The 51446-nt window shown below is 63.6% G+C and carries 68 protein-coding genes and 1 pseudogene; 33 read left to right on the top strand and 36 right to left on the bottom strand.

All coding sequences use genetic code 11. From position 1 onward, the window contains the following. Window positions 1–97: 97 nt before the first annotated feature. Window positions 98–370, bottom strand: a complete 273-nt coding sequence (locus ACJ0G7_RS02115; protein WP_407395020.1) for a DUF3764 family protein — start codon at window positions 368–370, stop codon at window positions 98–100. Between the two features lie 427 nt (window positions 371–797). Between ACJ0G7_RS02115 and ACJ0G7_RS02110 the strand changes: the two genes are divergently transcribed. Further along, on the top strand, window positions 798–989 hold the full coding sequence (locus tag ACJ0G7_RS02110; protein WP_043691941.1) for a hypothetical protein: 192 nt from the start codon (window positions 798–800) through the stop codon (window positions 987–989). A 729-nt stretch (window positions 990–1718) separates the two neighbouring features. Further along, window positions 1719–2237 (top strand): hypothetical protein, encoded by a 519-nt coding sequence (locus ACJ0G7_RS02105; protein ID WP_407395018.1) that lies wholly within the window; start codon window positions 1719–1721, stop codon window positions 2235–2237. A gap of 188 nt (window positions 2238–2425) precedes the next feature. Here the strand turns inward: ACJ0G7_RS02105 and ACJ0G7_RS02100 are convergent, their stop codons facing one another. Both ACJ0G7_RS02100 and ACJ0G7_RS02095 read right to left on the bottom strand, forming a co-directional pair. Beyond that, entirely contained in the window at window positions 2426–2647 is a 222-nt protein-coding gene (locus tag ACJ0G7_RS02100; RefSeq protein ID WP_407395017.1) for a hypothetical protein, read from the bottom strand. Window positions 2648–2694: 47 nt separating this feature from the next. Then, complete coding sequence (locus ACJ0G7_RS02095) at window positions 2695–2838, bottom strand: hypothetical protein (RefSeq protein WP_407395015.1); 144 nt, start codon at window positions 2836–2838, stop codon at window positions 2695–2697. A 93-nt stretch (window positions 2839–2931) separates the two neighbouring features. Here ACJ0G7_RS02095 and ACJ0G7_RS02090 point away from each other — a divergent pair, with 93 nt between their 5' ends. Further along, window positions 2932–3255, top strand: a complete 324-nt coding sequence (locus ACJ0G7_RS02090; protein WP_407395014.1) for a hypothetical protein — start codon at window positions 2932–2934, stop codon at window positions 3253–3255. A 17-nt stretch (window positions 3256–3272) separates the two neighbouring features. Here ACJ0G7_RS02090 and ACJ0G7_RS02085 read toward each other — a convergent pair whose 3' ends face one another. Next, window positions 3273–3662, bottom strand: coding sequence for a putative quinol monooxygenase (locus tag ACJ0G7_RS02085; RefSeq protein ID WP_407395012.1), 390 nt, complete (start codon window positions 3660–3662; stop codon window positions 3273–3275). Between the two features lie 124 nt (window positions 3663–3786). Continuing rightward, on the bottom strand, window positions 3787–3999 hold the full coding sequence (locus ACJ0G7_RS02080) for a hypothetical protein (protein WP_043691928.1): 213 nt from the start codon (window positions 3997–3999) through the stop codon (window positions 3787–3789). A gap of 638 nt (window positions 4000–4637) precedes the next feature. On the opposite strand from ACJ0G7_RS02080, the gene ACJ0G7_RS02075 reads away from it, so the two are divergent. Continuing rightward, the gene (locus ACJ0G7_RS02075) at window positions 4638–5825 is read left to right on the top strand and encodes a hypothetical protein (RefSeq protein WP_407395010.1); all 1188 of its coding nucleotides are present in this window, start codon (window positions 4638–4640) and stop codon (window positions 5823–5825) included. Window positions 5826–6178: 353 nt separating this feature from the next. On the opposite strand, the gene ACJ0G7_RS02070 is transcribed toward ACJ0G7_RS02075, so the two are convergent. The 5 genes from ACJ0G7_RS02070 to ACJ0G7_RS02050 form a co-directional block, all read right to left on the bottom strand. Next, window positions 6179–6355, bottom strand: a complete 177-nt coding sequence (locus tag ACJ0G7_RS02070) for a hypothetical protein (RefSeq protein ID WP_407395008.1) — start codon at window positions 6353–6355, stop codon at window positions 6179–6181. Next, window positions 6336–6500 (bottom strand): hypothetical protein, encoded by a 165-nt coding sequence (locus ACJ0G7_RS02065; RefSeq protein ID WP_407395006.1) that lies wholly within the window; start codon window positions 6498–6500, stop codon window positions 6336–6338. Before ACJ0G7_RS02065 ends, ACJ0G7_RS02070 begins: the two co-directional genes overlap by 20 nt. A gap of 166 nt (window positions 6501–6666) precedes the next feature. After that, on the bottom strand, window positions 6667–6903 hold the full coding sequence (locus ACJ0G7_RS02060; RefSeq protein WP_043691919.1) for a hypothetical protein: 237 nt from the start codon (window positions 6901–6903) through the stop codon (window positions 6667–6669). Window positions 6904–6938: 35 nt separating this feature from the next. Beyond that, window positions 6939–7205: a hypothetical protein gene (locus ACJ0G7_RS02055; RefSeq protein WP_407395004.1), complete on the bottom strand. Its 267-nt coding sequence runs from the start codon at window positions 7203–7205 to the stop codon at window positions 6939–6941. Window positions 7206–7229: 24 nt separating this feature from the next. After that, complete coding sequence (locus tag ACJ0G7_RS02050) at window positions 7230–7691, bottom strand: L,D-transpeptidase (protein ID WP_043691918.1); 462 nt, start codon at window positions 7689–7691, stop codon at window positions 7230–7232. A gap of 82 nt (window positions 7692–7773) precedes the next feature. Here ACJ0G7_RS02050 and ACJ0G7_RS02045 point away from each other — a divergent pair, with 82 nt between their 5' ends. Next, window positions 7774–8928: a hypothetical protein gene (locus tag ACJ0G7_RS02045; RefSeq protein WP_043691915.1), complete on the top strand. Its 1155-nt coding sequence runs from the start codon at window positions 7774–7776 to the stop codon at window positions 8926–8928. Here the strand turns inward: ACJ0G7_RS02045 and ACJ0G7_RS02040 are convergent, their stop codons facing one another. Beyond that, window positions 8929–9402, bottom strand: coding sequence for a CBS domain-containing protein (locus ACJ0G7_RS02040; RefSeq protein WP_043691912.1), 474 nt, complete (start codon window positions 9400–9402; stop codon window positions 8929–8931). 32 nt (window positions 9403–9434) lie between these two features. On the opposite strand from ACJ0G7_RS02040, the gene ACJ0G7_RS02035 reads away from it, so the two are divergent. Beyond that, complete coding sequence (locus tag ACJ0G7_RS02035) at window positions 9435–9971, top strand: CDP-alcohol phosphatidyltransferase family protein (protein WP_407395002.1); 537 nt, start codon at window positions 9435–9437, stop codon at window positions 9969–9971. Here ACJ0G7_RS02035 and ACJ0G7_RS02030 read toward each other — a convergent pair. Continuing rightward, the gene (locus ACJ0G7_RS02030) at window positions 9940–10860 is read right to left on the bottom strand and encodes an NAD-dependent epimerase/dehydratase family protein (RefSeq protein WP_407395050.1); all 921 of its coding nucleotides are present in this window, start codon (window positions 10858–10860) and stop codon (window positions 9940–9942) included. The two genes, ACJ0G7_RS02035 and ACJ0G7_RS02030, sit on opposite strands and share 32 nt — an antisense overlap. A 70-nt stretch (window positions 10861–10930) precedes the next feature. Between ACJ0G7_RS02030 and hisA the strand changes: the two genes are divergently transcribed. The 19 genes from hisA to fba all read left to right on the top strand — a co-directional run bounded on the left by hisA (window position 10931) and on the right by fba (window position 27224). Continuing rightward, window positions 10931–11698: a 1-(5-phosphoribosyl)-5-[(5-phosphoribosylamino)methylideneamino]imidazole-4-carboxamide isomerase gene (gene hisA / locus ACJ0G7_RS02025; protein WP_407395000.1), complete on the top strand. Its 768-nt coding sequence runs from the start codon at window positions 10931–10933 to the stop codon at window positions 11696–11698. A gap of 149 nt (window positions 11699–11847) precedes the next feature. After that, window positions 11848–12216 carry a transcriptional repressor gene (locus ACJ0G7_RS02020; protein WP_253912854.1) on the top strand — a complete coding sequence of 123 codons (369 nt, stop codon included), beginning with the start codon at window positions 11848–11850 and terminating at the stop codon, window positions 12214–12216. A 45-nt stretch (window positions 12217–12261) separates the two neighbouring features. Then, window positions 12262–13893 (top strand): DUF3685 domain-containing protein, encoded by a 1632-nt coding sequence (locus ACJ0G7_RS02015; protein WP_043691904.1) that lies wholly within the window; start codon window positions 12262–12264, stop codon window positions 13891–13893. Window positions 13894–13929: 36 nt separating this feature from the next. Continuing rightward, window positions 13930–14475, top strand: a complete 546-nt coding sequence (locus ACJ0G7_RS02010) for a thylakoid membrane photosystem I accumulation factor (RefSeq protein WP_407394998.1) — start codon at window positions 13930–13932, stop codon at window positions 14473–14475. Between the two features lie 66 nt (window positions 14476–14541). Further along, the gene (locus ACJ0G7_RS02005; RefSeq protein WP_407394996.1) at window positions 14542–15717 is read left to right on the top strand and encodes a F420-0:Gamma-glutamyl ligase; all 1176 of its coding nucleotides are present in this window, start codon (window positions 14542–14544) and stop codon (window positions 15715–15717) included. A gap of 54 nt (window positions 15718–15771) precedes the next feature. After that, window positions 15772–16797 (top strand): hypothetical protein, encoded by a 1026-nt coding sequence (locus ACJ0G7_RS02000; protein WP_407394994.1) that lies wholly within the window; start codon window positions 15772–15774, stop codon window positions 16795–16797. Continuing rightward, window positions 16797–17300 (top strand): Holliday junction resolvase RuvX, encoded by a 504-nt coding sequence (gene ruvX, locus ACJ0G7_RS01995; RefSeq protein ID WP_043691893.1) that lies wholly within the window; start codon window positions 16797–16799, stop codon window positions 17298–17300. The genes ACJ0G7_RS02000 and ruvX overlap by 1 nt, the downstream gene beginning before the upstream one ends. Continuing rightward, window positions 17293–17844 (top strand): DUF3727 domain-containing protein, encoded by a 552-nt coding sequence (locus tag ACJ0G7_RS01990; protein ID WP_043691890.1) that lies wholly within the window; start codon window positions 17293–17295, stop codon window positions 17842–17844. Before ruvX ends, ACJ0G7_RS01990 begins: the two co-directional genes overlap by 8 nt. Next, window positions 17832–18353: a YqeG family HAD IIIA-type phosphatase gene (locus tag ACJ0G7_RS01985; protein ID WP_407394992.1), complete on the top strand. Its 522-nt coding sequence runs from the start codon at window positions 17832–17834 to the stop codon at window positions 18351–18353. Before ACJ0G7_RS01990 ends, ACJ0G7_RS01985 begins: the two co-directional genes overlap by 13 nt. Next, on the top strand, window positions 18350–19432 hold the full coding sequence (proB, locus tag ACJ0G7_RS01980; protein ID WP_043691884.1) for a glutamate 5-kinase: 1083 nt from the start codon (window positions 18350–18352) through the stop codon (window positions 19430–19432). Before ACJ0G7_RS01985 ends, proB begins: the two co-directional genes overlap by 4 nt. Before the next feature lie 43 nt (window positions 19433–19475). Next, window positions 19476–20519, top strand: a complete 1044-nt coding sequence (gene lpxD, locus ACJ0G7_RS01975) for a UDP-3-O-(3-hydroxymyristoyl)glucosamine N-acyltransferase (protein WP_043691878.1) — start codon at window positions 19476–19478, stop codon at window positions 20517–20519. A gap of 32 nt (window positions 20520–20551) precedes the next feature. Continuing rightward, window positions 20552–21625, top strand: a complete 1074-nt coding sequence (gene leuB, locus ACJ0G7_RS01970) for a 3-isopropylmalate dehydrogenase (protein ID WP_407394989.1) — start codon at window positions 20552–20554, stop codon at window positions 21623–21625. Window positions 21626–21689: 64 nt separating this feature from the next. Beyond that, window positions 21690–22592, top strand: a complete 903-nt coding sequence (locus ACJ0G7_RS01965) for a phosphoribulokinase (RefSeq protein WP_043691875.1) — start codon at window positions 21690–21692, stop codon at window positions 22590–22592. A 147-nt stretch (window positions 22593–22739) separates the two neighbouring features. After that, window positions 22740–22946 (top strand): hypothetical protein, encoded by a 207-nt coding sequence (locus tag ACJ0G7_RS01960; protein WP_407394987.1) that lies wholly within the window; start codon window positions 22740–22742, stop codon window positions 22944–22946. Continuing rightward, complete coding sequence (locus tag ACJ0G7_RS01955; protein WP_043691871.1) at window positions 22934–23734, top strand: A24 family peptidase; 801 nt, start codon at window positions 22934–22936, stop codon at window positions 23732–23734. The genes ACJ0G7_RS01960 and ACJ0G7_RS01955 overlap by 13 nt, the downstream gene beginning before the upstream one ends. 22 nt (window positions 23735–23756) lie before the next feature. Next, a complete protein-coding gene (gene accD, locus ACJ0G7_RS01950; RefSeq protein ID WP_043691868.1) occupies window positions 23757–24638 on the top strand; it encodes an acetyl-CoA carboxylase, carboxyltransferase subunit beta in 882 nt (293 codons plus the stop codon). After that, entirely contained in the window at window positions 24635–25009 is a 375-nt protein-coding gene (locus ACJ0G7_RS01945; RefSeq protein ID WP_407394985.1) for a hypothetical protein, read from the top strand. Before accD ends, ACJ0G7_RS01945 begins: the two co-directional genes overlap by 4 nt. Before the next feature lies 1 nt (window position 25010). Next, the gene (locus tag ACJ0G7_RS01940; RefSeq protein ID WP_407394984.1) at window positions 25011–26093 is read left to right on the top strand and encodes a Gfo/Idh/MocA family protein; all 1083 of its coding nucleotides are present in this window, start codon (window positions 25011–25013) and stop codon (window positions 26091–26093) included. Window positions 26094–26150: 57 nt separating this feature from the next. Then, window positions 26151–27224 (top strand): class II fructose-bisphosphate aldolase, encoded by a 1074-nt coding sequence (gene fba, locus ACJ0G7_RS01935; protein WP_043691862.1) that lies wholly within the window; start codon window positions 26151–26153, stop codon window positions 27222–27224. Window positions 27225–27280: 56 nt separating this feature from the next. Here fba and ACJ0G7_RS01930 read toward each other — a convergent pair whose 3' ends face one another. Genes ACJ0G7_RS01930 through purS form a run of 3 tightly spaced genes read right to left on the bottom strand, consistent with a single transcriptional unit; the run spans window position 27281 to window position 29150 of the window. Beyond that, window positions 27281–28246 (bottom strand): LD-carboxypeptidase, encoded by a 966-nt coding sequence (locus tag ACJ0G7_RS01930; RefSeq protein ID WP_407394982.1) that lies wholly within the window; start codon window positions 28244–28246, stop codon window positions 27281–27283. Beyond that, entirely contained in the window at window positions 28246–28899 is a 654-nt protein-coding gene (purQ, locus tag ACJ0G7_RS01925) for a phosphoribosylformylglycinamidine synthase subunit PurQ (protein ID WP_407394980.1), read from the bottom strand. The genes ACJ0G7_RS01930 and purQ overlap by 1 nt, the downstream gene beginning before the upstream one ends. Continuing rightward, window positions 28896–29150 (bottom strand): phosphoribosylformylglycinamidine synthase subunit PurS, encoded by a 255-nt coding sequence (gene purS / locus ACJ0G7_RS01920; protein WP_043696732.1) that lies wholly within the window; start codon window positions 29148–29150, stop codon window positions 28896–28898. The genes purQ and purS overlap by 4 nt, the downstream gene beginning before the upstream one ends. Before the next feature lie 130 nt (window positions 29151–29280). Here purS and ACJ0G7_RS01915 point away from each other — a divergent pair, with 130 nt between their 5' ends. Continuing rightward, entirely contained in the window at window positions 29281–29607 is a 327-nt protein-coding gene (locus ACJ0G7_RS01915; RefSeq protein ID WP_043696728.1) for a hypothetical protein, read from the top strand. Here ACJ0G7_RS01915 and ACJ0G7_RS01910 read toward each other — a convergent pair. Genes ACJ0G7_RS01910 through ACJ0G7_RS01900 form a run of 3 tightly spaced genes read right to left on the bottom strand, consistent with a single transcriptional unit; the run spans window position 29568 to window position 31607 of the window. Next, entirely contained in the window at window positions 29568–30590 is a 1023-nt protein-coding gene (locus ACJ0G7_RS01910; protein WP_407394978.1) for a mechanosensitive ion channel family protein, read from the bottom strand. The two genes, ACJ0G7_RS01915 and ACJ0G7_RS01910, sit on opposite strands and share 40 nt — an antisense overlap. A gap of 37 nt (window positions 30591–30627) precedes the next feature. Further along, the gene (locus ACJ0G7_RS01905) at window positions 30628–31275 is read right to left on the bottom strand and encodes a DUF938 domain-containing protein (protein ID WP_407394976.1); all 648 of its coding nucleotides are present in this window, start codon (window positions 31273–31275) and stop codon (window positions 30628–30630) included. 2 nt (window positions 31276–31277) lie between these two features. Beyond that, window positions 31278–31607, bottom strand: a complete 330-nt coding sequence (locus tag ACJ0G7_RS01900; protein ID WP_043691838.1) for a helix-turn-helix transcriptional regulator — start codon at window positions 31605–31607, stop codon at window positions 31278–31280. Window positions 31608–31655: 48 nt separating this feature from the next. Here ACJ0G7_RS01900 and ACJ0G7_RS01895 point away from each other — a divergent pair, with 48 nt between their 5' ends. The 3 genes from ACJ0G7_RS01895 to ACJ0G7_RS01885 all read left to right on the top strand — a co-directional run bounded on the left by ACJ0G7_RS01895 (window position 31656) and on the right by ACJ0G7_RS01885 (window position 34235). Then, a complete protein-coding gene (locus ACJ0G7_RS01895; RefSeq protein ID WP_407394974.1) occupies window positions 31656–32678 on the top strand; it encodes an ArsJ-associated glyceraldehyde-3-phosphate dehydrogenase in 1023 nt (340 codons plus the stop codon). Further along, complete coding sequence (arsJ, locus tag ACJ0G7_RS01890) at window positions 32675–33928, top strand: organoarsenical effux MFS transporter ArsJ (RefSeq protein ID WP_043691832.1); 1254 nt, start codon at window positions 32675–32677, stop codon at window positions 33926–33928. The genes ACJ0G7_RS01895 and arsJ overlap by 4 nt, the downstream gene beginning before the upstream one ends. 88 nt (window positions 33929–34016) lie before the next feature. Beyond that, the gene (locus ACJ0G7_RS01885; RefSeq protein ID WP_043696719.1) at window positions 34017–34235 is read left to right on the top strand and encodes a hypothetical protein; all 219 of its coding nucleotides are present in this window, start codon (window positions 34017–34019) and stop codon (window positions 34233–34235) included. 31 nt (window positions 34236–34266) lie between these two features. Here the strand turns inward: ACJ0G7_RS01885 and ACJ0G7_RS01880 are convergent, their stop codons facing one another. The 3 genes from ACJ0G7_RS01880 to ACJ0G7_RS01870 all read right to left on the bottom strand — a co-directional run bounded on the left by ACJ0G7_RS01880 (window position 34267) and on the right by ACJ0G7_RS01870 (window position 35704). After that, window positions 34267–34419 (bottom strand): hypothetical protein, encoded by a 153-nt coding sequence (locus ACJ0G7_RS01880; protein ID WP_407394971.1) that lies wholly within the window; start codon window positions 34417–34419, stop codon window positions 34267–34269. Window positions 34420–34489: 70 nt separating this feature from the next. Beyond that, complete coding sequence (locus ACJ0G7_RS01875) at window positions 34490–35224, bottom strand: leucine-rich repeat domain-containing protein (RefSeq protein ID WP_407394969.1); 735 nt, start codon at window positions 35222–35224, stop codon at window positions 34490–34492. A 264-nt stretch (window positions 35225–35488) separates the two neighbouring features. Continuing rightward, a complete protein-coding gene (locus ACJ0G7_RS01870) occupies window positions 35489–35704 on the bottom strand; it encodes a hypothetical protein (protein WP_043696712.1) in 216 nt (71 codons plus the stop codon). A 124-nt stretch (window positions 35705–35828) separates the two neighbouring features. Here ACJ0G7_RS01870 and ACJ0G7_RS01865 point away from each other — a divergent pair, with 124 nt between their 5' ends. Beyond that, entirely contained in the window at window positions 35829–36020 is a 192-nt protein-coding gene (locus ACJ0G7_RS01865) for a hypothetical protein (protein WP_407394967.1), read from the top strand. 12 nt (window positions 36021–36032) lie between these two features. On the opposite strand, the gene ppk2 is transcribed toward ACJ0G7_RS01865, so the two are convergent. The 3 genes from ppk2 to ACJ0G7_RS01850 form a co-directional block, all read right to left on the bottom strand. Next, the gene (ppk2, locus tag ACJ0G7_RS01860; protein WP_371257654.1) at window positions 36033–36920 is read right to left on the bottom strand and encodes a polyphosphate kinase 2; all 888 of its coding nucleotides are present in this window, start codon (window positions 36918–36920) and stop codon (window positions 36033–36035) included. A gap of 64 nt (window positions 36921–36984) precedes the next feature. Next, window positions 36985–38352 (bottom strand): ATP-binding protein, encoded by a 1368-nt coding sequence (locus ACJ0G7_RS01855; protein ID WP_407394964.1) that lies wholly within the window; start codon window positions 38350–38352, stop codon window positions 36985–36987. Window position 38353: 1 nt separating this feature from the next. Beyond that, window positions 38354–39079, bottom strand: coding sequence for a response regulator (locus ACJ0G7_RS01850; protein ID WP_173402124.1), 726 nt, complete (start codon window positions 39077–39079; stop codon window positions 38354–38356). 160 nt (window positions 39080–39239) lie between these two features. Between ACJ0G7_RS01850 and ACJ0G7_RS01845 the strand changes: the two genes are divergently transcribed. Then, entirely contained in the window at window positions 39240–39695 is a 456-nt protein-coding gene (locus ACJ0G7_RS01845) for an EF-hand domain-containing protein (protein ID WP_407394962.1), read from the top strand. On the opposite strand, the gene ACJ0G7_RS01840 is transcribed toward ACJ0G7_RS01845, so the two are convergent. From ACJ0G7_RS01840 to ACJ0G7_RS01825, 4 genes are read right to left on the bottom strand one after another with little or no spacing between them, the layout of a single operon-like run. After that, complete coding sequence (locus ACJ0G7_RS01840) at window positions 39680–40066, bottom strand: hypothetical protein (protein ID WP_407394960.1); 387 nt, start codon at window positions 40064–40066, stop codon at window positions 39680–39682. The genes ACJ0G7_RS01845 and ACJ0G7_RS01840 overlap by 16 nt on opposite strands. After that, window positions 40063–40308: a hypothetical protein gene (locus ACJ0G7_RS01835; protein ID WP_043691820.1), complete on the bottom strand. Its 246-nt coding sequence runs from the start codon at window positions 40306–40308 to the stop codon at window positions 40063–40065. The genes ACJ0G7_RS01840 and ACJ0G7_RS01835 overlap by 4 nt, the downstream gene beginning before the upstream one ends. Before the next feature lie 56 nt (window positions 40309–40364). Further along, window positions 40365–40982 carry a DUF4335 domain-containing protein gene (locus ACJ0G7_RS01830; RefSeq protein ID WP_043691817.1) on the bottom strand — a complete coding sequence of 206 codons (618 nt, stop codon included), beginning with the start codon at window positions 40980–40982 and terminating at the stop codon, window positions 40365–40367. Between the two features lie 11 nt (window positions 40983–40993). After that, window positions 40994–41530 (bottom strand): DUF3038 domain-containing protein, encoded by a 537-nt coding sequence (locus ACJ0G7_RS01825; protein WP_043691815.1) that lies wholly within the window; start codon window positions 41528–41530, stop codon window positions 40994–40996. Here ACJ0G7_RS01825 and ACJ0G7_RS01820 point away from each other — a divergent pair. Then, the gene (locus tag ACJ0G7_RS01820; RefSeq protein ID WP_052378155.1) at window positions 41529–42092 is read left to right on the top strand and encodes an adenine phosphoribosyltransferase; all 564 of its coding nucleotides are present in this window, start codon (window positions 41529–41531) and stop codon (window positions 42090–42092) included. The two genes, ACJ0G7_RS01825 and ACJ0G7_RS01820, sit on opposite strands and share 2 nt — an antisense overlap. On the opposite strand, the gene ACJ0G7_RS01815 is transcribed toward ACJ0G7_RS01820, so the two are convergent. The 5 genes from ACJ0G7_RS01815 to dapB form a co-directional block, all read right to left on the bottom strand. Then, entirely contained in the window at window positions 42083–42295 is a 213-nt protein-coding gene (locus ACJ0G7_RS01815; RefSeq protein ID WP_043691812.1) for a DUF2949 domain-containing protein, read from the bottom strand. The two genes, ACJ0G7_RS01820 and ACJ0G7_RS01815, sit on opposite strands and share 10 nt — an antisense overlap. 19 nt (window positions 42296–42314) lie before the next feature. Further along, entirely contained in the window at window positions 42315–43478 is a 1164-nt protein-coding gene (locus ACJ0G7_RS01810) for an FAD-dependent monooxygenase (RefSeq protein WP_407394956.1), read from the bottom strand. A gap of 39 nt (window positions 43479–43517) precedes the next feature. Beyond that, entirely contained in the window at window positions 43518–43766 is a 249-nt protein-coding gene (locus ACJ0G7_RS01805) for a high light inducible protein (protein WP_043691805.1), read from the bottom strand. 64 nt (window positions 43767–43830) lie between these two features. Beyond that, on the bottom strand, window positions 43831–44481 hold the full coding sequence (locus ACJ0G7_RS01800) for a hypothetical protein (RefSeq protein WP_407394954.1): 651 nt from the start codon (window positions 44479–44481) through the stop codon (window positions 43831–43833). Between the two features lie 12 nt (window positions 44482–44493). Continuing rightward, a complete protein-coding gene (gene dapB, locus ACJ0G7_RS01795) occupies window positions 44494–45327 on the bottom strand; it encodes a 4-hydroxy-tetrahydrodipicolinate reductase (RefSeq protein WP_043691800.1) in 834 nt (277 codons plus the stop codon). Between the two features lie 116 nt (window positions 45328–45443). Between dapB and ACJ0G7_RS01790 the strand changes: the two genes are divergently transcribed. Then, entirely contained in the window at window positions 45444–49454 is a 4011-nt protein-coding gene (locus ACJ0G7_RS01790) for a magnesium chelatase subunit H (protein WP_407394952.1), read from the top strand. Here the strand turns inward: ACJ0G7_RS01790 and ACJ0G7_RS01785 are convergent. The 3 genes and pseudogenes from ACJ0G7_RS01785 to ACJ0G7_RS01775 form a co-directional block, all read right to left on the bottom strand. After that, window positions 49444–50430, bottom strand: a complete 987-nt coding sequence (locus ACJ0G7_RS01785; RefSeq protein WP_407394950.1) for a GlcNAc-transferase family protein — start codon at window positions 50428–50430, stop codon at window positions 49444–49446. The genes ACJ0G7_RS01790 and ACJ0G7_RS01785 overlap by 11 nt on opposite strands. Further along, window positions 50423–51308 (bottom strand): annotated as a pseudogene (folP, locus tag ACJ0G7_RS01780) (dihydropteroate synthase). Before folP ends, ACJ0G7_RS01785 begins: the two are co-directional and overlap by 8 nt. After that, window positions 51271–51446, bottom strand: a 176-nt coding sequence (locus ACJ0G7_RS01775; protein ID WP_407395047.1) for a triose-phosphate isomerase, incomplete at its 5' end; no start/stop codon positions are given. The gene ACJ0G7_RS01775 and the pseudogene folP, both read right to left, overlap by 38 nt.

Below are 51446 nucleotides of genomic sequence, written 5' to 3'. Positions count from 1 at the left end.
GCTCAGTGGAAGCTCTGGCCAACTGACTGAAGCTGAATCTGAGTGTCGAGGGTCCTGGCCCAGTCGTGCATCACACCAGATCGGTATGCACGACTGGTCAGCACTGCTTGTATGAGGTCACCACAGCGGTGTGCACGAGAGCACCATTCTCAACAAAGCGTGCAGCGTTGTCTTGCATGTGCTGCGCAATCACACCCGTTTCAGCTTGGACGACAATGACAACTTTGGAAGGGTTGTTGTTCGCGACCCCGCGATAAAGCACTTTGATGCCTTTGGCTTCCCGGCCCGGAGCTTCGTCGTGATCGAACTTGTCGGCAAATTCGGCAAAGGAGTTGCTGATGTCCAACGTGCAGACAATGGTTTCGAGCATTTGCCTGGTGGAATTGATTTTGTGGATCGTTAGCCTAGGAAATGGTATTGATGTTTTAAGAAAATGTCACCTTGCTCAAGGTAAACATGTCGGAAGCATTTGCCGCTGAGGCCATGGCAGCTGTGCTGCGGTTCAGGATCAGCCGAGTGAGCATCGGAGTGGCGGTCTAAACCACTAGGCTCAAGGCTGATTCAGGCCAACAATGATTCCGGAGCCCTACGAGCCTTTCGACATTGGAAACGGCCCAGACAAGGTTTTCCTCATTGGAAGTGCGTGGATCGTGCTCTTGCTGTTTCTCCTTTAGTTCGGCAACCCAACCTCGCCTGGCAACGGGGGGTGCCCCATCGTTTAGCCGCTGCGCTCAGGGAACCGACACCCGGTTGGGTTGCCGTGGCCAGGCTGATCAGGCCCTTGCTATCGAGAGCTGATGACGGAACCGATCAAGCCCAGGGCGCTGACCTACACCGAGATGATGAATGGTGGCCGCCAGCAGCTGGATGCAGCTGGGCAGCGCCGCGAGCATGAGCTTCAGCAGAGGGTTGAGGCGCTGGAGCGACGGGTGGAGCACCTCGAGCAGTCGTTTCAGCACCAGGCCAGCCAGGCTGAGCAGGAAAGCTGAGGCTTGCGTTCTGCCCGTGTCGGGCCAATCACGAATCCGAACCCAGGCCCTTGCCGAGGGCGCAGATGGCGGGGCATATTTGTTGTGTGAGGAAAAACGCCTCACGGGGTGGAAACAAGGTCACACTCCCGAGAAGCGTTTTGAAGCCCCTGCCTTCGGCGGGGGTTTCTTTTTGCTCCTGCGAGATCGGAGTGGCCGGCTCACCGCGTCCCGCCGGAGCTCCCAAAGAGGAAGGCCGCCCTTCCCGGTGGAAAGACGGCCTAGCTCGCTCGTTTGTGCATTGCAATCGACCTGTTCAGTGAAGCTGTATCCGCGAAGCGTGAAGTGCCCTTCGAACGACAGTGAACTGAGAGAAGAGGTCGAAGCGTCTGGCTTGTGGCAACCCTGGGGCCATTGGAACCAGGTGTGATGCAGGTCTTCTGCGGGGCACCTGAGACGGTGCAGAGAAGAATCGACTGATCAGACGACCATCCGTGTCGTCACAGACGAGTTGCTCACGATTGGGTTGAAAAGTTGGAGCAGGGGCCAGAAAAGTCAGGCTGCTTCTGCCGTTTGCTGTGGTGGAGTGTCGGCCGTCATGGCTCCTCCGATCTCGATGCATCCAGTGTTGGTGTTCCAGGCGACAAAGACAATCGGTGTTAAGGCGCATTGCCTCCGGGGCGATGCCGACCGATTGTTGAAATGGCGTGCCTGGCTCATTCACCGCCTCAGCCCAGCCACAGTACTGAGATGACGAAGCCACTCAAAATAATCACGCTATTTTCCGTCTCACTGTTGCTGGTCTCATGTTCTTCGTCGGGCAGCAAAACGCTCAAGTTTTCTAGTAAAGAGGAAGCCTTTCTGGCGCAGGTGGACTTCTTGAAAGACAGCGAAGACATCGTTGTGATCACCAGCCCGACGGATCAGCAGGTTGAGGAGTTGAGGAAAGAAAAGACCAATGTTCTGACAGCCATTTGCAAGACCGTTGCCAGCATGGTCAGCACAGGCAAAGATGCGAATGGTGCTGCGTTGGATGCTTCTTCATTAAGCAAGCAACAGGAGTATCTCGATCAGAATTGTTCTCCCGGAGCGATGCCTTCTGTGGATCAAGATGAATTGTCGACACGAGACCTGGTCCAAACACGGTCTTGCGACTTCTATGAAGCAACACGCCGGATTGTCTGCAAGGAATGGCAGGTTCAAGGAGATGAGATCAGCAAGGAGGCATGGGAGGCAATCAAACCAAACTATTATTACTACAACTTTTAGATGTCTTTAATAAGTTTTCTGCAATAAAAAATTTAAGCATGTCTGTGTCAATGAAGATGGCAGAGACAACCAGCTGCGACGACCCGGTGTGGGTGATCGACGGAGCTGGTTCTGGATCTGGCTTTGAAGATCGGATTCGATGCCTTCTGACTTCGTCGGGCTTCCTCCGCTCTCATCGCTTGAGAGGCTCAGTCTCTGCTCCTGGTGTCGCCGCAGTTGGCTTTGCTGAACTGCTTCTTGGCCAGGCGGTAATCGGAGTTGTACTGGTCTAGTTGCTGACTGGCGAGATCCTGTTTTTCCTTGTCGTCTGTCGACGCAATCGTCATCCTCAACACCGACATCCGCGAGCCCAGCTTGTTCATCGTTCGGATGATGAACTCGCACTCGCTCATGGCATTGGCCGGCTCCACCGCTGGCCAGCAGCAGCAGGCTTGCTGTGATCAGGGCCAGCGGATGGTTATGTCTGGTTGTTGATCTTGAATTCATTGAAAATGGCTTCGGCTTCGGCATACTCCTTCTTTTCTCTCAAATAAAAGACTTGTGCTTTCCACCAGTCCCAGGTTTCCATCTGAATGAGCTCATCGAGAATGCGTTCGCGCACTGGCCTGTTGCAGTGGTTTTCAGGTTAGATAGTGAGCTTTTGATGTCAATCCCCGGTAACAGTCAGTCGCTTTAAACCGTATCAGGGGCTACGGTGCCTGATGAGCAGTGTTGCGTGATGCAGAACGATTTCGATTACTCGGCGTCCATCTCTTTCATGGATGTGAGAGAAAATCTTCCTTCTGTCGATCCTGAGAATCTATCTCCCCAGGATGTGTTGGATATTCTTCTGCATCTGTTCCGTCAGAAACCAGGGTTTCTGGATCTCGGCCATGAGATGAACAACCGGGAGACCGGCTGGGTGAACGGCTATCTGTTCAGGCTGAAGCACGACGGGCCGGAGGCGTTTGTGGTGGAAACCGTTGGCTCCAGCGTCGACAAGATGGCAGCGCTGCGCCAACAGCAACAGCAGCAATAACCAGGGCCGTTCTCCGCTCAGACCCTGCTGTAGCCGAGCCTGGTTTCGAAGATCTTCAGGGGCAGTCCGAAGGATTCCATCAGGGTGCGGCAGTCATCGCCCACCGTTCCGTACACCTCAATGCTGAAGCTGTCGCCCAGCTCGGCATGTTTCTGGAGATAAGCCTGAACCGGTGGATTGGACACATGCGCTGCGAAGGCTGCATCGTTGGCGTAGACCTCCGACCACACAAAGGTCTGCGGGTCCTCCGGGTCCTGATCAAAGGTGTGGTGGAGCATCCCTGGCTCGGATGCCTCCACGGCTGCATCGGTCTCGCGGGCAAGCTCGAGGTAGTCGTCCACGCAACCCGTTTTCACATGGATGCGTGCCAGCAGCAGAAAGGGAGTGGCTGAATCGAAGGTCGCCATGGCTGGAGAGGGTTGTGGCTGGAGTCTTGCCGGAGCTGAACCATGCGTCTGTTCCCGCCGCCACGGCGGGGCCTGATTCAAGAAATCCGGGTGTCCACCCTTTCAGATGCTGCTTCTCTCAACTTCAGACGAATCCGAAGCGTTTTGCGGCTGCTGCGTCCAACTCCAATCGGATCTGTGCGGCTGCCTCCCGGGCAAAGGCCTTCTCATTCTCCTGAGCCGTGATGATCTGCTTGGTGAGTTCACGCAGCTGCTCAATGTCCTCGCAGGTATCGATCTCCCGGAAGGCTGCTTCAAGATGGAATCTCTGCTCCATCGACAGGTGATGGTTGGTCATAACGGAAAGAAGGGGATTGCCCCACCGAGGCACGGTGAGGCAGAGGCTGAATGGCGCCGTCTCAGACGACTGAGATGCTGAAAGGTGCGGCTGGGAAGCTTGTTGGCATCGGGTCTGTCTGACCATCAGCCATGGCTCTGGCGCGGCGATACATGTCGCTGTTGGTGGCTCCCTGTTGCTCCATTGCTGAGGCAACGACGGCCCAGTTGCGGTGTTCGGTGGTCATGGGAAGTCAAGACTTCGGACGTCCAGAATCTCGCCACGAACCGCCTGCCGTCGTGAGCGCGGAAACCGCCCTCCGACCGAACAACGACTCGGGTCAAGCGTTGATCTCGGTGCTGTCGTCCAACAGTTTCTGAGCAACGCCCGGGGCTGCTTGATGCACCACGCAGACCGTGGTGTCCATGACATCGGACAACGCCGTCGTGACTCGAGCATCGGATCGCCGATCCCGACCGTTTTCTCCCTGATGCCCTGCTGCCCTGGATCGACCCCGTCACGCACCAATTCCTACCGCCAAGATAATTAAGAAAAGGTTATGGCGTCCTGTCAGAAGCCAGTGACAGGGTGCGGGTGAATCCTTAAAACATTCTGGATTCCTTTTACCCAAAATGAAAACACCTCTACTCCTAGCGGCGTTGCTGCTGACGGCTCCGGCCGCGGCAAACGCCCAGAACTCCAGTCGCGCTGGTTCCGATGACCCGAACATGTCTGGTACCACCCAGCGTATGTTCATCATCAACGCCACCACTCCTGGCGGACTGACCTTCTCCGGTGCGGGCACGGCGACGTTCAACAACGCGGTCGGCACCTCCAATCAGTTCAATGTGGGCTCGACGACCAGCATTGGGGTGGACGCCAACGTGTCCGCGACCCAGGAATTCGACGGGATGTCGATGGGTGTGATGCAGATGGGTGCAGGCAGCAACCTGATGCAGACCAATGGCACCTCCTCCTCTGCCGCTGCAACCCAGGCCGCTTCCGCTGCCGCCAACTCAGTGGCAACCGAAACGGCCAAGCGGGAGTCCCACTCACAAGGTTGGGAATATGCCACCACGGCCACCAATCTGTCGGCGACGGAGACAGGTAATTACGGCAGCTATGACCGTGATGGAGAGTGGAAGTGGTCGACCAATTACGACACTGCCTGGTCAGCTCTCGGTAGCGCGCAGTCTTCCTACGCAAGTGAAGCTGCTTATAAAACAGAGCAGAGCAACTTCAGAGAATTCAAGAATGCTTATACGACCTCTTATAACGAGAGTTATAACTCCAGTTACAGCTCTGCGTACAACAACGTCATCACAAACAGTTCTTCTACTGCGACTGAGTCATCCGCGACCGGAATTATCAAGGGTACCTTCAATACAACTGAAAATTCCGTCACCGCGATCGGCCAAGAGGCTCAGTTAGAAGCGATTGTGGCGTCCGCACTGACGGCGGCTGATTCAACAGGGGATACGACCGGTGGTGCATCCTGGACGGCTGCTTTCAATGCAGCCTATGAAGCCGGTTACGCTCAATCCATCGGAACCACCAGCACTCAGAGTGATAGCGAAGTCACGGTTGAGGGCTTGGGTGCCATCGCCAGCGTGAATGCCGACGACAATTCCAGTTTCACCGTGAGCCTGGATCGTCTGGATGCGTTCAAGCTTGTGAATACGCAGGATAACTCGTCTGCAACGGCGAACGGTTCAGCCACGTCGACGCTGTCGACCAACTCCTTCGCCACCCAGAACAGCCAGCGCACGGCTTCGGCCTTCATGCAGGCCTTCGCTGCGAACGAGGACACATCATCGAGCACTTCCGCGGCTACAGGGGGCAGTTGATTCTGCTGCGTGAGTGCGGTTGTTGTTGGCCAGGTTGAATTGATGGTCATCGTTTCGCTCTGGTTTTGATCCTGACTCCAGTCACAGTGATGTGGCTGGAGTCTTTTTCTGTTGCAGGGCAATCGAATCGCTGTGCTGATTTATTGGGGAATGAAGCAGTTGTCTGCGTTGTAGCCGATCAGGTTCATCACAACGATTGCAAAGAAGCAGCCGATGATAAATGCTCCGGCAACGATTTCATTTTTTAGATCAGCATCCACATGGAAGGTGAGCTGCTGGCGATATTGAACACATCAATCTTCCGTTCGGCTGTAACAGTCGTGGCAGTACGGCAGAGCTTGCGCCCGCAAATGTCAGCGCCTTGATGACTCCTCGATGGAGAATTCACTGCGCAGCGATCGTGCGTCCTGGATTCTCTGCTGACGGGCTAGGTGTTTCAAGCGCGTGTCGAGCCAGTGGCGCAGACGGGTCGTTGTCCGTTCCGGCGACGGATCATCCCAGCTGCCTGCCTCACCGAATGGCATCGTCATCGGTCTTCAGCGTGGCTTCACGATAACGAGGCTTGACCTTGGAATGCCTGTGCTTGGAAGACAGGTGGAGCAGAGCGGAGGCTCTGTCGTGCTCCTCCGTCTTGGAGAGTTGGCGCACCAGATTCCAGGTGTCCTGGGCCGACATCTCGCCGTCGTTTTCCCATTTGATGCTGGAGAGGTCGGATCCAGACACTGCTGCGGAACCATGCAGGCAAGAAGCTACAAGCTCTCAACAGGGCTCGGCCTCTCAACAACACAATTAATACTTAAGAGATTTGGAAACTGTCGCATTGGATGCTCTGGCGGCCGTTTCATCGTTTGACGAACCCTTTTTCATCAGCCTTCTCCTCGGTTCGCTGTGGAGGCGCCGGGTTGCCGAGCTTGCTGTCGATCCACCTTGAGAAGATATAAACACCGACAAACATCGGCGTGTACAGCAACCACATGTTGTCCAGTTGCAGTCCGCTGTTGTTCGTGATGGTCAGTGCCAGATAGCTCAAGACCATGTAAATGGAAACGCGTCGAAGTGCTGGAAATTTGCTGAACATCTTCTCTGCCTCAAGGAATTGATTCTACTTGACTTCTATTTTTTAAAGACGCCGTTGCAATCTCCGGGAGCTGGTGTGATGAAGCAGTGCCCCTCCGGTGACCAGTAGCCAAGTGCCGGGAACTTCAGCCCCTCAGCACGGGCCTTGGCGTTCACGTCACTGACGCCCTTTCCCTGCACAAGCACATTGCCCTTGCCGTCCACCAGGTCCAGGAAATCGTTCTCTTTGGTCTCCGTCGTGGGATTTGCGTTGGCTCCGAGGGGGAGCATCAGGATCGCGGAGGCAATCAGCAGGCAGCGCATCATGAAGACAGGAAATCGTGGATGTCAGTTCTTGGTGACGAGCACCGGGGTGCCCACCTTGATTCTGTTGAACACCTGAATCACATCATTGTTGAGCATCCTGATGCAGCCCAGGCTCACGGCAGCGCGAAGTTTCACCCAGCTGGGCCAGGCCGTGCCGTGGATGGCGTATTCATCGCGCCCGATCTGCACATAAGCCACATACCGAACCCCAACCGGGTTCTCCGGGCCCGGCGCGATCACCTTGCCTTTCTTGTGATAAACCGGCTGAGGATCCATCTTCGTGACCGCATAGCTTCCCTCCCGTGTCGGTGATTCAGGTGCCCCGATGGCCACCGGGTACTTGCCGATCTCCTTCCCGTCATCGAGAAGGGTGAGATAGCGATCCTTGAGGCTGATCCGGATCGAGGTCTCTGCCTGAGCCGGCGCCACCGAAACAATGCCGAGCCCCAGCAGGGCGGCCAGCAGGATCGGACGGATGGTCATAGGGGCCAAGAGGCTACCGGGAGCATTTTGACCTATTCGAAACGGGCTAGCGTCGATCCGTCGAAACGACTGTCCCCGGCCGATGCCCCGTCTTTCCGGACCCTGCCGTGCCCTGCTGGCTGCTGCCGCGGCGGTGGTGTCCACCTCCCTTCCAGCGATGGCCGGGTTCACCCCCGAACAGCTGGCTGGTTTCGAAGTCACCCATCTGCGCGGCACCGTCAGCACGGTGCTGCCGGATCAGAACGTGCTCGAGATCATCGATCCCGAGGGGCACAAGGAGATCGTCACCGTCGGGATCGACCTGAAGCCCCTGGGCCTCAGATCGGGAGACCGTGTTGATGTCTCGGTGCTGGACGGGCTTGTGGTGGATCTGGAGCGCAGCCGCGACAAGCAGTTGAGCTTCAACCGCGAAGACATCTACATGCCCACTGATATGGGTCCCCTCAAGAAGGGCATGCGGGTGGCTCTGGCCTCTGGCACCGCCAGGGTGATCAAGCTCTCCGAACGGGACCGCACGCTGAGCCTGATGGGGCCTCTCGGAGGCATCCACAACCTGGATGTGCTCGCCGACCCTGGTGACGATCTCTTCCCGAACCTGCGGGCGGGTGATGTGGTGAGCTTCCGTCTGATCCAGCCGGTGGCGGTGGATGTCGACAAGCTCGCTGCAGCCGCTGCCGCGCGTGGCACCACGGTGGAGCAGCCCCTGCTGGCCACTGTGGTGAACGACAGCGCCAGCCTCAAGGCCGAATTGCTGCGTTCCTTTGAGATCACCAAGCTGCAGGGCACGATCCAGCGGCTGATGCCGGCCGAACGGGTGATGGAGCTGCGCAGCCCCTACGGCCACGACATGCTGATCACCCTGGGCGGCCAGTTCAAGGCCCAGGGCCTCAAGGTGGGAGATGAGGTGATCGTCGACATCCTCGATGGTCTGGTCGTTGACCTCCGCAGGAGCCCGGTCAACCGTCTCACCTTCAAGCGGGAGGACGTGATCCTCTCCAGTGATTTCGGCGAGGTTCGCAAGGGGGCCCGGGTGGCGATGGCCACCGGCACCGCGGAAGTGGTGAAAGTGTCCGAGCAGGATCAGGAGCTGAGCCTTCGCGGCCCCTTCGGCGGGGTGCACAACCTGGATGTGCGTGGCGACATCAACGGCGATCCCGTGCAGACCCTCAAGGTGGGGGACTACGTGGAATTCCGGGCGATCAAGCCGATCGCCATCGCCGTGCGCGCATTGAACTGATCAGATCTCCCGGTGGGAGGCGAGTGCACGCACCACGTCTCCCCGGGTGAGCACCCCGATCGGGGCCCGTTTCTCATCCAGCACGAACAGCCGCTGGGTGCTGCGGTCATGCAACTGGGACGCCGCCTTCGGCAGCGGCAGGTCGGCGGCACAGCAGTGGGTGTCCTTGCGCATCAGGTCTCCCACGGTCGTCCCCAGCACCTGATGCACCTGCTTGTCCCAGTTCAGTGGGTTGCGCAGGTAAATGACGCTGTCCAGAAGCATCACGTAGGGGCCGGCGTCCACGCCGCTCTCCCGCACCATCAGGTCCTGCTCGCTGAGTTCTCCGACCAGGGCTCCCTCGCCATCCACCACCGGCAGGCCACTGATGTGATGGTCGCTGATCAGCTGCACCGCATCCTGCAGAGCCGTCTCCGGAGAGACGCTGAGCACGGGCTGGGTCATCACATCCGCCACCGTCAGCTGCAGGACCATGATTTGCAGGAATCTGCCCGCATTCTGCGCCGTTGGCCTTCCCCTTCCGACAGCTCGCCGATGGACTCACCGTGGGACGGGCCGTCTCCGGTCTGCCGCTGATCCTGGCGCTGCAGCTCGGAGAGCGTCCGATCGCCTGGTGGTTGCTGCTGCTGGCGGGTCTCAGTGACGCCGCCGATGGCTGGTTGGCCCGTCGGGCCGGTGGGGGCAGCAGCTGGGGGGCCCGTCTGGACCCGTTGACGGACAAGGTGCTGATCGCCGCTCCGCTGCTGTGGCTCGCCTCCACCGGAGGCCTGCCGCTCTGGGCGGTTTGGTTGCTGCTGGCCCGCGAACTGCTGATCTCCGGCTGGCGCTCGCAGGCCTCCGACGGAGCCCCCGCGTCGAGGGGCGGCAAGCTGAAGACGATCCTGCAGTTCCTCAGCCTGCTGCTGCTGCTCTGGCCACCCGCCTGGGGTGGCCATGCGGCGCTGGTGATCCTGGGCTGGTGGCTGTTCTGGCCGTCCCTGCTGCTGGCGTTGACGTCCGCCGTCGGTTACCTCAGGCCCCGATCAGCGTCGCATCGGAGCTGAAGTCCGGCTCCGCGGTGGGTGAGAGGGCGTAGTCGTTGGCGTAGCTGTCCGCCAGGCCCGCCGCCAGATCGAAGCTCGGCTGCCAGGCCAGCTCCCGTTCCACCCGGCTGATGTCGGTGAGGAAGTGGTTCAGTCGCAGCGGGAAGGCCTTGCGGGCCTTCGGATCAAGACCGGAGGGATCGAAGCTGCGCAGCTCCACGGTGTCGGGATCCCTGCCGCAGGCCCGTGCCGCCGAGCGGATCAGGCCCAGGAAGGTGATCCCCAGCTTGCCGGAGCAGTTGTAGATGCGATTGGCGGCAGCCTCCACGTCGATGCAGCGGGCCATCGCCTCGGCCAGGTCCTCCACATGACCCAGCTGGGTGATGGTGCTGCCGTCGCCGGGCAGGGGCACCGGTCGGTTGTTGACGATCCGATCGAAGAACCAGCGTTCGATCGGGTTGTAGTTGCCGGGGCCGTAGATGTAGGTCGGGCGGAAGCTGGTGAAGGGGATGCCTTCCGAACGCAGCCAGGTCTCGGTGTCCGCCTTGCCGGCATGGCGGCTCTGCGGATCGGTGGGGCAGTCCTCATCCAGGGGCCACTGGTCTGATCCGGCATAGACGCCGGCAGAGCTCACGTAGACGAAGCGGTGCTCGGGGGCGCCCGTGATGGTCAGCACCCGGCGGCTGTCCTCGAGCTTGCGGCCGGAGCTGTCGACGATCACGTCAAAGCGCATCCCCTGCAGGGCCTTGAGCCCCTCCTCCGTGCTGCGGTCCCCGCGCAGGTGGGTGACACCGTCGGGAACCGGATTCTTGCCGCGGGTGAACAGGGTCAGCGCATGGCCCTGGGCCTGCAGCCTGGCCACGAGCGGCTTGCCGACGAAACGGGTTCCCCCCATCACCAGGATCTTCACGGCCGTCCAGCGAAAAGCGCAGTCATTGAAGCGCGGAGCTGCAGGATGGACGCCGCCCCGGTTGTTCGCCATGGAGATCATCCCCGCCATCGATCTGCTCGACGGTGCCTGCGTGCGGCTGCATCAGGGGGATTACGACCAGGTGACCCGCTTCAGCGATGACCCGGTGGCCCAGGCCCGCAGCTGGCAGGCCCAGGGCGCCACCCGTCTGCATCTGGTGGATCTCGATGGGGCCCGGCGAGGCGAGCCGGTGAACGATGCAGTGGTGCGGGCCATCACCGCCAGTCTTGATATCCCGGTGCAGCTGGGTGGCGGTGTGCGGTCGCTGGAGCGTGCCGAGGATCTGCTGGCCTGCGGTCTGGACCGGGTCATCCTCGGCACCGTGGCCATCGAGCAGCCGCAGCTGGTGACGGAGCTGGCCGGGCGTCATCCCGGCCGCATCATCGTGGGCATCGATGCCAAGCAAGGCCGGGTGGCCACCCGCGGCTGGATCGAGCAGAGCGACGTTCTGGCCACGGAGCTGGCGGAACGGTTGAGCGATGCCGCCATCGCTGCGATCATCTCCACCGACATCGCCACCGATGGCACCCTGGCCGGGCCGAATCTGCAGGCTCTGCGGGCCATGGCCGAGGCCAGCCGCGTGCCGGTGATCGCCTCCGGCGGCATCGGTTGCATGGCGGATCTGCTGTCGCTGCTGGCCCTGGAACCACTGGGAGTGAGCGGCGTGGTGGTGGGACGAGCGCTCTATGACGGCCGGGTGGATCTGGCCGAGGCCATCAGCGCCATCGGCGAAGGCCGTCTGCAGGATCCCGTCGAGCACATGGCCGATCTGGCCTGATCCAGCTCCTGGCGTCCAGTCCGGTCAGCACGCCTTAAGGTGATGTTAGAGAAACCGGCTCTGTGCTAACGCGCTCCCCACAAGACGCGTCTTCCTCATCCCCCCCCGGGGGGCTGCAGGACGTGTTCGAGCGCTGCCGCAGCCTTGGCATGCGACTCAGCCGTCAGAGACGCATGGTCCTTGATCTGCTCTGGTCTGAGCGCAGTCATCTCAGTGCCCGGGACATCTTTGAGCGCTTGAATGCCCGCGGCCGCAGCATCGGTCATACCTCCGTGTATCAGAACCTCGAGGCACTGCAGTCCGCTGGCGTGATCGAGTGCCTGGATCGGGCCAACGGTCGTCTGTACGGCTACCGCAGCGATCCTCACAGCCATCTCACCTGTCTGGAGACAGGATCGATCGAGGACATCGATGTGCAGCTGCCCGATGACCTGCTCAAGCAGATCGAGCGGCGCACCGGCTTCCGCATCGAGTCCTACACGCTTCAGCTGAATGGTCGCCGCACCCTGGAGGAATGAGCCAGGGCTCGTTACGTTGACGGACAGCTCGTCGTCCGCCGCACCTTGGCTGTCACTTCTCCGGTGCGGATTCTGCTGCTGGCGCCGGATCTGCTTGCCGAAAGCCTCGCTCTGCAGCTGACCGCAGCGGACGAATCCCTGGAGGTGATGCTGCGTCCCGAGCAGCTGGCCGGTCACCCGGCCCTGGTGATCTGGTCGCTGGATCGCGTCATCAGCCTCACGGCCATCGAGCGCGAGGCACGTCGTTTGCAGGAACGCTGGCAACCGGCGCCGCTGTTGCTGCTGCTGCCTGCCGATCTCAGCCTCGATCGCGACCAGATCCTCTCGCTGCCCGCGGCGGGGCTGCTGCAGAACGCCGACCTGGCGACGCTGCAGCAGGCCGTGACCACCGTGCTGGGTGGTGGCCGGGTGGTGGATGTGAACCCGGTCGAAGCTGGGAGTTCAACAGCCGCATCTGCTCCCATGGGACTGGGGCAGTGGTTGCTGGTGAGCGGCCTGCAGCAGATCAGTCAGGACCTGCAGATGATCGAGGCGCTGCTGATGCCGCCTCCGGCGGATCCATTGCTGCGGTTTCTGCTGGAGGGACGACGGCGAGAACTGGCGGCGGCCCGCTCGCTGCTGCTCTGGATCTGGGGCCCCCTGCAGCTCGGTCTGCAGGATGCGGTGCCTCTCACGACCACCCACGATCGCAGCGCTCCGGTGGAGTCCGCCTCCGTTGCAATCACGCTGAGAGAACGCAATGCCATCGCTGTCTGGGGTGCGATCCGCAGCCGTCTGGATGGTTCGGTGCAGGCCGGCCTGAGCAATGCCACCGGCAGTCTGCTGGCGCTGGAGGGCCTGAATCCGGAGCGTCGACGTCAGCTGTTGCTTGCACTTCTGCAGCAACTGGATCTGGTGCTCGCCAGGTTGCGCGGCAGCGATGGCGATCCGGTGCAGAGCGGAGCCTGGGCTGAACTGCAACCGGAACTGCGCCGCCAGGCCCTCACCGCGATGGCTGGCAGCTACGTCCGGCTCCCCAGGGAAGGCACGCTTCTGCCGGTGGCGGAGTCGCTGCTGGGGGAGGCTGATCTTTCCGCCGTTGATGAGGAGTTGCCGGATCCCTCCCGCATGCTCACCCCGCTGCTGGTGGATCAGCCGGTGCTGGTGAACGGTCAGCTGCTGCCGGCGGATGATCCCCGCGCTCTGCTGCAGCTGGAGTCGTTGGTGAGCAACTGGTTGGTGCGCACCGCCGAACTGATCAGCGCGGAACTGCTGGATGCCTGTGGTGCCTGGCCGGAACTGCGCCGTTATCTGCTGGGTGAGCGCTATCTGGCCACCCGGGAACTGGAGCGTCTGCGCAACCAGCTCAACACGCAGTGGCGCTGGGAGGCCTGGATCGAGCGGCCCGTGCAGCTGTATGAGAGCCGTCGGGTGCTGTTCCAGTTGCGACAGGGACGGATCGAACCGCTCCAGCTCACCGAGCCGCGTGATCGGGAGCTCAATCAGCTCGGCTGGTGGCAGCGGCAGGTGGCGCTGCTGCTGGAGACCCGTGATGCGCTGGCCCCGCAGGTTCAGGCTCTGGTGCAGCGCATCGGTGATCTGGCGGTGGTTCTGCTCACCCAGGTGGTGGGCCGGGCGATCGGACTGATCGGCCGCGGCATCGCCCAGGGCATGGGCCGCAGCCTGGGACGGGGCTGAGCCGAGCGTCACAATGACGCCTGGTTCCGTCGTCTCATGGCATCCCTGCTCCGCCTGCTGCTCAGCCTGAGCGTCGCGCTGCTGCTGATCGTGCGTCCGGCCCACGCCGTGCTCAACGACGACAGTTACGACGGCAACATCTATGCCCTCTATGCCGGCAATGGATCCCTGGTGCCGCCGACCAGCACCCTGAAGGAATCACGGGCGGCCGGTCGCACCTCGGTTCTCATCTTTTACCTGGATGACAGTGCCGTGAGCAAACGCTTCGCACCGGTGGTCTCCGAGCTGCAGCGGCTGTGGACCCGCAGCATCGATCTGCTTCCCCTCACCACCGATGAGCTGCAGGGACGCGAGAGCGGAGCCGCCGCTGATGAACCGGCTCGCTACTGGAACGGGCGGATCCCTCAGGTGGTGGTGATCGCCCCCGACGGGCGGGTGGTGCTGGATCAGGACGGTCAGGTGCCGCTGGCGGTGATCAATGGCGCCATCGCTGAGGCCACCGGTCTGCCGGCACCGGAACTCCCGTCCATCAACCCGGAAGGACGTTTCAACGAGGTGAACATCGAGGTCACGGCGAACTGAGTGCTTCGCCGTTGATCCGCCTACGCTGCCGCCGAGTTTTCCCGGTTTCGCGGCCGGAACCTGCGCGTGTCCGTGCTGATCGCCCCGCTTGCTCTCGGCCTTGGAGTGGGCTGGCTTGAGTTGCGCCATCGTCTGCGTCCGGCATCGCCGCTGCAGTTGCGGGCTCTGGAATGGCATGTCGAGCCCTCTGGTGCCGAGGTGCGCATCAGCGGTCTCCTGGAGATCAGCAACCCCCATCCGCGCATGGAGGTGTTCGTTCCGGAGCTGCGGGTGGACCCGGTGCTGCTGGGCAAGTCGGATCCTTCGGCTCTGGAGATCAGCACCCGCATCGAGGCGGATCATCCGGATGAGGAGACCCGCGAGGACGGCTACTGGGCGGCTTATATCGTCAAAGGGCGCAAGACCACCCGTGCACGGGTGAAGATCCGGCTGCGTGCCGCCGACGGACGCAACCCGCTTGATCTGGTCGACAGCCTCTGGGTGGATGTTCACTGGCTCAATTACGGCCCCTTCGGTCGTCTGCCGCGGCGTCAGGGTGTGCTGGTGCCGCTGCGGCGTCCGCAGCCGCTCCGTGCTGAGGCCGCTGAGTTCCTGACGGGTGATGGCTGCCGGGTGTTGCCGTTGCGCACCCATCTGCTCGGTCCCCTCGACGATCCCATCGCTGTGATGCGCACCTATGCCGCAGATCTCGTGCAACCCGGTGACGTGCTCACCATCGGAGAGACCCCCGTCGCCGTGATCCAGAACCGCTACCGCCATCCCAGTGAGGTGGAGCCGGGGATGGTGGCGCGTCAGCTCTGCCGTGTCTTCCATCCCACCAGCAGTCTCGCCACCGCCTGCGGCATGCAGACCCTGATCGATCTGGTGGGGCCGACCCGGGTGGTGGTGGCCTGGATCGGTGGGTTGCTGATGAAGCTGATCGGCATTCCCGGCGGGTTCTACCGACTGGCGGGGGATCAGGCCCGCCTGATCGACGACATCACCGGCACCACCCCTCCCTATGACCAGACGATCGTGCTGGGCCCCGATCAGCCGGAACGACTTTGCCGTGAGGCGGCTGCTGAACTCGGTGTCGATGTGGCGATCGTGGATGTCAACGATCTGGGACGGGTCAAGGTGCTCGCCGGCAGTGCCGGATGCGATGAGGCGTTGCTTCAGCGTGCGCTCAAGCCGAATCCCGCCGGCAATGCCAACCAGCGGACGCCCCTGGTGCTGGTCAGGCCTGGTACCGCGTCGGCCTGAATTTCACACCGTGCGAGCGATAGATTGAAGAGAGGGTTACTGGAGGAGTTGTCCATGGTGGAAACCTCCCAAGCTCCTCTGAGGGTGGAATCCCTCAATCCGTTTCACCTGGCTCGCTTTCAGGCGATCAGCGATTCCAGCCAGCTGCCCCGCTTCCAGGCGGCGCTTCTCGGGGATTGGATGGCCCGCCTCGAGCAGCGCTTCCCGGATCTGCTGCCCAGCCGTTCCCCCCGCTGCCTTCTGGCCATCGAAGCGGACCGTCCTCTGGCTGCTGTCGTCGCCAGGCCATACAACCGTCGCGGCAGCTGCTGGAGCCTGCAGCTGCCGCAACAGCTCGGTGAAAGCAGCCAATGGAGCTGCAGCAGCGTGCGCAGAACCCTGCTGCAGCAGGCGCTGCAGCTCGGCAGTCCCCAGGTGCTCAGCTGGGTGGTGCGTTGTCCGGCCGGCGATGCCGACGGCATCGCCCTGATGCGTGAGCTGGGTTTCCAGCCGCTGCGCCCCTTTCAGGCCTGGCTGCCCCCGGCGGCTGTCCCAGAGCCGGCGAGCCAGAGTTTGCCCAGGGGACTGAGCTGGCAGCCGATCAACCGCCGCACCGCACAGCTGCTCTGGCCGATCGAGCAGGGGGGCAATTTCAGCCACCTGCGACAGATCACCGATCGCCACTGGCTGGATCTGCTGGATCGCAACGGCCCTGGATCCGGCGTTCTCATGGACGGTGACCATGTGCTCGCGGGCAGCGTTCAGCTGTTCGAGAGCAGTGATGACCGCCAGCTGGAACTGATCCGCGATGTGGCCTGGGATCCACGGCTGGATGAGGCGCTGCCGGCCCTGCTGCAGTGCCTGCTGTGCGACGGGCGCCCGGATGCTCTGGTCACGGCTCAGGACGACGCTCCTCTGGCGCATCTGCTGCTGGCGCAGGGCTGGCGGCAGGGCGATGAACATCTGCTGATGGGCCGCAGCATGTGGAGGCGGCAGGTGTCCCCGCGCTCTCCCCTGCATACCCGGGCACTCGATGAGGTTCTCGGCAGCCTGCGGCCTCAGAGAACACCCCTGCCCACCCCCAGTCTCGGCCGCCGCTGATCGTGCCCCTGGTCTGTTCGGTGCTGAGTCTGGATGTGGGGCGACGGCGCATCGGACTTGCCGGCTGCGATCCGCTGGGCATCACCGTGACGGCGTTGCCGGCCCTCGCCCGATCCCGCTTCGATGCCGACCTCGCCGTACTGCGGGACCATTGCGCCCGGCGCTCCGTGCAGGGCCTCGTGGTGGGCCTGCCCCTGGATTCCGAGGGGTCGCCGACGCCTCAGGCGGAGCACTGCCATCGCTACGGCCTGCGCCTGGCATCGGCCCTCAACCTGCCGCTGGCCTGGGTGAATGAGCAGTGCAGCACCTGGGCCGCTGCCGAACGCCACGGTCTGCACGGCGACCGAAGCGGCCGTCTCGACAGTGCTGCCGCTGCGCTGCTGCTGGAACAGTGGCTCCAGGAGGGGCCGGAGCTCAAACCGGTCCAGCCGGGGGGTGTGATGCCGGGCATCAACAGCGGCGATGATGGATCCTTGGCCCATCGACCGACGGACCATGCGTGACCCCGGGCCCAGCAGCAGCGGTGATGTGCCCACCGTCCTCGTTCGCGATCGCGAGGGCCATGATCTGCTCTGCTTCCTCGAGCAGCTGATCCCGCTGGATGGCGAGGACTACGCCCTGCTGACCCCGGTGGACACCCCGGTGTCCCTGTTCCGCCTCAGCGATGGGGATTCGCCGGAGCCGATCACGACGGTCGCCAGCAGTGAGCCGATCCTCTCGGTTGCCGATGTCGTGCTGCAGGAGCACGACCTCACCCTGGTGCGCTCCGCCGTCACGCTCACCGTCAGCGGTGAACTGGACGAGCCGGATCCGGACGAACTCGAGGACGACGAGGACGATGAGGACGATGAAGAGACGGAAACCTATGAGCTGCTGGTGAGTTTCATGGTCGACCAGCAGGAGTACGGCCTCTACATCCCCCTGGATCCGTTCTTCGTGGTGGCCCGCATGGTGGATGGTCAGGCTGAACTGGTGGAGGGAGAGGATTTCGATCGGATCCAGCCCCGCATCGAAGCCGAGATCGAGGAGCGTGAATGGCCGGAGTGAGTCCCAGTCACTGGTTGCTGCCCGACTGGGATCCGGGCCTGACCATTGCCCATCTGCCGCTGCCTCACCTCACCGGACGCGACATCCAGGCAGCGGTCATCGATGTGGACCGCACCCTCCTGCCCGGGCGGGCGGTGCGCCTTCCCGACAGCGTGAGGGTTTGGCTCGAGGACGCGGGGCGGCGCCTGCAGCTGCATCTGTTCAGCAACAACCCCTCCAAGGCGCGGATCTCGGCGGTGGCCAGTCAGCTCGATCTCAGCTTCACCTGCGGAGCCGGCAAGCCGCGACGGGGCGCCCTGCGCCGCGTCATCGCGGATCTGGATCTGCCGCCGCGATCGATCGCCATGGTCGGTGACCGGCTGTTCACCGACGTGCTCTGCGGCAATCGGCTCGGTCTCTACACCGTGCTGGTGCGGCCGATCCGTGAGGACGGCGCCCCCTGCGACAGGGATCGGGTTCAGTGTCTGGAGCGGCGTCTGGCACGGGTTCTGGGAGCCCCTGCCGCGTGATGCTGTGGGTGGTGAAGCTGGGCACCAGCCTGCTGCGCGGTGACACGGCTGCCGTGATCGAGGGCTATGGAGCCGCGATCGCCGCTGCCATGGAGCGTGGTGATCAGGTGGTGCTGGTCACCAGCGGGGCGGTCGGTCTGGGGTGTCAGCGTCAGCAGCTGCCCCGTCGTCCCGACACCGTTGTGGCGCTGCAGGCGGCCGCTGCCATCGGCCAGGGACATCTCATGGCCCTCTACGAACGGGCGTTGTCCCGCCACGGGCGGTCGGTGGCCCAGGTGCTGCTGACCCGCTCCGATCTGGCGGATCGCCGCCGCTACCAGAACGCCTCCAACACCCTGCGGCAGCTGCTCAGCTGGGGGGTTCTGCCGGTGATCAACGAGAACGATGCGATCTCTCCGGCGGAACTGCGCTTCGGGGACAACGACACGCTGTCGGCCCTGGTGGCAGCCGCTGTCGATGCCGATCAGCTGATCCTGCTCACGGATGTGGATCGCCTTTATTCCGCCGATCCCCGCACCGTTGCGGATGCCAGGCCCATCTCCGATGTGCATCACCCGCGTGAGCTTCAGGCCCTGGAGGCGGGTGCCGGCGATGGTGGTCGCTGGGGCCGCGGCGGCATGACCACCAAGCTGGCGGCAGCACGGATCGCCACGGCCAGCGGCATCACCGTGCATCTGGCCGATGGTCGCGATCCCAGCCGTCTCGATCAGCTGCTGCAGGGCGACCGGGGCGGCACCGTGTTTCATCCCCATCCGGAACCGCTCGGCAACCGGCGCAGCTGGTTGGCCCATGTGCTGCAGGCGCAGGGCACCCTGCGCCTGGATCCAGGGGCCTGCGAGGCGCTGCTGGAGCGGGGAGCCTCGTTGCTGCAGGTGGGAATCACCGCGGTGGAGGGGGAGTTCGGGGCCAGCCAGGCGGTGAACCTGGTCGACCCTGACGGTCGGTTGCTGGGACGCGGACTCTGCTCACAGTCCAGCGCCGCGCTGCGGCAGGGTCTCGGTGCCGCAGCGGGCGATCGACCCTCTGCCGTGGTGGTGCATCGGGATGCCCTGGTGCTGAGCGATCGGCTTCTGCCCTGAGCGGTCCTGCGCGCCTACGATCCGGCCGCGGCATCGCTCAACCATGCGCTTCAGCACTCTGATCACGGCTCTGCAGCAGGGCCAGGCCGGTCTGAGGCACAGCGCGACAGCGACGGATCCGGAGCTGCGCAGCGCCGCATCGCTTGAGGCGGCAGCTTCGGATCAGCTCAGTTTTCTGGAGAAGGGCAACGCCCTGACGGCGGCACTGGCCGACAGCCATGCCGGGGCTGTGCTGCTGCCGGACCAGCAGGACCTGATCGATCTGGCCACCCAGCGCGGTATCGCCTTCGCCGTCTTCGCCGATCCCCGGCTGGCCTTCGCCGAGGCACTGGAGCGGTTGCATCCCCGTCGTCGCCCCCTGGCGGAGATTCACCCCACGGCCGTGATCGACGACCGGGCTCAGGTGGGACCCGGCACGGCCATCGGACCACGGGTCTGCATCGGTGCCGCCAGCCGGATCGGTGCGAACTGCATCGTGCATCCCGGGGTGGTGGTTTACGACGATGTCGTCGTCGCCGACGGCTGTGAACTGCACGCCAATGCCGTGCTCCATCCCGGCAGCCGGGTCGGGCGGGGCTGCGTGGTGCATTCCAATGCCGTGATCGGCTCCGAGGGGTTCGGTTTCGTTCCCACGGCCCAGGGGTGGCGCAAGATGCCCCAGACGGGACAGGTGGTGCTGGAAGACGGTGTGGAGGTGGGTTGCGGCAGCACCATCGACCGCCCCTCGGTGGGAGAGACGCGGATCGGCGCCGGCACCAAGATCGACAACCTGGTCCAGGTCGGTCATGGGGTGACCACCGGCCGGGGCTGTGCCTTCGCCTCCCAGGTGGGCATCGCCGGTGGTGCCCGCATCGGCCATGGCGTGATCCTGGCGGGGCAGGTGGGCGTGGCCAACCGCACCGTGATCGGCGATCGGGCCATCGCCAGCTCCAAGAGCGGTCTGCACGGTGAGGTGGCGGCCGGTGAGGTGGTGAGTGGGTATCCGGCGATTCCCAACCGGTTGTGGCTGCGCTGTTCCGCGGCCTTCAGCAAGCTGCCGGAGATGGCCAGGACGCTGCGGGAGCTCAAGCGGGACTCTGCTCAGTAATCTCAGCGGCTGTCCTGTCGCACCGGTCCTCCATGGCCCAGCACCGCGTCGTTCTTCTTCCCGGTGACGGCATCGGTCCGGAAATCACCGCCGTGGCCCGCCAGCTTCTGGAGACGGTGAGCGAGCGGCACGGGTTCCAGCTCAGCTTCGAGGAGCAGCCCATCGGTGGCAGCGCCATCGACGCCACCGGTGAGCCGCTGCCCGCCTCAACACTGGAGGCGTGCAGGCAGGCGGATGCCGTGCTGCTGGCGGCGATCGGCAGCCCCCGCTTCGACAGCCTGCCCCGGGAGAAGCGACCGGAGACCGGTCTGCTCGGTCTGCGGGCCGGCATGCAGCTGTTCGCCAACCTGCGGCCGGTGAAGATCGTGCCCGCGCTGATCGGGGCCAGCAGCCTGCGGCCCGAGGTGATCGAGGGCGTGGATCTGATGGTGGTGCGTGAACTCACCGGCGGCATCTACTTCGGTCAGCCCAAGGGGCGGATCGAGGCCGACGGCGAGGAGCGGGGCTTCAACACCATGACCTACTCCGCATCGGAGGTGGATCGGATCGCCAGGGTGGCCTTCGATCTGGCCCGCGAGCGTCGTGGTCGTCTCTGCTCGGTGGACAAGGCCAATGTGCTGGATGTGAGTCAGCTCTGGCGTGATCGCGTCGAGACGATGGCCCCCGGCTATGGCGATGTGGAGGTGAGCCACATGTATGTGGACAATGCCGCGATGCAGCTGGTGCGGGACCCGCGCCAGTTCGATGTGCTGCTCACGGGCAATCTGTTCGGCGACATCCTCAGTGACGAGGCGGCGATGCTCACCGGCTCCATCGGCATGCTGCCGTCCGCGTCGCTGGGCAGTGATGGTCCCGGACTGTTCGAGCCCGTGCATGGCTCCGCCCCCGACATCGCCGGTCAGGACAAGGCGAACCCCATGGCGATGGTGCTGTCCGCCGCCATGATGCTGCGCATCGGCCTGAAGCAGTCGGCTGCGGCGGCGGATCTCGAGCGGGCCGTCGACACGGTGCTGGCGTCGGGTCTGCGCACGGGTGATCTGATGGCGGAGGGCTGCACGCCGGTGGGCTGCAGCGCCATGGGCAGGGCGCTGATTGAAGCGCTCTGATGTCTGTATTGGTGAAAACGGGCCTCGATCTGGCAAACTCGCCGAGCCCGTAGTCCCTGCGTCGATGTCGAAGCGTCACCCGGTAGTCGCTGTCACCGGTTCGTCCGGTGCTGGAACCAGCACCGTCAAGCGCGCCTTCGAGCACATCTTCGCTCGCGAAGGCATCACGCCGGCGGTGGTGGAGGGCGACAGCTATCACCGCTACGAGCGGATGCCGATGAAGCAGGCCATGGCTGACGCCCTGGCCCGTGGTGAGAACTTCTCCCACTTCGGTCCGGAAGCCAACCTGTTCGACAAGCTCGAGGAGCTTTTCCGGGTCTACGGCGAAACCGGCACCGGACAGAAGCGCTATTACCTGCACAGCCCCGAGGAAGCCACCGAGCACAACGCACGACTCGGTGTCGATCTGGGTCCCGGTCAGTTCACCCCCTGGGAGGAGATTCCCTCAGGCACCGACCTGCTGTTCTACGAAGGCCTGCACGGTGGCGTGCGGGGTGAGGGATACAACGTGGCGGCGCTGGCCGATCTGCTGGTGGGTGTGGTGCCGATCACCAACCTGGAATGGATCCAGAAGATCCATCGCGACAATGCCGAGCGCGGTTATTCCGCCGAAGCGATCGTCGACACGATCCTGCGCCGGATGCCGGATTACATCAACCACATCTGCCCGCAGTTCAGCGAGACGGACATCAACTTCCAGCGGGTTCCCACCGTGGACACCTCCAACCCATTCATCTGCCGCAACATCCCCACACCGGATGAAAGTTTCGTGATCATTCACTTCCGCAAGGGAGCTCGTGAGAAGTGGGGGATCGACTTCGGCTACCTGCTGAACATGATCCACGATTCCTTCATGTCCAGCCCCACCAGCATCGTGGTGAACGGCGGCAAGATGGGGTTTGCGATGGAACTGATCCTCACTCCGATCATTCACCGCATGGTGGAAGAGCAGAAGAATCTCAGCTGAGCTGATTCCTGTTCACAATTCATCTCTAATGTGGGTTCGTCTGAGTGATCAGGTGGGCCCATTTCCGTTTCAACGCCCTCCTTTGAGATCAGCGGAGCCTCCGGAGCCTCCCGCTCACCCCGCTGGGATCGTGTCGACAGCCGTGCGTTGATCGCCCGTGCCCGGGAGGTCTACTTCTCCTTCCTCAGCAATGCCGCTGCGGGGGCAGACCCCTGTGGTGTTGTTCTGAGCGCTGATCTCTCCGAGGGGCGGGTGGTGTTCGACCTGCCGGTGCTGCTGCCGGATGAGGAGTTCATCGCCTTGGATCTGATCCGCCGCCGCCCTTTCAAGCAACGACCGCGATGGAAGGTGTGATCCCGCCGCTCTGGGCAGCGCTGCTTGGAGCCTGCGTCGGAAGTTTCACCAACGTGGTGGTGTGGCGTCTGCCGCGGGACGAATCGGTGGTGTTTCCCGGCAGTCACTGCCCCCGCTGCGGTCATGCCATCCGCTGGCACGACAATCTGCCGTTGCTGGGCTGGCTGCTCCTGGCCGGGCGCTGCCGCGACTGCCAGGCCCCGATCAGCTGGCGATATCCAGCTGTGGAAGCACTCAGCGCAGCTCTTTGGCTGTCGGCTCTGGCGGTTGCCGAGAGCGGTGGCGGGGGACTGCCGCTGTGGTTGCTGCCGTGGGCGGGGCTGCCGCTGATCGCGCTGCTGCTGCCTCTGGTGCTGATCGATCTCGACCATCTCTGGTTGCCCGAGCCGCTCTGTCGCTGGGGGCTGGTGCTGGGCCTGGTGCTGTCGGCTGCTGCTGGCATCCCCGTTCTGGCGGATCATCTGATCGCCGCCTGTCTGGCTCTGCTGCTGATGGAGTCCATCAGCGCCCTGGCGGAACGGCTGCTTGGTCAGCCGGCGCTCGGCCTGGGGGACGCCAAGCTGGCGGCCATGGGTGGCGCCTGGCTCGGTGCTGCCGGCATCGCGGCAGCGATGGCCCTGGCCATCTTCGCGGGAGCCCTGTTCGGTGCAGCCGGGAGGCTGAGCGGTCGGCTGCAGCCACGGCAGGCCTTTCCCTTCGGCCCCTTCATCGCACTCGGCATCTGGCTGGTCTGGCTCACGGGCCCCCTCTGGTGGTGGCAGCAGTGGCTCCACCTGCTGGGTCTTTAATGGTCGGAACCGTGCGGTTCCCGTGTCTCTGTTCGACTGGTTCGCTGATCGCCGGAAAGGGCAGTTCGTCGGCAAGGTGAGCCAGGAGCCGGAGGAAGGTGATGGCCTCTGGAACAAGTGCCCCGAATGCGGCCAGGTCGTCTACCTGAAGGATCTCAAGGCCAATGCCAGCGTCTGTGCCGGCTGCGGCTACCACCACCGCATCGACAGCGGTGAACGCATCGAGGTGATCGCCGATTCCGGCAGCTTCCAGGAATTCGATGCGGATCTCGCCCCCATGGATCCCCTGGAGTTCAAGGATCGACGCGCCTACGCCGATCGCCTGCGGGAGAGTCAGGCGGCCACCGGTCTGAAGGATGGTGTGGTGAGCGGCTTCTGCCGGGTGGAAGGCATCGGTCTGGCCTTGGCCGTGATGGATTTCCGCTTCATGGGTGGCTCGATGGGCTCGGTGGTGGGCGAGAGGATCACCCGTCTGATCGAGCGGGCCACGGCCCAGAAGCTGCCGCTGCTGATCGTCTGCGCCTCCGGTGGTGCCCGCATGCAGGAGGGGATGCTCAGCCTGATGCAGATGGCCAAGATCTCCGGGGCGCTCGAGCGTCATCGCGAGGCGGAACTGCTCTACATGCCGCTGCTCACCCACCCCACCACCGGTGGGGTCACCGCCAGCTTCGCGATGCTCGGCGATCTGATCCTGGCGGAGCCGAAGGCGCTGATCGGATTCGCCGGCCGCCGCGTGATCGAGCAGACCCTGCGTGAAAAGCTGCCGGACAATTTCCAGACGGCTGAGTACCTCCGCGATCACGGTTTCGTCGATGTGATCGTCCCCCGCACCCAGCTGCGCAGCACCCTGGCCAGAGTGCTGCGTCTGCACGGCTGTGCCGCCCTGGAGCTCGCCAGCGCATGATCGTCCGTCTTCTGGCCATGCTTCTGGCCGTTCTCGTGCTGGGGGCGTCTCCGGCCTGGGCGGGGCCTGTTGAATGGGTTGAGGTTCCGGCGACTGAGGCCGGTCAGCAGTGGTGGGACAGCGGCAGTGTGCGGGAGAACCGCGAGGGGCTGCGCACCGTGCTGAGCCGGTTCACACCGGCTGCCGTGGATGGGGAGGCGCCCCGCAACGGCGAGCTGTTCGTGATGCAGATCGACTGTGCCCAGAAGCTGTACCGGGATCAGCAGGTGAACGGCATTCCCCGCTTCCGTGCCCAGTGGCAGGCCGCCGGCAGCGATGAGCTGATCGTGTCGGTGATCGGTGCCGTCTGTGACGCCCCCCTCGCCAGCTGAGATGACCGCTCGACCCATCGGTGTCGCCATCGCCGGCCTCGGTTTCGGTGAGAAGGTGCATCTGCCCGCTCTTCAGGCGAATGCGGATCTGACTCCCGTTGCGCTGTGGCATCCGCGCCCTGCCCGTCTCGAGCAGGCCTGCTCCACCCATGGCCTTCCCGGTCATTCGGACTGGGGGGCTCTGCTGGCGGATCCGGCCGTCGAGGCGATCGTGATCGCCACACCGCCTGCGCCCCGCCACGAGCTGGCGCGTCAGGCTCTCCTGGCGGGCAAGCATCTGCTGCTGGAGAAACCGGTGGCACTGCAGGCCGATCAGGCCAGGGATCTTCAGCGGCTGGCCATGGAGCGGCAGCTCTCTGTCGCTGTGAATTACGAGTACCGGGCCGTGCCCCTGTTCATGCAGGCGGAGCGGCTGCTGCGGGCCGGTGCGGTGGGCACCCCCTGGCTGGTGAAACTCGACTGGCTGATGAGCAGCCGGGCCGATGCCAGCCGCGGCTGGAACTGGTATTCCCAGGCGTCGGAGGGTGGTGGGGTGATCGGCGCGCTCGGCACCCATGCCATGGACACCCTGGCCTGGCTGATCGGACCGCTGAGCGGGGTGCAGGCTCTCAACGCCACCTCGATCCTGGAGCGTCCGCTTGGTGACGGGGGCATGGCGGCCGTCGATTCCGAGGATGTTTCCTTGATCCAGGCCCGCCTGCAGTGGCAGGGACGAGCCGACAGCACCGTTCCCGCTCAGATCAATCTCGCCTCCGTGGCACGCAACGGCCGTGGTTGCTGGCTGGAGGTGTACGGCTCGGAGGGCTGTCTCATCCTCGGCAGCCCGAATCAGAAGGATTACGTGCATGGCTTCGCGCTGCAGCATGCCGCTGCCGGTGAGGCGCTGAGACCGATCGAGGCCGATGCCGATCTGGCGTTCGAAACCACATGGGCGGATGGCCGGATTGCTCCGGTGGCGAGGGTTCAGGGCTGGTGGGCGGAGAGCATCCGCAGCGGTCGGCCGATGATTCCTGGCCTGGCCGAGGGTGTCGCCAGCAGGTCGGCCTGTGATCAGGCAGCCCAGACAGCGACGAGACACGCGTAACGCAGGGTAATATCGCCGCGATTCGTCTCAGACGACCCACCCTTCGAGGATTTCACCATGGCGCTCGTTCCGCTCCGGCTTCTGCTCGACCACGCCGCTGAGAACGGCTACGGCATCCCTGCGTTCAACGTGAACAACCTGGAGCAGGTGCAGGCGATCATGGAAGCGGCTGACGAGACCGACAGCCCCGTGATCCTGCAGGCCTCCCGCGGTGCCCGCAGCTACGCCGGTGAGATCTTCCTGCGCCACCTGATCCTGGCCGCCACCGAGACCTATCCCCACATCCCCGTGGTGATGCACCAGGACCACGGCAACGAGCCTTCCACCTGCTATTCCGCCGCCATCAACGGCTTCACCTCCGTGATGATGGACGGCTCCCTGGAAGCCGACGCCAAGACTCCCGCCAGCTACGAGTACAACGTGGCCGTCACCAAGAAGGTGGTGGATTTCGCTCACTCCGTGGGCGTGAGTGTGGAAGGCGAGCTGGGTTGCCTGGGCTCCCTGGAAACCGGCAAGGGCGAAGCGGAAGACGGCCACGGTTTCGAGGGTGAGCTGTCCAAGGACATGCTGCTCACCGATCCCGCTGAAGCCGCTGATTTCGTCGCCAAGACCAAGTGCGACGCCCTGGCGATCGCCATCGGCACCAGCCACGGTGCTTACAAGTTCACCCGCAAGCCCACCGGTGAAGTGCTGGCCATCAGCCGCATCGCCGAGATCCACAAGGCCCTGCCCAACACCCACCTGGTGATGCACGGCTCCTCTTCCGTGCCCCAGGAATGGCTGGAGATGATCAACAAGCACGGCGGTGCCATCCCCGAGACCTACGGCGTTCCCGTCGAAGAGATCCAGGAAGGCATCCGCAACGGCGTGCGCAAGGTGAACATCGACACCGATAACCGCCTCGCGTTCACCGCAGCTGTGCGTGAAGCGGCCATGGCCGATCCCGCCAACTTCGACCCCCGCCACTTCAACAAGCCCGCCCGCAAGTACATGAAGCAGGTCTGCCTCGACCGCTATCAGCAGTTCTGGGCTGCCGGCAACGCCAGCAAGATCCAGCAGCAGAGCATCAACTTCTACGCCGGTCTGTACGCCAAGGGCACCCTCGATCCCAAGGCTGCCGTCGCCGCCTGATCACAGGTCGCCACGGATTCAAAAAAGGGGGCCTTCGGGCCCCCTTTTTTGAGTGGTCATGGGATCAGGCTGAGGTGGCCGGTGCGCCCGTCGATTCGCGCCTCCGCGCCCAGGGGCAGCGCCATGTTGGGCAGTCCATGGCCCACGGGAAGATCAACGATCAGCGGCACGCCCAGATCCCCCAGCCGCTCCTCCAGGATCTCCTCCATTGTGAAGTCACCGGGAAGGATGTCGTCCTTCTCCCAGCTGAACCGCCCGCAAGCCACGCCGGAGAGTTGCTGAAGCAACCCGGCGCTGCGCCACTGGGTCAACATCCGGTCCACCCGGTACGGGGCTTCGCCAACGTCTTCCAGCACCAGGATCGCGCCGCGCAGATCCGGCATCCAGGGGGTGCCGATCAGATGCGTTGCCACAGTGAGATTGGTCACCACCAGCGGCCCCTTGGCTTGGCCGGGCCGTCTGCCGACCCCCTGCAGTGGTGCCACCGGGTGTCCGCTCAGCAGAGCCACCGTCCGTTGCCAGCGTTCCTCCGGTCCGCCGCTGGAACCATGGATGGCCCCCGGCAGCCCGGCGGCCCACTGGGCCAGCAGCAGCGAGCTGGAATCGGAGAAGCCCACCGTCCACAGGGCCCGGCCAGGGAAGCGGAAGCCCGCTTCCAGCACCCGCGCACCCCCCCAGCCACCACCCACGTACAGCACGCCGTCCACGGACGGGTCGTTCCAGGCTGCGTTCAGCTCAGCGACGCGCTGCTGATCGGTCCCGGAGAAGTAGCGCCACTGGCGCCGCACCGTGTCGGGGATTTCCAGCACCCATCCCTCAGCGGCACAGCGCTCGATCAGGGGGGAGAAATCCATCTCCGGATCCATCCAGGTGCCTGGATTCACCGCTCGCAGCCGCGAGCCACGGCGCAGCGGTGCCGGTCGGTTGGCGCCAGAGGCCTGCACGGCTCTGCGCCGATCAGGCAGCAACGCTGCCATCGCCGCCGTCGCTCCTGAGATCAGCAGCGATCGGCGGTTCCACATCAGCTCAGCAGCGCCTCGAGCATGGCCCGTCCGTCGATGCCCCCGATGGCCTCATCACAGGCCCGTTCCGGATGTGGCATCAGCCCCAGCACGTTGCCGGCCGGGTTGGTGATGCCGGCGATGTCGGCCACGGAGCCGTTGGGGTTGCTGCCGTAACGCAGGGCAACGGCATCGTCGTCCTGCAGTTGGCGCAGGGTCTCGTCGCTGCACTGGTAACGCCCTTCCCCGTGAGCGATCGGGAGGGTCAGCGTGCCTCCGGTGCCGTAGGCCCGCAGCCAGGGGCTGCGGGCACTGGCCACCTGCAGCTGCGCGTCCTCGCAGATGAAGTGCAGATCGCGGTTGCGGGTGAGGGCCCCGGGCAGCAGTCCAAGTTCGGTGAGCACCTGGAAGCCGTTGCAGATGCCCAGCACCCTGCCGCCGCGGGAGGCGAAATCCAGAAGCGACTGCAGCACCGGTGCGAAGCGGGCGATCGCTCCGCAGCGCAGATAGTCGCCGTAACTGAAGCCGCCGGGCAGCACCACCGCCTCCAGTCCGCTCAGGTCGGTGTCTTCATGCCAGAGCCGACGGGTGGGCATGCCGAGACAGCCTTCGGTGGCCCACTGCACATCCCGGTCGCAGTTGGAGCCGGGGAACACCACGACACCGATGCTCATGGGTTCTGCAGCTCCAGAGACCAGTCCTCGATCACCGGATTGGCCAGCAGCCGATCGCTCAGCAGTTCCAGGCGTCGCCGTGCCTCGGCTTCATCGGGGGCCTCCACCTCCATCTCGACCGACTTGCCGATGCGCAGTTTGCTGATGCCTTCCACGCCGAGCCTGTTGGCCGCGCTGCGGGCGGCTTCGCCGGCTGGATCGAGCACGGAGGGACGCAGGCGCACCAGGACGCGGGCTTGATAAAGCGGCACGATCACCGGAGGAGCTGGTTGAATCCTGCCAGACACTGACCCCTTAAGACATTCGTTGATCCTGGGCTGCTGCAGGGTCATGGCTCTGGACTGACCCGGTGGTAGACCGGAATCCCATGCGGTGGTGGTGATGGCTGTCTTCTCCCTTCCCTGTCGCAGTTGTGGTGAACCGGTTGATATTCCCGGCCGTTACGGCTTCAAACTCAAGAATGCCGGGATCAGTGCATCCCTGTGCAACAACTGCCGGCGAGGGGGGTTTCTGCAGGCACGGCAGGATGGACTCAGTGCGGCCGATGCCGCTGACGTGAAGCCGGCTACACGGCGACTGATCCCCGTGTTGGCGATCGTTCTGCTGGCCTTGATCACCACCGTCGGTCTGTGGCTGCAGCGCGGCGCAGGGGCGCCCCCTGCAGGCGGTCAGGATGCCGTCACCGGTCTTGACTCCCCTTCCAGATAGAGCGTCTGGGTGGGGAAGGCGAAGGTGATGCCTTCGGCGGCGAAGGCTTCCATGATTCCGAGATTCACCTCCTGTTGAGCATTGAGAGCCATGGTGTAATCCCGGGTGTCGATGGTGTACACCAGCTCGAAATTGAGGCTGGAGTCGCCAAATTCCGTGAAATGGCAACGATTGAATGTTGTGTTGGCAATGGTGTTGATCACGGCCTCCACGATCGCGGGGATCGCTTTCATCTGATCCACTCCGGTGTCATAGGTGACGCCGAGGGAGTAAATCATCCGCCGTGTGTTCATGTCGGCGAAATTGAGGATGGTGGCATTGGTGAGTGCCGAATTGTTCATCACCACGGCTTCTCCTCTCAGGCTGCGCAGGTGGGTGGAGCGCACCCCGATCCGCTCCACCGTGGCTGATGTGGACCCCACCGTGATGAACTGCCCCACGGTGAAAGGTTTATCAAGAAGGATCATCAGGTAGGCAAACAGTTCCTGAGCGGGATCCTTGAGAGCCAGACCGATGCCGATGCCGCCGGCGCTGAGCAGAGCCCAGATGGCGGCGAGTTTCACTCCGAGGCTCTGCGAGAGCACGAGCACTCCGACGATCCAGACGAGGGCCTGCACCAGGGGTTGAAGACTCCTGAACAGCTGCTCGAGATCGTCTCCGGCCCGCCGGGCCACCCCCTCCAGAAAACGGCTGCCGACGCGATTCACGAAGCGGACGATCACCACGGTGCCGATGATCCTCAGCACCACGTCGTAAGCCCGCTGGATGTCGTTGGGAAGCCCGAGATTCGTCTGGGTCAACAACAGCACCACGACGATGCCGAAGGGCAGCACCGACTGCGACAGAGCTTTCAGAACGAAATCATCAAAGTCACTCGCGGTGCGTCGTGTGAACCGCGGCAGCACCCGTCGCAACAGGAACGATGCCGTCAGCGTGATCGCAACCCCGATGACAAAGTTCGTCAGAAAGAGCGTCAGATTCACCGGCCATGGAGTCACCGTCGCGAGTCTGAGCGGCTCTTCAGCACTTGGCAATCGTCATCCGTCGCTGCAGCACAAGCGTGAGATTGTTCGCCGGCATGGTGTGGCAGCTGATGCGTTCCATGGGCAGGGGCTCCAGCAGGTCATCGATCCAGGCCACATCCCGCACACCCCAGCGGGGGTCCCGCTGTCTGAGGGAGGCGTCAAAGGCGGCATTGCTGGCACTGGTGTGCTGACCATCGCGGCGGAACGGTCCGTAGATGATCAGCAGGCCATCGTCCGGTAGGCGCTCACAGGCCTCCAGCAACAGCGCCTCGCTGCAGGCGGCGGGGCTGATGTGAAGCAGGTTGATGCACACCATGGCCGCGAGACCGTCGGCAACCGGTCCGGGAAGGCGCCAGGGACGCTCCTGCACATCGAGATCCAGCGCTGCCGGCATCACGTCATCCAATCCGGCATGGCGGATCCAGGCGTTGATGCTGGCGCGGTGATCGGGGTTCGGATCGCTTGCCTGCCAGAGCAGTCCGGGGAAGCGTTGCTGGAACGTCACCGCATGTTCCCCGCTGCCGCTGGCCAGTTCCAGCACCACGCCTCTGTCGGGAAGCAGCGTGTCGAGCAGGGCACCGATCGCCGCTCTGTTGCGTTCGGTGGCCGGGAAGATCAGCCGCTGGTCAGAGCCCTGGGTCACGGTCAGTCGCAGCAGGGTGCAGCCGCCGTGCTGCAGTGACGGCGCAGATCACTGAGCCAGGTCTCGAGATCTCGGATCATCAGCGGCTCCAGGCGGTAGTAGATCCAGCGGCCGCTCTGGCGATCGGAGACCAGCCCCGACTCCTTCAGCACCCGCAGATGGAAGGACAGCTTGGACTGGGCGAGATCCAGATCGCTGGTCAGATCACAGACGCAGCGTTCACCCTTCCCCAGCTGCAGCAGGATCCGCTGCCGGGTGGGATCCGCCAGGGCCTTGAGCAGGCTGCTGGCCTGATCGGCGCTGAGCCGGGTGTCAGTGGCGTGTTGTTGCATCAATCAAGATTGATTGATCAAAATGAACCCGTCAATTTTCACAGCCCCATGCGCATCGGTATCAACGGCTTCGGTCGCATCGGTCGGCTGGTGTTCCGCGCACTCTGGGGCCGTCCGGGCATTGAGCTCGTGCACGTCAACGACCCTGCCGGGGATGCCGTCACCGCCGCCCACCTGCTGGAGTTCGATTCGGTGCATGGCCGCTGGGATCGGGGCATCTCAAGCGATGCCGATGGTTTCTCGGTGCAGGGATCTCCGTTGACCTGGTCGAGCAGCAGGGACATCACCGCCGTGCCCTGGAAGGAGCGTGGGGTGGAGATGGTGCTGGAGGCCAGCGGCAAGATCAAGACACCGGAGACGCTCAATCCCTATTTCGACAGCGTCGGGCTGAAGCGGGTGATCGTGGGTTGTCCGGTGAAAGGTGAGGTGGCCGGCGAGGAGGCCCTCAACATCGTCTACGGCATCAACCATCACCTCTACGAACCGCACCGTCATCGCCTGATCACCGCGGCGTCCTGCACCACCAACTGCCTTGCACCGGTGGTGAAGGTCGTGCATGAGACCTTCGGCATCGAGCACGGAATGATCACCACCATTCACGACATCACCAACACCCAGGTGCCGATCGATGCCTTCAAGAGCGATCTGCGGCGGGCCCGCTCCGGCCTCACGTCCCTGATCCCCACGACCACCGGCTCGGCCAAGGCGATCGCGATGATCTTCCCCGAGCTGAAAGGCAAGCTCAACGGCCATGCCGTCCGGGTGCCGCTGCTCAATGGCTCCCTCACCGATGCGGTGTTCGAGCTCAAGCAGGCCGTCAGCGTCGAGCAGGTGAACGCCGCCTTCAGAGCCGCTGCCGAGGGTCCCCTGAAGGGAATCCTGGGTTACGAGGAGCGGCCTCTGGTGTCCTGCGACTACACCAACGACGATCGCAGTTCCATCGTCGACGCTCTGTCGACGATGGTGGTGGACGACACCCAGCTGAAGGTGTTCGCCTGGTACGACAACGAGTGGGGCTACAGCTGCCGCATGGCGGATCTCACCTGCCGCGTGGTGGAGCTGGACGCGTGAAGCTCTCCGCTCTCCAGCAGTACGGCATCGTCACCGTCAACTACTGGGCATTCACGCTCACCGACGGTGCGCTGCGGATGCTCGTGGTCTTCCACTTCCACAAGCTTGGCTACAGCACCCTTGAGATCGCCTTTCTGTTCCTCTTCTACGAGTTCTTCGGGGTGGTCACCAATCTCTACGGCGGTTGGATCGGTGCGCGCTACGGCCTGCGCCTGACCCTCTGGGTCGGCACCCTGCTGCAGATCCTCTCCCTGGTGATGCTGATCCCGGTGGCAGCCAGCTGGCCGAAGCTGCTCAGCGTCGGCTACGTGATGGTGGCCCAGGCGATCAGCGGCATCGCCAAGGATCTCAACAAGATGAGTGCCAAGAGCGCCATCAAGACGGTGGTGCCTGAGACTCCTGACGATGCGCAGCGTGGGGAGAAGCAGCTGTTCAAATGGGTGGCGATCCTCACGGGCTCAAAGAATGCCCTCAAGGGGGTTGGATTCTTTCTCGGAGCGGTGCTGCTCACGATGTTCGGGTTCAACGCGGCCGTTGGCTGGATGGCGGCCGGCCTGGCCATGGCCTTCCTGATCACCCTGGTGCTGCCGGGTGAGATCGGAAAGATGAAGGCCAAGCCGGCCTTTTCGTCGCTGTTCTCCAAATCCGAGGGGATCAACGTGCTCTCTCTGGCGCGGTTCTTTCTGTTCGGTGCCCGTGATGTGTGGTTCGTGGTGGCGCTGCCGGTGTTTCTGGAGGCGTCGCTCGGCTGGAACTTCGAGCAGGTCGGGGCCTTCATGGGCACCTGGGTGATCGGTTACGGCATCGTTCAGGGGACGGCTCCAGGTCTGCGGCGTCTCTGGGGGCAGACCACCACACCGGGGGTGTCGGCGGTTCAGTTCTGGAGCGCCCTGCTCACGGCCATCCCGGCCCTGATCGGCGTGGCGCTGTGGAGAGAGGCGAATGTGGGCGTGGCGATCACCGCAGGTCTGGCGGCCTTCGGCGTCGTGTTCGCAATGAATTCATCGATCCATTCCTACATGGTGCTGGCCTACACCGATGCGGAGAGCGTCAGCCTCAACGTCGGCTTCTATTACATGGCCAATGCCGCAGGACGTCTGGTGGGAACCCTGCTCTCCGGGGCCGTGTTCATGCTGGGACGCACCGCAGCCGGCGGCATGCAGGCCTGTCTTTGGTGTTCGTCTCTGCTGGTGCTGCTCGCCTGGATCAGCAGCCTGCGGTTGCCACCACCGTTGCGGGCGGCACCCTGAGGACAATCTGAGAAAGATCTCAGCGGTAGGCATTCATACAGCTCTAAATGAAGGGCAGAGCATGAATGGATCTGTCGCTCCGAATGTGATGTCTCACGAACCAGGAAGTCCGGATTGTCGCCTTGTGATCGATGCCAAGCGTTCCCTTGAGGATGTGCTTCGGGTTCTCGATGGGATGCCCCACACCGATCACATCCGTCGACAGCTGCTGTCGGTCTACAACCAACTGGAAGGGATGCACGATCTGAAACGGGCCGGTGGTGCGGATGTTTCCTTCCGTTCCACCGACTGGTGCTCCGCCAAGTAAGCAAGCAGCCGCTCTTCATCCGTACGGGTGGTCATCCGTTGATCAGGGGAAGCGCAACAGTGGTGGTGATCGGGTCCAGGCCCACGATGGATCGCAGAACAGCGATCGCATCGCCGACACCGATGGCCCCGCTTTGATCGACATCCATCAGGGAGCTGGGGTTCACACCTGGGAATTTGGTCATCGATTCCTCCAGGCCGACCACGGTTCTGAGGATTGAAATGGCATCGCTGACCCCAAGGTCTCCGCTGTTATCAACGTCTCCGATCAGAGCAGTCCGTCTGTCCGGTGATTCCATCGCGATGATTCAGGGTTGCGTCGGAGTCAAAGACGCTGCTGGTGGTCGACTCGGCGTCGAAACGCGTTGGGAGATACACGCTCAGATCACTGGATCCCTGAAAGGCGTCGTCTCCGATGGCTGTGACGGAGTCGGGAATCACAAGGTCTGACAGGTTGTTGTTGGCGAAGGCCCGCTCGCCGATCGACTCCACCGTGTTGGGGATCGAGACCCGCGTCAGCTGTGAGCCGTGGAAGGCATCGTCCCCGATGGACGTAACGCCATCGGGGATGGTGATGTCGGTCAGTTGTGTCTGGTAGAAAGCGAACGATTCGATCGAGCGTGTGGATTCGGGCAGCTCAATCGTCTGCAGCTGCGTGTCGGAGAACAGCGCCGGCGGAATGGTGGTGATCGAATCCGAGAGGGTTGCTTCGGTGATGCGGGATCCCCGGAATGCGCTTTCCCCAAGCTGAGTCACGGACTCTGGCAGCCGGATGCTGGTGAGGCCGGACGCACGGAAGGCGCCGATGTCAACCGTGGTGACCGATTCAGGAATGGCGATGGAGGTCAGCCGGCTGGCGCTCTGAAAGGCGTAGGAGCCGATCCGTGTAACCGTGCTTGGGATGACGACGGCGGTCAGGTTGGCTGGGCGGCCGATCTCCTCGCTCAGGTTGCTGAGGGTGTTGTCAGGGATCTCCGTGGAACCCTCCAAGTATCACAAGTTCCGTGCCGTAGCGAGCCCCTTGCGGGTCGAAATTCAGCTGATAAGTGAAGCTCACAGCCTTGTGACATTCAACCCGATTTTACTTGGTTACCAGGCCTAAGATCGCATCAGTCGCTGCGATGCCATGTTTGAAAATGACCGCCGTCCGGCATGGTTGAACTGGTTGTTTTTGGTGATGTTTTTATATTCTTCCTGGCAATTATCAGCGTTCTGGTTTCAGCGATTTCACGGTTGATCCCGAAGGCGGCAGGGTCAGGCCATTCCGGCTCCGGTGAGCCGGATCGTGCCCCAAAGATCGAAGACGCAGAAGATCAGCCCGATGACGATCAGATCCCAGGCGCGATGGCGAACGGCCCAGGGGGCGAGGAACAGTTCGGCAACACCGTGAAGGGCCGTGCCGATGGCGATGTGTTCCAGCACCAGAAGGCCGTGAGCCAACAGGAAAAGCCCGCTGGCCACGCATCGCATCAGCACCTGCCAGGACCCGCCCAAATTCCTGTGAGGAAAGAAAGGTCCAGCACCTTAAGCGTGATGGGGCCACGGCTCAAGGTCCGACGTGGGCATGATGTAACGAAGTTGTTACATCACTCTCATGACCATCGGTGAGCTCTTCCTGGAGTCCCTGAACAGCGGTGTCATCACCGAAGGTGATGTGAACTGGCTGGCCCACCATCAGGAGGATTTCAGCCGGGCGGAGGTGGCCGCCGCCATCCGGCTCGGACGCCTGATGGACGAAGGCGAGGTGAACCTCGGCTGTCATCTGCCTGTGGCCGCTGCGGCTTGAGCCTGCTGAGGATCAGTCCCGGTAGGGGTAGTTGTTCGGAACGAAGAACTGCTCATTGAAGGGGGGACGCTTGTAGTCCCCCTGCTCCGGGCGGCTCGGCATCTCGATCGGGTCCGGCGTCATGTCCTCATAGGGCACCTTGCTGAGCACGTGGCTGAGGCAGTTCAGGCGGGCACGGCGTTTGTCATTCGCCTCAACGGTGAACCAGGGAGCCTCGGGGATATGGGTCTTGGAGAACATGATGTCCTTGGCTCTTGAATATTCGACCCAGCGGTTGCGGGATTCGATGTCCATCGGGCTCAACTTCCAGCGCCGCTCCTCGCAATCGATACGCGCCTGGAAGCGCTTCTCCTGCTCCTCGTCGTTGATCGAGAACCAGTACTTCAGCAGCAGGATGCCGTCCTGGACGATCATCCGCTCGAACTGAGGGCAGGCCACGTAGAACTGCTCCACCTGCTCCGGGGTGGCAAACCCCATCACCCGCTCCACTCCGGCGCGGTTGTACCAGCTGCGATCGAAGACGACGATCTCGCCGGCGCTGGGGAAATGCTCCACATAGCGCTGGAAGTACCACTGGCTCTTCTGCTGATCGGACGGCGTGCCGAGGGCGACGACCCGGCATCCGCGCGGATTCATCGGTTCGGTGAGGCGTTTGATCGAACCGCCCTTGCCGGCGGCATCCCGTCCCTCGAACAGGATGATCATCCTGAAGCCCGTGGCCTTGACCCAGTACTGCATCTTCACCAGTTCGGACTGGAGCTTCGCCAGTTCCTTCTCGTAGGTCTTCTTCTCAAGGCGCTTGTGATCGCTGGAGAAGCCGTCCTGGAGTTCGATCAGCATTTCCTGGGGGTGATCGATATCGCCGTCACTGTGGTCCAGAGCGTCCAGCACAGATGCCATGTCGTGCTTCTGGTTTTTGCTCATCGGTCGCGGAACTCGATGGACTATTCATGCCACCGTCACGTTAAGAACGGATTTCAGATCGCGATTTCCGATCAGTTCCGGAGCCCGGCCTGCCGTTGGCCTCCGTGGCCGGAATCTCCAGCACGACAGCGAAGTGGCCGGGTTCGGAACCGGAGGCGGCCTGCCGGAAACGGATGCGACCGCCGTGCTGAGTCACCACATGGCCGACGATCGCCAGACCGAGGCCGCAATGTCCCTGCTCGCCACGGGCCTCGTCGAGGCGCTGGAACGGTTGCTGGGCACGATCCCACTGTTCCGGGGGAATGCCGTCGCCCTGGTCCCAGACCTCGATGCAGAACCCCGGATCCCGATCCAGCAGCCGCACCACAAGCGGAGGTCGGCCATAGGTGAGCGCGTTGTCGATCAGGTTGGAGACCGCTCGTCCGAGCGCCACCGGCCGCACGTCGGCCGTGATCGGCAGCAGGTCAAGCCGGAGTTGCTCCTGGGGATGGCCCGCCGCCACTTCCGCGAGCCATTGATCCAGCGGACAGGCCACCATCCGTTCCCGTTCTCCCCCGCCGGCATAGAGAAGAAACTGGCCGGTGATCCGTTCCAGTGCCTCGAGATCACTGGTGCAGCGTTGTCGCTCGTCCGCCCCGAGCCTCGGCAGCGAGAGGCGGAAGCGCAGCCGTGTGATCGGGGCGCGCAGGTCATGGGCAATGCCGGCGAGCATGGTGGCGCGCTCGCGGCGGTTCGTCGCCAGGCGCTGCACCATGGCATTGAAGCGACGGGTGATCCGCTGCACCTCGGGTGCCCCGCTGACGGGGACCGTGGCCGGATCGGAGCCTTCCCCCACCCTTGAGAGGGCCCGCTCCAGTCCGCGCAGGGGCCGTTCCACCTCCAGCAGCAGATAGAGAACCCCGGTGAAGATCACCGCTGCGACCAGGGCAACCACCAGCAGCATCGGCTCCGGTGGCCAGCCTCGTGCCGTCGGCAGTTCCACCCGCAGCCAGACCGGTTCCAGTGGAGAGATCAGCTCGATCCACACGCCCTGTTGGCGAGAGCTCCCCTGCGCCGGCAGCAGGGTCGGGCAATGGGAGAGGCGTGTGCAGAGTTCGTTCTGCAGTCCCTGCATGCGCCGGTGCAGTCCGGCATCCACCGGACCGGCCCGGGGCGGACGCTCCATCACCGCCAGCTGCAGGCCCGTCAGTTCGTTGATGAGCACCGGTGGGTAGCGCTCCAGCGTCAGTTCCGTCAGCCGCACATTGAGCGCCAGTTCCCGGCCCAGCTGAACGGTCTGCACCCGTTCCAGCTGTCGGCCGAACAGCACCTGCAGCAGCAGCAGAGCCAGCACCCAGCCCCCCACCAGGAGGCCGCTCCAGCAGCTCACGCGCAGGATCAGCCGCCACCAGGAGACGGCCAGCCTCATCTCAGCGGGAGCGGGGCGTGCCATCCGGCACAAAGACGTAGCCGTATCCCCATACGGTCTGCAGGTAGCGAGGTCGTGTCGGGTCCGGCTCCACCAGCTTGCGCACCCTGGACACCTGCACATCCATGCTGCGACTGTCGGTCTCACAACCGGGTCCGCGGGCCAGCTCGATCAACCGTTCCCGGGACAGAGGGCGGTGGGGATGCTGAACGAATGCGGCCAGAAGACTGAACTCGCCGCTGGTGATCACAACGGGTTGATCGTTCTGGAGCAGTGTGCGGGCCGAGAGATCGAGCACGTTCTCCCCGAAGCTCACCTGGCCGCCTTCCGCCACCGGGGTTCCTGCCGGAACGGTGCTGCGGCGGCGCAGCACCGCCTCGATGCGGGCGGAAAGCTCCCGCGGCAGAAACGGCTTCCCGAGGTAGTCATCCGCTCCCTGTTCCAGGCCGATGATCCGATCCACGGCCTCTCCCCGGGCGGTGAGCATCACCACAGGCAGGTCATCTCCGGCATCGCGCAGACGGCGCAGAGCCGTCAGCCCATCGTCGCCGGGGAGCATCAGATCCAGCACCACAAGATCCGGACGCTGGAACTCCAGGCGGGCCTCCATCTGCTTCACATCGCAGAGGCAGCGCACGTCGTAGCCCTGATCGATCAGATAGGTCCCGACCATCTTGCGCAGCTCGGGATCGTCATCGACCACCCACACCATCGATGCACGGGTCATGGTCAGCTGTTCGGATTCCGTCGGATGAGCCGATCGTATGCAGAGGGGCCTGGACTGTCGTCGTTCAGGGGAACCCTGTCACAGCTGCCGCCACCCCGGTCACGTTTCAGACACCGCCAGGGCTTGATGGTCTCCATAGGCTGGATTCATGCCTGCTCCCTTGACTTCCGGGGCCCTTGCACTGGCCCTGTCCATCCTTTCGACGGCATCGTCCGCCATGGCCCAGTCCAACGGACAGCCGATGCAGGTGTACAGCACCCGGATGCAGGCTCTGTTCGTGAGGCTCGATGCGAACCGCGACGGGCGCCTTGATCCGGGGGAGCTCCAGGGCCGTCGGGCTCTCGAGCGGCGTCTGCGTCGCACGAAAGGTCGCACTTATCTGTTGATCGAAGATCTGAGCGTTCCCGCTGCCCAGCCGAGCGGCCAGCGGCTGAAGCGTCGCTTCCACAAGGCCGATCTCAACGGTGACAAGTCGCTCAGCCGAGTGGAGGCCGCTGCGATTCCCTGGATCGGCCGTCATTTCGACCGACTGGACGGTGACCGTGACGGGGGTGTCACGCTCGCGGAACTCTGGAATCTGCAGCGCTCCCTGGCGCCCCGTCAGCGTCGACCCTGATCGGGTGGCGACAGCATCAGGCGGAGCAGTCGCAGCAATCGCCACACACCGCCGAGGATCAGAACAGCGGCGAGCACCACAAGGGCTCCGATCAGCACCACGGCCGCCAGTCCCAGCAGAGCTTCCAGCAGTTGCTGGATGCCGCGGATCAGATCAGCGATGGCCTCGCTCACCAGCAGCACCACATCCACCTGCTCCGGCAGGCGTTGCAGCAGGACGACCACGCCGATCCCGCCACTGAGCATCAGCAGAACCGCCACCAGCTGACGCACGACCAGTCCGGTTGGAATGCGGCGACGGCGTCGGAAGACCTGCCGTGATCCCTCCCCTCGCTGGGGACCACGCTGGGGTCGGCGGGCCACCTTGCTCATAGAACCAGCGAGTGTCCGGCACCGCGCATCCAGCGCTCGAATTCGATCAACACCAGTTCATTCGGGCAGTCGATCAGGGTGAGGCTGCCCACGGTGCAGTCTCCGTATCCGCTGTGGTGGAGCGTCAGGTGGTATCCCGAGCCGCTGAGGCCGCACACCTCGGGATCACTGCGCACCACCACGTCCAGGGAGGCGCCGATGCGGGCGACACGCCTTCTCAGTTCAGACCAGCTCACCGTCATCGCGGAGCACCGAACAGCTCGCCTAAGCGACGATTCTGAAGCCTGTGCAGCGCTCGTCAACGCTCTGCTTCCGCGGCCGGTTGTTCGGATGGTTGCACCGGTGCTGTGGTCGGCTTCTCCTGCAGCGGCGGGAGAGGCAGCACGAGCGCTGCCGCGACGCTGGAGGCCAGGGCGAGACCGCCGAGCACGGGGGCACTCAGGCGGCGCTGCAGAGGAATCTTCTCCACCAGCTCCTGACGCGGCAGCGGCCTGTTCTCGGCCAGCTGCCAGCTCAGCTGGACCCGCTGATCGAGTCGAAGCCGGTCCAGGCAGCGCACGAGATCCGAGAGCTCGGCGTCATCGAGCATCAGCCGCAGCGGCTCGATGCCGTCCTGACTGCTGCGCAGGAGCAGCTGATGCTGGGCCCCTGCCGGTTCAATGGTCACGACGTCACCATCGGACGCGAAGGACCGCCCCACGCCGGAGAGCAGGTGGCGGGCGTAGGGCATCACCACGGCCATCAGTGCTTCCAGGTGTTCGCGGGTTCCCTGGAGTTCCGGGGCTGCCACCAGCTGCATCCGCCATCCGGAGAGGATCCCGATGGCATCCACGGGTTGCCCTGAAGACAGATCCGGGTAGCCCTCCACCAGCAGTCGCGCAGCGGTCTGTTCGTAGCGGTAAGCGTTCTTCTGCATGCTGCGGTGAGTCAGGGCGTCGGGTCGAGGAGGGTGGCCCGCAGGCGATCGATGCCACCGGGCCCGGCCACCAGCGCCAGTGTGCTGATCAGCTGACGGCGGATCGGCGCACCGGATTGCTTGTCGAGCAGCCGCAGAACGGCTCCCCGCCGGGGGTTCATGCGTTCCTCGATCAAGTCATCCAAGCGGGTTTCGAGCAGCTGCCATCGCTGGCGGGTGAGCTGCTCCGGCTCCCGGGAGGAGAGCAGCTGATGCAGCATCGGATAGATCCGTTCCGCCATGGCGCAGACCAGACAGATCAGAGACTCCGCATCCAGCGGTGCCAGCTGTTCCCGCCGTGTGGTGCGCCGCAGTGGGTTGTGACAACGCCGTTTCCAGAGTTCAACCCGGTTGGGAAACTGGGATTGCAGCCCCATCTGGTGGCTGGTCCAGAGCATGAACTCGCCGGCATTGAGGTCGAGAGCCTCGATGGTGAGCAGCAGCAGATCCAGTCGTTCCACACCACGTCGGCCGAGGCGGGCACCCTGGGGGGCAGAGGCATCAGTCATGGCTGCGATGATGCCAGGGGTTATGCCTCTGCGTCATCAGGCTTTGGATCTTCAGCCTTTCATTCGATCAATCCCTGATTTTCCCAAGCCAGGCATTCTGTTCAGGGACATCAATCCCCTGCTGAGCTCCCCCCAGGCCACGGCTGAAATGCTCCGCCGTCTCGGAGAGGTCTGCGACACCCTGCGTCCCGATCTGATCGTGGGAATCGAGGCCCGGGGGTTCATCATCGGTGCCCCGCTGGCTCAGCGTCAGTCCCTTGGGTTCGTGCCTGTGCGCAAACCGGGAAAACTTCCGGGCGGGGTGATCGGCATCGATTACAGCCTCGAATACGGCAGCGATCGCCTGGAGATTCAGGAGGACGCCCTCAACGGCAAGCCGAGGGTGCTGGTGGTGGATGATCTGCTGGCCACCGGTGGCACGGCATCGGCAGCAGGTGCCCTGGTGGACAAGGCCGGTGGCACGCTCTGCGGTTTCGCCTTCGTGATCGAGCTCGATGGACTCGGTGGTCGCGCGGCCCTGCCGCAGGGGCTGCCTGTGGAAGCCCTGCTCGTCTATTCCTGAGTGTTCTCCCAGTCGAGCACCTGCTGAAACTGCTCGAGGCTGAGCAGACCGAAGCTCCAGAGCACGATCGGCAACGGTGCCTGCTCCAGTTCGGCCTGGCGCAGGCCGAGATTCAGGGCGTTGTCACTCAGCCCCAGCCGGCGCTGCAGAAAGTGGAGCAGCGCCTCCGATGGAAGCGGCTGAGGGTGACTGCAGACAACCATCACCCGACTCCGGTTCAGTTCAGTCTGGCAGGGGGCGTCCAACCCGCAGCGGGCCATCGGTCATGGCACTGAGGCAGAGGCGCCGAAGTGGGGAGCTGAGGGCCAGGCAGGGCAGAAGCAGCTGCCGGAAGGCCACCAGCAGGGGGTGACGGTTCGAGAACAGCCGCACGAGAGCATCCGTGGCCAGTCCCACCATCAGCAGATCCGGCCAGCGTCGACGGCTGTAACGGGCGGCGGTGCGTGGGCCGATGCCTTGGCTGGCCACAAGGTCCGTCAGCGTCTCGACATCGCGCCAGCAGAGATTCAGGCCCTGCCCCCCCACCGGATGGCAGCGGTGACCGGCCTCTCCCACGAGAACGGCCGGGCCGTGACGGAGGCTCCTGGCCAGCATCCAGGTCTGGGGGAAGGCGGCCGGTCGGTCAAGGAGCAGATCCGGTTCCACTCCTTCCGGCAGAACCGTGGCCAGGGCATCGAGGAACGCTCCATCGGCCAGGTCGGCGCGGTCGAGGCAGTGCTGCATCGGAGCACTCCAAACCACCTGATAGGAGCCATCGGCCATGGGAAGCACCGCCAGGGGGCCTTCCGGTCGGAACAGCTCGTAGGCCCCACCGGGTTCGACACCGCGCAGAACCACCTTCGCCGTCAGGCAGCCCTGCCGGTAACGGTGCTGAACCACGTCGATGCCCCAGGACTGTCTGGTGGGAGACGACGGACCATCGGCTGCGACGACGAACGCAGCTGGCTCCCTGGTCATTTGATCCTGATCTCGGCCCAGACCAAGGGTCACATGGGGCGACTTCTCCAGCCTGGCCAGAAGCAGCCGCATCAGCGGACGGTGGTCGAGGATCCAGCCGATGGCCTGGTGACGACGGTTGCTGCGGCGCAGATCCTGCTGGCCGAACAGCACACGACCACCGCTCCCCGCATCGCGCAGGTCCAGCCGGGTGAAGGGAACGAGTGCATCGCCCAGGGATGTCCAGAGGTCCAGGCGCTGAAGTAGCCGCCGACTGGAGTGGGTGATGGCATAGGCCCGGCTGCGACTCTGCAGCTCCGGGGCCGTGAGGGGGTCTTCAAGCAAGACGCTCTGGCCTTGATGGGCCAGAGCCAGAGCGAGGAGAGATCCTGTGGGACCGGCTCCTCGAACATGAATGGACGGTGATGCGTCCGGGGGTGAGGCGACCATCAGCAGAGTGTGGCTGAGGTCACCCCTTCAGCGTGAGCCTCAGCCCAGACCCAGCAGACCGTGGGTGAAGGCTTCTCCGCCCAGGGCGATCTCGGTGGCGAGAAGGGCGATGAAGCCCAGCATGGCCATGCGGCCGTTCAGCTTCTCGGCACGCTCGTGAAAACCCCAGCCACGCTCTGCTTCCACCACTTCCATGCGGGGCTCGGAGGCGAAGGCATTCAGGCGACCGCCGTCTTCGGTGGTGACGGTGGCGCCGCGGATGACGGGAGCGGAAGGGGTCTGAGCCATGGTCGCCTGGGGTGTGATTGCAACGAAGTGTAAACCAGGTTTAAGAAATGTATTGCGATGGGGGTCAGCGGCGGGCCAGGCGCAGTTGGCACAGCTCCTCGAAGGCCGGTCTGAGCAGGAAGGGATAGTCGCCCACCCAGAGGCGCAGCCCTGGAATCCAGGCGTCACTCAGGGCGCTCACCCGTGAGAAATCCTTGCGATCACTCAGAACAAGGCAACGGACCACCGTGCCCTCGCGGATCACCTGATGTTTCTTGTCCATCGGAAAGGCCAGGCGTCCGAGGTAGCCGTCCTCGTCCTCCAGCTCCAGCAGCATCCAGGTGCGGCGGTTCTCCACCAGCTCCAGTTTCCCGCTGCTGTCGGCCTGCTCATGGCGGTTTTCGATGCGCTCGCGGGTGGTCACCTCGGCGACTTCGCCTTCAAACAGAGCTGCCGAGGGATACCGGCGAAGCGTGGCGTTGCGCTGGCCTGCCTGCACGATCGGCCCCCAGAGCACATAGAGAAGGAACACCACCCCCGTCACCAGCCAGAACGGTCCCCAGCGACTGGCCATCTGGCTCTGGCTGATCAGCAGCGTGATCACGCCGCCGATGGCAGCCACCATCACCCGCTGCAGGATCTCGCGCGGCGAGCCCAGCGCGGCCCGGAACTGACTGCCGGTGGCAACCGCCGGAATCAGGCGCTGCAGCTCACCGGGGCGTAGGGGGATCAGCATGGGATGGGGCGATCAGATCAGTCGTTCGAGGCCGTAGACCAGGCTCTCGAGAGAGCGCACCCTGCGAACCGTCAGCAGCACTCCCGGCATGTAGGCGGAGCGATCGATGGTGTCGTGACGCAGGGTGTAAGTCTCACCCGGTGCGCCGAACATCACCTCCTGATGGGCCACGAGCCCGGGAAGACGCAGCGAGTGGAGTCTCAGGCCACTGTCGCGCCGACCGCCGCGGGATCCCTCCAGTGATTCGTGCTCATCCACCTCCGGTGGATTGAAGCTTTTGCCCAGCTCCTCCATCAGTTCAGCGGTCTTGATGCAGGTGCCGCTGGGAGCATCGGCCTTGCGGTTGTGGTGCAGTTCCGTGAGTTCCGCGTGGTCGTAGAAGCGTGCGGCTGCAGCGGCCGCCTGCTGCAGGAGCACCATGCCCACCGAGAAGTTGGGAATCACCGCCCCGCCGATCGAGGCCTTCGCGGAGAACTGGGTCAGATCATCCAGCTGCTGCGGGGACAACCCTGTGGTGCCGATCACCGGGTGAACGCCGTAGGCGATCGATGCACGCGTGTGGTCGTACACCACCGAGGGATGGGTGAAATCCACCAGCACGGCACCGGCCTCGGCCGCCCGCACCGACTGACTCACGGCGCAGAGGCATCCCTCGAAGTCGGCGGTGACCGCCACCTCCAGCTCACCGAGGCCGAGTTCCAGACCCACGTCACAGCCTTCCTTCCCTGGAGTGTTGTCGATCGCCCCCACCAGGGTGCAGTCCTCGGCACCTTGCACGGCTCTGATCACCTCGGCCCCCATGCGTCCGAGGGCACCGGCCACGACAACGGGAATCAGGGCGGTCATCGCTGCGCTGCAAACACCCCAAAGCCTATGGGGCTGATGTTGTAACGCCGCACTGGAAATCGTCGCAACGGACCGTGCCTGAACGTAGGGTTCTTCACATTGCTCAAAGTGCGCAGATGTTCACGCAGGTCCGCTCCGCCGATCGTCGCGTTGCTCCTGTGGAGGGTCAGAACCACAAGTCCGTGATGAAGGCGGTGTATGTGGTGCTGGAGCCTCAGTATCAAAATGCGCTCACCCAGGCCGCCACGGCGCTGAACGCCTCGGGGGGCGACCTCGGGATCGAACTGAGCGGCTATCTGATCGAGGAGCTGCGCGACGAGGACAATTACGCCGGTTTCTGCGCCGATGTGGCTGAGGCCGATGTCTTCATCGCCTCGCTGATCTTCATCGAGGATCTGGCCCAGAAAGTGGTGGAGGCCGTCGCCCCTCATCGGGATCGTCTGAAGGCGGCTGTGGTCTTCCCGTCGATGCCGGAGGTGATGCGCCTCAACAAGCTCGGCAGCTTCTCGATGGCCCAGCTGGGTCAGAGCAAGAGCGCCATCGCCGGTTTCATGAAAAAGCGGAAGGAAGCGGGTGGCGCCGGCTTTCAGGACGCCATGCTCAAACTGCTGAACACGCTGCCCACCGTTCTCAAGTACCTGCCTGTCGAGAAGGCTCAGGACGCCCGCAGCTTCATGCTCAGCTTCCAGTACTGGCTGGGAGGAACGCCGGACAACCTGCGCAACTTCCTGCTGATGCTGGCGGACAAGTACGTCTTCCCTGCCGCTGAGGGTGAGGGGCGGCCTGCGATGGAGGTGGCCGAGCCTGAAGTCTTCCCTGATCTGGGCATCTGGCACCCTCTGGCCCCCTCGATGTTCGAGGACCTCAAGGAGTACCTCAACTGGACCTCCAGCCGCACGGATCTCAGCGACAAAGCACGCAAGGGCCCGGTGATCGGCCTGGTGCTGCAGCGCAGTCACATCGTCACCGGCGATGACGCCCACTACGTGGCCACCATTCAGGAGCTGGAGTTCCGCGGTGCCCGTGTGATTCCGATCTTCTGCGGGGGCCTGGATTTCTCCAAGCCGGTGAACGCCTTCTTCTATGACCCGCTCAACCCCGAGCAGCCACTGGTGGACGGAATCGTCTCCCTGACCGGCTTCGCTCTGGTGGGTGGTCCCGCCCGTCAGGACCACCCCAAGGCGATCGAATCACTGAAAAAGCTCAATCGCCCCTACATGGTGGCGTTGCCACTTGTCTTCCAGACCACCAAGGAATGGGAGGACAGCGACCTGGGTCTGCATCCCGTGCAGGTGGCTCTTCAGATCGCCATACCGGAGCTGGACGGTGCCATCGAGCCGATCGTGCTCTCCGGTCGTGATGACGCCACCGGCAAGGCGCACACCCTGCAGGACCGCGTCGATGCCATCGCCGAGCGCGCCATCCGCTGGTCATCCCTGCGGATCAAGCCCCGCACCGACAAGAAGCTGGCGATCACGGTCTTCAGTTTCCCCCCCGACAAGGGCAATGTCGGGACGGCGGCCTACCTCGACGTCTTCGGTTCCATCCACCGTGTGATGCAGGAGATGAAGGCCAAGGGGTACGACGTGCAGGATCTGCCGGCCACACCCAAGGCATTGCTGGAGGCGGTGATCAACGACCCCGAGGCGATGCAGGGAGCTCCGGAGCTGTCCATCGCCCATCGGATGAGCGTCGAGGAATACGAGCGTCTCACCCCGTATTCGGAGCGATTGGAGGAGAACTGGGGCAAGCCTCCGGGCAATCTCAACAGCGACGGGCAGAACCTGCTGGTGTTCGGCCGCCACTTCGGCAACGTGTTCGTCGGCGTGCAGCCCACCTTCGGTTACGAGGGTGATCCGATGCGTCTGCTGTATTCCCGCAGTGCCAGTCCCCACCATGGCTTTGCGGCCTACTACACCTATCTCGAGAAGATCTGGGGCGCCGATGCGGTGCTCCATTTCGGCACGCACGGTTCGCTGGAGTTCATGCCCGGCAAGCAGATGGGCATGAGCGAAACCTGCTACCCGGATTCGCTGATCGGCGCTCTGCCGAACCTCTACTACTACGCGGCCAACAACCCGTCGGAGGCCACGATCGCCAAGCGCCGGGGCTACGCCTCCACCATCAGCTACCTCACGCCCCCGGCTGAAAACGCAGGGCTCTACAAAGGTCTGAAGGAACTGGGTGAGCTCGTCGGCTCCTATCAGCAGCTTCGCGAGGGCGGGCGCGGCATCCAGATCGTCAACACGATCGTGGAGACAGCCCGTCAGTGCAATCTCGATAAGGACGTCGAATTCCCTGAGGACGATGCGGCGTCCATGGATCTCGATGGACGGGATGCCCTCGTCGGTGCGGTGTACCGCCAGCTCATGGAGATCGAGAGTCGCCTGCTGCCCTGTGGTCTGCACACCATCGGCAAGCCGCCGACGGCGGAGGAAGCGATCGCCACGCTGGTGAACATCGCTGCCCTGGAACGCGAGGAAGATGGCCTGCGCTCTCTGCCCGGTCTGCTTGCCGAGGCGATGGGCCGGAGCATTGAAGAGGTCTACAGGGGGAATGACGAAGGCGTTCTCGCCGATGTTGAACTCAACCGCACGATCACCGAGACGTCCCGCGCCGCCGTTGGAGCGATGGTGCGATCCCTCACCGGTCGTGACGGTCGTGTGAGTCTGCGCAACAGCTTCGGCTGGTTCTACGACCTGCTCGCCAGGTTCGGCTTCCAGCTGCCCTCCCCCTGGCTGCGAGCCTGCTGCGGAGCCGGCTTCGTCCAGGTCGATGCCACGGAGCTCGACAAACTGTTCGGCTACCTGCGTTTCTGCCTCGATCAGATCTGCGCCGACATGGAGATGCAGAGCCTGCTCAAGGCACTCGATGGCGAATATGTGCTGCCCGGACCGGGTGGAGATCCGATCCGCAATCCAGGCGTGCTGCCCAGCGGCAAGAACATTCATGCCCTGGATCCGCAGGCCATTCCCACCCGTGCCGCCGTGGCTGCAGCCAAGGGCGTGGTGGACAAACTGATCGAACGCCAGCGTGAGGAGCAGGGCGCCTGGCCCGAGACCATCGCCTGCGTGCTCTGGGGAACCGACAACATCAAGACCTACGGCGAGTCGCTGGCTCAGATCCTCTGGTTCGTCGGTGTCAAACCGATGCCCGATTCCGTCGGTCGCGTCAACAAGCTTGAGCTGATCCCCCTCGAACAGCTCGGCCGCCCCCGGATCGACGTTGTCGTGAACTGCTCCGGCGTGTTCCGCGATCTGTTCATCAACCAGATGGCGTTGATCGACCAGGCCGTGAAAATGGCGGCTGAGGCCGATGAACCGCTGGAGCAGAACTTCGTTCGCAAGCACGCACTCGAGCAGGCTGAGAAAGAGGGCACCAGCCTGCGTGATGCCGCCTGCCGCGTGTTCTCGAACGCCAGCGGCAGCTACAGCTCCAACGTGAATCTGGCGGTTGAGAACAGCACCTGGGAAGAGGAGGGCGAACTGCAGGAGATGTACCTCTCCCGCAAGACCTTCGCCTTCAATGCCGACAACCCCGGCGAGATGAATCAGAAGCGTCAGGTGTTCGAGAGTGTGATGAAGACCGCCGATGTCACGTTCCAGAACCTGGATTCAGCGGAGATTTCGCTCACCGACGTGAGCCATTACTTCGATTCCGATCCCACCAAGCTGATCAAGGGGCTGCGAGACGACGGCAAGGAGCCCACCAGTTACATCGCCGACACCACGACAGCCAATGCTCAGGTGCGCTCCCTGAGCGAAACGATCCGCCTCGACTCCCGCACCAAACTGCTCAATCCGAAGTGGTACGAGGGCATGCTCGATTCCGGCTACGAGGGGGTGCGCGAGGTGGCCAAGCGTCTCAATTTCACCCTCGGCTGGAGTGCCACCAGCGGTGCTGTTGACAACTTCGTCTACGAGGAGGCCAACGAGACCTTCATCAACGATCCCGAGATGCGCAAGCGTCTGATGGAGCTCAATCCCAACAGCTTCCGCCGGATCGTGGGAACGCTTCTGGAGGTGAACGGTCGTGGCTACTGGGAGACTTCAGACGAGAATATCGAGCAGCTCCAGGAGCTTTACCAGGAAGTGGAGGACAGGATCGAGGGCGTTGTCACCGACTGAAGCGACCCTCTGATGCGCGCTCGCTGATGGTCCGGCCGGCGAAATCCACGCCGGCCCAGCGTTGATAGTCGTCCAGGCTTCTCTTGTCTCCAAGCCCGTAGCGATCAAGATCGTTGACGTCGTCAGGAGTCGGTCTCAGGCGATCCTGTGGAACGGTCTCAAGCGTTCCGAGCAAGGTATGCACCCGCACCAGGGAGCGCCGGTTCAGCAGAAACCAGTCGCTGTGGTCAGACCAGTGCGTCGCTGATGCGTCGTTTCCGTTGCTGCTGGATTTGTAGAGGTGAAAGAGCAGCAGCCGGTGAGGGCTGTACAGGTTGAAGCCATGGGTCCAGAGCCGTGCCGACATGGACACCTCTTCGCCGTAGAAGTACAGGCTGGGGTCGTACGGCACCTCCGGCACGATGCAGCCTGGACCGAACAGGAAGCCGCCGGCCATGAAGGCATTGGCCAGAGGTGCCGCCGGCTGTTGCTCCGGCAGTTGATAGCGGCTGATGCCCTGGAACTTGAGGATGCCGAAGTCATCAAACCGGTGTGCCGCCATCACGGGCAGGGTGTTGAGCTGGAGGCTGCACGGCAGCTGGAAGCCGTTCGGATACACGCTCAGCACCGCCTTCGGATCCAGGCAGGCCTCCCATGCCTTCACCAGGTCGTCATCCCAGTTCTGCACAGCCCGCATGTGGCTGTCGATCTGCAGCAGAAAGTCCTCTCCCCCGTAGAGCTGCTGGGCCTGATGCCGCGCCCAGCAGGCCCCCCGGCTGTCTTCCGCCCTGAACGGAATCAGAGCCAGGCTGCAATCCTGCGGGAAGGCTGTGGCGTTCCAGGCTGCAGGATCGCTGTCCGCGAGCTGAAGGCAGATCCCGAAGCGCAGCCGCTCGGGTTGGGCGGCCCGTTCGATGAGGTTGTGCAGTGTCGCCGGCAGATCCGGATCTCTGTAAGCCGCGATCTGAACAAAGATGCTGGGCGACGGATCAGTCACGCGGTTCAGGCCAGGACCAGAGTGTGGCCGCCATGCGCAGGGTCTGGTGCATGGGTCCCACATCGTGCACGCGCAGCACGGCGACACCGGCCTGGCTGCAGCGGCAGGCCACCGCGGCTGTTCCCCAGATGCGGGCCTTCGGTTTCGGTTCATCGAGCACCGTTCCGATGAACCGCTTGCGGGATGGGCCCACCAGCAGTGGGATGCTTCCGCGGCTGAGCTGTTCCAGGCCCTTCAGCAGCTGCAGGTTCTGCTCGGCAGTTTTGGCAAATCCGAGGCCGGGATCCCAGATGATCTGATCCCTGCGGAAAAATCCCGGCCTTGAGGGCTGTGTGGGTCCGCTCCTCCAGTCCCTCGCGAACCTCCTGGATCACGTCGTCGTAGTCCGTGAGGCTGTCCATCGTGCGGCTGTTCCCCCGGCTGTGCATCAGCACCACCGGGCAGCCGGCTTCGGCGATCAACGGAAGCATTGCGGGATCGCGACGGCCTGCACTGATGTCATTCACCCAGTCGGCGCCTGCCTCCAGGGCTGCCTCCGCCACCGGTGCGAGAAAGGTGTCCACGGAGATCAGGGCATCCGGGAAGCGTTCGCGGATGCGACGGAGCGGGGGCAGCAGACGACGCAGTTCCTCATCAGCACCGACCTCGCTGGCTCCCGGACGGGTGCTCTGGGCACCGAGGTCGAGCACGTCGGCCCCCTGGCGCAGCTGAATGGCCGCCTGGGACACGGCCTGGTCGACCTGCAGAAAGCGACCGCCGTCGCTGAAGGAGTCGGGGGTGATGTTGATCACCCCCATCAGCGTGGTGCGCCTCCGCCAGCCCTCAGGCCAGGGGCGACGGTCAGGGCGTCTGGTAGTTGGCAATGCGGGCGAATCCATCCGGCTTGAGCGAGGCACCTCCGACCAGCACCCCGTCGATGTCACTCATCGCCATCAGCTCATCGATGTTGGCCGGTTTCACCGAACCGCCGTACTGGATGACCAGATCCATGGCACCCACCCAGCTGCGGATCAGCC

The organism is Parasynechococcus sp. (assembly GCF_045559935.1).
Taxonomy (GTDB): domain Bacteria; phylum Cyanobacteriota; class Cyanobacteriia; order PCC-6307; family Cyanobiaceae; genus Parasynechococcus.
This window is presented reverse-complemented; position numbering and strand designations above follow the sequence as displayed.

Excerpts from the sequence above, each read along its gene's own strand:
- ACJ0G7_RS02060 (WP_043691919.1), bottom strand. The coding sequence starts at position 6,903 with ATGTTCAGCAAATTTCCAGCACTTCGACGCGTTTCCATTTACATGGTC.
- ACJ0G7_RS01965 (WP_043691875.1), top strand. The coding sequence starts at position 21,690 with ATGTCGAAGCGTCACCCGGTAGTCGCTGTCACCGGTTCGTCCGGTGCT.
- ACJ0G7_RS01940 (WP_407394984.1), top strand. The coding sequence starts at position 25,011 with ATGACCGCTCGACCCATCGGTGTCGCCATCGCCGGCCTCGGTTTCGGT.
- hisA (WP_407395000.1), top strand. The coding sequence starts at position 10,931 with ATGGAGATCATCCCCGCCATCGATCTGCTCGACGGTGCCTGCGTGCGG.
- ACJ0G7_RS01855 (WP_407394964.1), bottom strand. The coding sequence starts at position 38,352 with ATGAGGCTGGCCGTCTCCTGGTGGCGGCTGATCCTGCGCGTGAGCTGC.
- dapB (WP_043691800.1), bottom strand. The coding sequence starts at position 45,327 with ATGACCGCCCTGATTCCCGTTGTCGTGGCCGGTGCCCTCGGACGCATG.
- ACJ0G7_RS01790 (WP_407394952.1), top strand. The coding sequence starts at position 45,444 with ATGTTCACGCAGGTCCGCTCCGCCGATCGTCGCGTTGCTCCTGTGGAG.
- ACJ0G7_RS02115 (WP_407395020.1), bottom strand. The coding sequence starts at position 370 with ATGCTCGAAACCATTGTCTGCACGTTGGACATCAGCAACTCCTTTGCC.
- ACJ0G7_RS02040 (WP_043691912.1), bottom strand. The coding sequence starts at position 9,402 with ATGGTCCTGCAGCTGACGGTGGCGGATGTGATGACCCAGCCCGTGCTC.
- ACJ0G7_RS02105 (WP_407395018.1), top strand. The coding sequence starts at position 1,719 with ATGACGAAGCCACTCAAAATAATCACGCTATTTTCCGTCTCACTGTTG.
- ACJ0G7_RS01985 (WP_407394992.1), top strand. The coding sequence starts at position 17,832 with ATGGCCGGAGTGAGTCCCAGTCACTGGTTGCTGCCCGACTGGGATCCG.
- ACJ0G7_RS01835 (WP_043691820.1), bottom strand. The coding sequence starts at position 40,308 with ATGACGGTGAGCTGGTCTGAACTGAGAAGGCGTGTCGCCCGCATCGGC.
- ACJ0G7_RS01945 (WP_407394985.1), top strand. The coding sequence starts at position 24,635 with ATGATCGTCCGTCTTCTGGCCATGCTTCTGGCCGTTCTCGTGCTGGGG.
- ACJ0G7_RS01900 (WP_043691838.1), bottom strand. The coding sequence starts at position 31,607 with ATGCAACAACACGCCACTGACACCCGGCTCAGCGCCGATCAGGCCAGC.
- ACJ0G7_RS02045 (WP_043691915.1), top strand. The coding sequence starts at position 7,774 with ATGCCCCGTCTTTCCGGACCCTGCCGTGCCCTGCTGGCTGCTGCCGCG.
- ACJ0G7_RS01885 (WP_043696719.1), top strand. The coding sequence starts at position 34,017 with ATGTCTCACGAACCAGGAAGTCCGGATTGTCGCCTTGTGATCGATGCC.
- ppk2 (WP_371257654.1), bottom strand. The coding sequence starts at position 36,920 with ATGGCATCTGTGCTGGACGCTCTGGACCACAGTGACGGCGATATCGAT.
- fba (WP_043691862.1), top strand. The coding sequence starts at position 26,151 with ATGGCGCTCGTTCCGCTCCGGCTTCTGCTCGACCACGCCGCTGAGAAC.
- ACJ0G7_RS02080 (WP_043691928.1), bottom strand. The coding sequence starts at position 3,999 with ATGACCAACCATCACCTGTCGATGGAGCAGAGATTCCATCTTGAAGCA.
- leuB (WP_407394989.1), top strand. The coding sequence starts at position 20,552 with ATGGCCCAGCACCGCGTCGTTCTTCTTCCCGGTGACGGCATCGGTCCG.
- ACJ0G7_RS01815 (WP_043691812.1), bottom strand. The coding sequence starts at position 42,295 with ATGGTTGTCTGCAGTCACCCTCAGCCGCTTCCATCGGAGGCGCTGCTC.
- lpxD (WP_043691878.1), top strand. The coding sequence starts at position 19,476 with ATGCGCTTCAGCACTCTGATCACGGCTCTGCAGCAGGGCCAGGCCGGT.
- ACJ0G7_RS01805 (WP_043691805.1), bottom strand. The coding sequence starts at position 43,766 with ATGGCTCAGACCCCTTCCGCTCCCGTCATCCGCGGCGCCACCGTCACC.
- ACJ0G7_RS01800 (WP_407394954.1), bottom strand. The coding sequence starts at position 44,481 with ATGCTGATCCCCCTACGCCCCGGTGAGCTGCAGCGCCTGATTCCGGCG.
- purQ (WP_407394980.1), bottom strand. The coding sequence starts at position 28,899 with ATGAGCATCGGTGTCGTGGTGTTCCCCGGCTCCAACTGCGACCGGGAT.
- ACJ0G7_RS01930 (WP_407394982.1), bottom strand. The coding sequence starts at position 28,246 with ATGTGGAACCGCCGATCGCTGCTGATCTCAGGAGCGACGGCGGCGATG.
- ACJ0G7_RS01850 (WP_173402124.1), bottom strand. The coding sequence starts at position 39,079 with ATGACCCGTGCATCGATGGTGTGGGTGGTCGATGACGATCCCGAGCTG.
- ACJ0G7_RS01865 (WP_407394967.1), top strand. The coding sequence starts at position 35,829 with ATGACCATCGGTGAGCTCTTCCTGGAGTCCCTGAACAGCGGTGTCATC.
- ACJ0G7_RS01830 (WP_043691817.1), bottom strand. The coding sequence starts at position 40,982 with ATGCAGAAGAACGCTTACCGCTACGAACAGACCGCTGCGCGACTGCTG.
- ACJ0G7_RS01820 (WP_052378155.1), top strand. The coding sequence starts at position 41,529 with ATGGCTGCGATGATGCCAGGGGTTATGCCTCTGCGTCATCAGGCTTTG.
- ACJ0G7_RS02010 (WP_407394998.1), top strand. The coding sequence starts at position 13,930 with ATGGCATCCCTGCTCCGCCTGCTGCTCAGCCTGAGCGTCGCGCTGCTG.
- ACJ0G7_RS02055 (WP_407395004.1), bottom strand. The coding sequence starts at position 7,205 with ATGCGCTGCCTGCTGATTGCCTCCGCGATCCTGATGCTCCCCCTCGGA.
- ACJ0G7_RS01880 (WP_407394971.1), bottom strand. The coding sequence starts at position 34,419 with ATGACCAAATTCCCAGGTGTGAACCCCAGCTCCCTGATGGATGTCGAT.
- ACJ0G7_RS01840 (WP_407394960.1), bottom strand. The coding sequence starts at position 40,066 with ATGAGCAAGGTGGCCCGCCGACCCCAGCGTGGTCCCCAGCGAGGGGAG.
- ACJ0G7_RS02085 (WP_407395012.1), bottom strand. The coding sequence starts at position 3,662 with ATGGCGACCTTCGATTCAGCCACTCCCTTTCTGCTGCTGGCACGCATC.
- ACJ0G7_RS02070 (WP_407395008.1), bottom strand. The coding sequence starts at position 6,355 with ATGACGATGCCATTCGGTGAGGCAGGCAGCTGGGATGATCCGTCGCCG.
- ACJ0G7_RS02050 (WP_043691918.1), bottom strand. The coding sequence starts at position 7,691 with ATGACCATCCGTCCGATCCTGCTGGCCGCCCTGCTGGGGCTCGGCATT.
- ACJ0G7_RS01870 (WP_043696712.1), bottom strand. The coding sequence starts at position 35,704 with ATGCGATGCGTGGCCAGCGGGCTTTTCCTGTTGGCTCACGGCCTTCTG.
- ACJ0G7_RS02110 (WP_043691941.1), top strand. The coding sequence starts at position 798 with ATGACGGAACCGATCAAGCCCAGGGCGCTGACCTACACCGAGATGATG.
- ACJ0G7_RS01825 (WP_043691815.1), bottom strand. The coding sequence starts at position 41,530 with ATGACTGATGCCTCTGCCCCCCAGGGTGCCCGCCTCGGCCGACGTGGT.
- ACJ0G7_RS02065 (WP_407395006.1), bottom strand. The coding sequence starts at position 6,500 with ATGTCGGCCCAGGACACCTGGAATCTGGTGCGCCAACTCTCCAAGACG.
- ACJ0G7_RS02020 (WP_253912854.1), top strand. The coding sequence starts at position 11,848 with ATGCGACTCAGCCGTCAGAGACGCATGGTCCTTGATCTGCTCTGGTCT.
- ACJ0G7_RS01990 (WP_043691890.1), top strand. The coding sequence starts at position 17,293 with ATGCGTGACCCCGGGCCCAGCAGCAGCGGTGATGTGCCCACCGTCCTC.
- ACJ0G7_RS02000 (WP_407394994.1), top strand. The coding sequence starts at position 15,772 with ATGGTGGAAACCTCCCAAGCTCCTCTGAGGGTGGAATCCCTCAATCCG.
- ACJ0G7_RS01955 (WP_043691871.1), top strand. The coding sequence starts at position 22,934 with ATGGAAGGTGTGATCCCGCCGCTCTGGGCAGCGCTGCTTGGAGCCTGC.
- ACJ0G7_RS01895 (WP_407394974.1), top strand. The coding sequence starts at position 31,656 with ATGCGCATCGGTATCAACGGCTTCGGTCGCATCGGTCGGCTGGTGTTC.
- ACJ0G7_RS01915 (WP_043696728.1), top strand. The coding sequence starts at position 29,281 with ATGGCTGTCTTCTCCCTTCCCTGTCGCAGTTGTGGTGAACCGGTTGAT.
- ACJ0G7_RS01810 (WP_407394956.1), bottom strand. The coding sequence starts at position 43,478 with ATGGTCGCCTCACCCCCGGACGCATCACCGTCCATTCATGTTCGAGGA.